The organism is Pseudomonas sp. G11, from assembly GCF_029457515.1.
In the GTDB taxonomy this organism is placed as follows: Bacteria; Pseudomonadota; Gammaproteobacteria; order Pseudomonadales; family Pseudomonadaceae; genus Aquipseudomonas; species Aquipseudomonas gorinensis.
Map to the genome: position 1 here is coordinate 342,480 of NZ_CP120377.1, position 57,671 is coordinate 400,150.

The 57,671-nt window shown below is 59.5% G+C and carries 46 protein-coding genes, 2 tRNA genes and 4 rRNA genes (2 of these 52 cut by a window edge); 25 read left to right on the top strand and 27 right to left on the bottom strand.

Annotated elements, in window-relative coordinates; translation table 11 throughout:
• The 3 genes from P2T68_RS01535 to P2T68_RS01545 all read left to right on the top strand — a co-directional run.
• On the top strand, positions 1-94 hold the 3' portion of the coding sequence (locus P2T68_RS01535; protein ID WP_024072633.1) for an endonuclease/exonuclease/phosphatase family protein. 785 nt of this gene lie to the left of the window's left edge; 94 of the gene's 879 nt are visible here — the last part of the coding sequence; its start codon lies off the left edge, out of view; the stop codon is at positions 92-94.
• On the top strand, positions 91-2,205 hold the full coding sequence (locus tag P2T68_RS01540; RefSeq protein ID WP_069074943.1) for a diguanylate cyclase: 2,115 nt from the start codon (positions 91-93) through the stop codon (positions 2,203-2,205). Before P2T68_RS01535 ends, P2T68_RS01540 begins: the two co-directional genes overlap by 4 nt.
• Before the next feature lie 88 nt (positions 2,206-2,293).
• Positions 2,294-3,070, top strand: a complete 777-nt coding sequence (locus tag P2T68_RS01545; RefSeq protein ID WP_024072635.1) for an N-acetylmuramoyl-L-alanine amidase — start codon at positions 2,294-2,296, stop codon at positions 3,068-3,070.
• 106 nt (positions 3,071-3,176) lie between these two features.
• Here P2T68_RS01545 and P2T68_RS01550 read toward each other — a convergent pair whose 3' ends face one another.
• Both P2T68_RS01550 and algB read right to left on the bottom strand, forming a co-directional pair.
• Positions 3,177-4,964 carry an ATP-binding protein gene (locus P2T68_RS01550; protein WP_024072636.1) on the bottom strand — a complete coding sequence of 596 codons (1,788 nt, stop codon included), beginning with the start codon at positions 4,962-4,964 and terminating at the stop codon, positions 3,177-3,179.
• A 10-nt stretch (positions 4,965-4,974) separates the two neighbouring features.
• On the bottom strand, positions 4,975-6,321 hold the full coding sequence (gene algB, locus P2T68_RS01555; protein WP_024072637.1) for a sigma-54-dependent response regulator transcription factor AlgB: 1,347 nt from the start codon (positions 6,319-6,321) through the stop codon (positions 4,975-4,977).
• Between the two features lie 389 nt (positions 6,322-6,710).
• Here algB and P2T68_RS01560 point away from each other — a divergent pair, with 389 nt between their 5' ends.
• The 5 genes from P2T68_RS01560 to P2T68_RS01580 all read left to right on the top strand — a co-directional run bounded on the left by P2T68_RS01560 (position 6,711) and on the right by P2T68_RS01580 (position 11,094).
• On the top strand, positions 6,711-6,995 hold the full coding sequence (locus P2T68_RS01560) for a hypothetical protein (RefSeq protein ID WP_024072638.1): 285 nt from the start codon (positions 6,711-6,713) through the stop codon (positions 6,993-6,995).
• Between the two features lie 78 nt (positions 6,996-7,073).
• Positions 7,074-7,238 carry a DUF1328 domain-containing protein gene (locus P2T68_RS01565; RefSeq protein ID WP_003170804.1) on the top strand — a complete coding sequence of 55 codons (165 nt, stop codon included), beginning with the start codon at positions 7,074-7,076 and terminating at the stop codon, positions 7,236-7,238.
• Positions 7,239-7,240: 2 nt separating this feature from the next.
• Positions 7,241-7,708, top strand: coding sequence for an inhibitor of vertebrate lysozyme family protein (locus tag P2T68_RS01570; RefSeq protein ID WP_069074942.1), 468 nt, complete (start codon positions 7,241-7,243; stop codon positions 7,706-7,708).
• Positions 7,709-8,437: 729 nt separating this feature from the next.
• A complete protein-coding gene (gene gltP, locus P2T68_RS01575) occupies positions 8,438-9,769 on the top strand; it encodes a glutamate/aspartate:proton symporter GltP (RefSeq protein WP_024072640.1) in 1,332 nt (443 codons plus the stop codon).
• A gap of 95 nt (positions 9,770-9,864) precedes the next feature.
• The gene (locus P2T68_RS01580; protein ID WP_024072641.1) at positions 9,865-11,094 is read left to right on the top strand and encodes a spore maturation protein; all 1,230 of its coding nucleotides are present in this window, start codon (positions 9,865-9,867) and stop codon (positions 11,092-11,094) included.
• 90 nt (positions 11,095-11,184) lie between these two features.
• Here the strand turns inward: P2T68_RS01580 and P2T68_RS01585 are convergent, their stop codons facing one another.
• From P2T68_RS01585 to P2T68_RS01680, 20 genes are all read right to left on the bottom strand, one after another.
• Complete coding sequence (locus P2T68_RS01585; RefSeq protein WP_277378937.1) at positions 11,185-11,796, bottom strand: ABC-type transport auxiliary lipoprotein family protein; 612 nt, start codon at positions 11,794-11,796, stop codon at positions 11,185-11,187.
• Entirely contained in the window at positions 11,793-12,731 is a 939-nt protein-coding gene (locus tag P2T68_RS01590) for an MlaD family protein (RefSeq protein ID WP_024072643.1), read from the bottom strand. The genes P2T68_RS01585 and P2T68_RS01590 overlap by 4 nt, the downstream gene beginning before the upstream one ends.
• 1 nt (position 12,732) lies before the next feature.
• Positions 12,733-13,536, bottom strand: a complete 804-nt coding sequence (locus tag P2T68_RS01595; RefSeq protein WP_024072644.1) for an ATP-binding cassette domain-containing protein — start codon at positions 13,534-13,536, stop codon at positions 12,733-12,735.
• On the bottom strand, positions 13,533-14,681 hold the full coding sequence (locus P2T68_RS01600; protein ID WP_024072645.1) for an ABC transporter permease: 1,149 nt from the start codon (positions 14,679-14,681) through the stop codon (positions 13,533-13,535). The genes P2T68_RS01595 and P2T68_RS01600 overlap by 4 nt, the downstream gene beginning before the upstream one ends.
• A 53-nt stretch (positions 14,682-14,734) precedes the next feature.
• Complete coding sequence (locus tag P2T68_RS01605) at positions 14,735-15,766, bottom strand: DUF5924 family protein (RefSeq protein WP_024072646.1); 1,032 nt, start codon at positions 15,764-15,766, stop codon at positions 14,735-14,737.
• 71 nt (positions 15,767-15,837) lie between these two features.
• On the bottom strand, positions 15,838-17,220 hold the full coding sequence (locus P2T68_RS01610) for a pitrilysin family protein (protein WP_193690016.1): 1,383 nt from the start codon (positions 17,218-17,220) through the stop codon (positions 15,838-15,840).
• A 57-nt stretch (positions 17,221-17,277) separates the two neighbouring features.
• Positions 17,278-18,936, bottom strand: a complete 1,659-nt coding sequence (locus P2T68_RS01615) for a Na/Pi cotransporter family protein (protein WP_024072648.1) — start codon at positions 18,934-18,936, stop codon at positions 17,278-17,280.
• Positions 18,937-19,147: 211 nt separating this feature from the next.
• Entirely contained in the window at positions 19,148-19,915 is a 768-nt protein-coding gene (locus P2T68_RS01620) for a TerC family protein (RefSeq protein WP_003214768.1), read from the bottom strand.
• 68 nt (positions 19,916-19,983) lie between these two features.
• Positions 19,984-21,291, bottom strand: coding sequence for a CitMHS family transporter (locus tag P2T68_RS01625; protein ID WP_024072649.1), 1,308 nt, complete (start codon positions 21,289-21,291; stop codon positions 19,984-19,986).
• Between the two features lie 312 nt (positions 21,292-21,603).
• Complete coding sequence (locus tag P2T68_RS01630; RefSeq protein WP_024072650.1) at positions 21,604-23,565, bottom strand: DUF4105 domain-containing protein; 1,962 nt, start codon at positions 23,563-23,565, stop codon at positions 21,604-21,606.
• Positions 23,562-23,882, bottom strand: a complete 321-nt coding sequence (locus P2T68_RS01635; protein WP_024072651.1) for a DUF2388 domain-containing protein — start codon at positions 23,880-23,882, stop codon at positions 23,562-23,564. Before P2T68_RS01635 ends, P2T68_RS01630 begins: the two co-directional genes overlap by 4 nt.
• Before the next feature lie 26 nt (positions 23,883-23,908).
• Entirely contained in the window at positions 23,909-24,217 is a 309-nt protein-coding gene (locus tag P2T68_RS01640; protein ID WP_024072652.1) for a DUF2388 domain-containing protein, read from the bottom strand.
• Positions 24,218-24,321: 104 nt separating this feature from the next.
• Complete coding sequence (locus P2T68_RS01645; RefSeq protein ID WP_024072653.1) at positions 24,322-24,642, bottom strand: DUF2388 domain-containing protein; 321 nt, start codon at positions 24,640-24,642, stop codon at positions 24,322-24,324.
• Positions 24,643-24,804: 162 nt separating this feature from the next.
• The gene (locus P2T68_RS01650; protein ID WP_024072654.1) at positions 24,805-24,990 is read right to left on the bottom strand and encodes a DUF1127 domain-containing protein; all 186 of its coding nucleotides are present in this window, start codon (positions 24,988-24,990) and stop codon (positions 24,805-24,807) included.
• Positions 24,991-25,250: 260 nt separating this feature from the next.
• On the bottom strand, positions 25,251-25,466 hold the full coding sequence (locus P2T68_RS01655) for a DUF1127 domain-containing protein (RefSeq protein ID WP_003214752.1): 216 nt from the start codon (positions 25,464-25,466) through the stop codon (positions 25,251-25,253).
• Positions 25,467-25,784: 318 nt separating this feature from the next.
• The gene (locus P2T68_RS01660; protein ID WP_024072655.1) at positions 25,785-27,278 is read right to left on the bottom strand and encodes an acetyl-CoA hydrolase/transferase family protein; all 1,494 of its coding nucleotides are present in this window, start codon (positions 27,276-27,278) and stop codon (positions 25,785-25,787) included.
• Positions 27,279-27,458: 180 nt separating this feature from the next.
• Positions 27,459-28,895, bottom strand: a complete 1,437-nt coding sequence (locus P2T68_RS01665) for an NAD(P)(+) transhydrogenase (Re/Si-specific) subunit beta (RefSeq protein WP_024072656.1) — start codon at positions 28,893-28,895, stop codon at positions 27,459-27,461.
• Positions 28,895-29,215, bottom strand: a complete 321-nt coding sequence (locus P2T68_RS01670) for an NAD(P) transhydrogenase subunit alpha (RefSeq protein WP_003220416.1) — start codon at positions 29,213-29,215, stop codon at positions 28,895-28,897. Before P2T68_RS01670 ends, P2T68_RS01665 begins: the two co-directional genes overlap by 1 nt.
• Before the next feature lie 15 nt (positions 29,216-29,230).
• Entirely contained in the window at positions 29,231-30,352 is a 1,122-nt protein-coding gene (locus tag P2T68_RS01675) for a Re/Si-specific NAD(P)(+) transhydrogenase subunit alpha (protein ID WP_024072657.1), read from the bottom strand.
• A gap of 452 nt (positions 30,353-30,804) precedes the next feature.
• A complete protein-coding gene (locus P2T68_RS01680; RefSeq protein ID WP_024072658.1) occupies positions 30,805-31,704 on the bottom strand; it encodes a LysR family transcriptional regulator in 900 nt (299 codons plus the stop codon).
• A 157-nt stretch (positions 31,705-31,861) separates the two neighbouring features.
• On the opposite strand from P2T68_RS01680, the gene P2T68_RS01685 reads away from it, so the two are divergent.
• From P2T68_RS01685 to P2T68_RS01725, 9 genes are all read left to right on the top strand, one after another.
• On the top strand, positions 31,862-33,043 hold the full coding sequence (locus P2T68_RS01685; RefSeq protein WP_024072659.1) for an acyl-CoA dehydrogenase: 1,182 nt from the start codon (positions 31,862-31,864) through the stop codon (positions 33,041-33,043).
• 13 nt (positions 33,044-33,056) lie between these two features.
• On the top strand, positions 33,057-34,277 hold the full coding sequence (locus P2T68_RS01690; protein ID WP_150054991.1) for a CaiB/BaiF CoA-transferase family protein: 1,221 nt from the start codon (positions 33,057-33,059) through the stop codon (positions 34,275-34,277).
• Between the two features lie 637 nt (positions 34,278-34,914).
• A 16S ribosomal RNA gene (locus P2T68_RS01695) occupies positions 34,915-36,451 on the top strand.
• 83 nt (positions 36,452-36,534) lie between these two features.
• Positions 36,535-36,611: transfer RNA gene (locus P2T68_RS01700), tRNA-Ile, on the top strand.
• Between the two features lie 30 nt (positions 36,612-36,641).
• Positions 36,642-36,717, top strand: a tRNA-Ala gene (locus tag P2T68_RS01705).
• A gap of 247 nt (positions 36,718-36,964) precedes the next feature.
• Positions 36,965-39,856: ribosomal RNA gene (locus tag P2T68_RS01710) — 23S ribosomal RNA — on the top strand.
• 157 nt (positions 39,857-40,013) lie between these two features.
• Positions 40,014-40,129, top strand: a 5S ribosomal RNA gene (rrf, locus tag P2T68_RS01715).
• Positions 40,130-40,237: 108 nt separating this feature from the next.
• Positions 40,238-40,353 (top strand): 5S ribosomal RNA (gene rrf / locus P2T68_RS01720).
• The 16S, 23S and 5S rRNA genes sit together here with 2 tRNA genes alongside, the layout of an rRNA operon.
• Before the next feature lie 365 nt (positions 40,354-40,718).
• Entirely contained in the window at positions 40,719-42,599 is a 1,881-nt protein-coding gene (locus P2T68_RS01725) for a methyl-accepting chemotaxis protein (protein WP_024072661.1), read from the top strand.
• Positions 42,600-42,638: 39 nt separating this feature from the next.
• On the opposite strand, the gene P2T68_RS01730 is transcribed toward P2T68_RS01725, so the two are convergent.
• The 5 genes from P2T68_RS01730 to P2T68_RS01750 form a co-directional block, all read right to left on the bottom strand.
• Positions 42,639-43,097 (bottom strand): SRPBCC family protein, encoded by a 459-nt coding sequence (locus P2T68_RS01730; protein ID WP_277378938.1) that lies wholly within the window; start codon positions 43,095-43,097, stop codon positions 42,639-42,641.
• A gap of 19 nt (positions 43,098-43,116) precedes the next feature.
• Positions 43,117-46,488: an amino acid adenylation domain-containing protein gene (locus P2T68_RS01735; RefSeq protein ID WP_277378939.1), complete on the bottom strand. Its 3,372-nt coding sequence runs from the start codon at positions 46,486-46,488 to the stop codon at positions 43,117-43,119.
• Positions 46,485-47,432 (bottom strand): diiron oxygenase, encoded by a 948-nt coding sequence (locus P2T68_RS01740; protein ID WP_024072664.1) that lies wholly within the window; start codon positions 47,430-47,432, stop codon positions 46,485-46,487. Before P2T68_RS01740 ends, P2T68_RS01735 begins: the two co-directional genes overlap by 4 nt.
• Positions 47,429-48,187, bottom strand: a complete 759-nt coding sequence (locus P2T68_RS01745) for a DUF3050 domain-containing protein (RefSeq protein WP_277378940.1) — start codon at positions 48,185-48,187, stop codon at positions 47,429-47,431. The genes P2T68_RS01740 and P2T68_RS01745 overlap by 4 nt, the downstream gene beginning before the upstream one ends.
• Before the next feature lie 365 nt (positions 48,188-48,552).
• Positions 48,553-49,251 carry a GntR family transcriptional regulator gene (locus P2T68_RS01750; RefSeq protein WP_024072666.1) on the bottom strand — a complete coding sequence of 233 codons (699 nt, stop codon included), beginning with the start codon at positions 49,249-49,251 and terminating at the stop codon, positions 48,553-48,555.
• A gap of 321 nt (positions 49,252-49,572) precedes the next feature.
• On the opposite strand from P2T68_RS01750, the gene P2T68_RS01755 reads away from it, so the two are divergent.
• From P2T68_RS01755 to P2T68_RS01790, 8 genes are all read left to right on the top strand, one after another.
• Entirely contained in the window at positions 49,573-50,466 is an 894-nt protein-coding gene (locus P2T68_RS01755; RefSeq protein WP_168233356.1) for a TauD/TfdA family dioxygenase, read from the top strand.
• A 14-nt stretch (positions 50,467-50,480) separates the two neighbouring features.
• Positions 50,481-51,506 (top strand): ABC transporter substrate-binding protein, encoded by a 1,026-nt coding sequence (locus P2T68_RS01760; protein WP_041160807.1) that lies wholly within the window; start codon positions 50,481-50,483, stop codon positions 51,504-51,506.
• Between the two features lies 1 nt (position 51,507).
• A complete protein-coding gene (locus P2T68_RS01765; RefSeq protein ID WP_024072669.1) occupies positions 51,508-52,359 on the top strand; it encodes an ABC transporter ATP-binding protein in 852 nt (283 codons plus the stop codon).
• 12 nt (positions 52,360-52,371) lie between these two features.
• Positions 52,372-53,220 carry an ABC transporter permease gene (locus P2T68_RS01770; protein ID WP_012721565.1) on the top strand — a complete coding sequence of 283 codons (849 nt, stop codon included), beginning with the start codon at positions 52,372-52,374 and terminating at the stop codon, positions 53,218-53,220.
• A 59-nt stretch (positions 53,221-53,279) separates the two neighbouring features.
• A complete protein-coding gene (locus P2T68_RS01775) occupies positions 53,280-54,200 on the top strand; it encodes a LysR family transcriptional regulator (RefSeq protein WP_069074975.1) in 921 nt (306 codons plus the stop codon).
• A 232-nt stretch (positions 54,201-54,432) separates the two neighbouring features.
• Positions 54,433-55,968, top strand: coding sequence for an MFS transporter (locus P2T68_RS01780; protein WP_277378941.1), 1,536 nt, complete (start codon positions 54,433-54,435; stop codon positions 55,966-55,968).
• 15 nt (positions 55,969-55,983) lie between these two features.
• Positions 55,984-57,042, top strand: coding sequence for an HlyD family secretion protein (locus tag P2T68_RS01785; RefSeq protein ID WP_024072672.1), 1,059 nt, complete (start codon positions 55,984-55,986; stop codon positions 57,040-57,042).
• On the top strand, positions 57,039-57,671 hold the beginning of the coding sequence (locus tag P2T68_RS01790; protein ID WP_024072673.1) for an efflux transporter outer membrane subunit. Its footprint extends 813 nt past the window's final position; only the first 633 of its 1,446 coding nucleotides appear in the window; it begins with the start codon at positions 57,039-57,041; its stop codon lies beyond the right edge, outside the window. Before P2T68_RS01785 ends, P2T68_RS01790 begins: the two co-directional genes overlap by 4 nt.

Here is a 57,671-nt window from a genome sequence, read left to right on the forward strand (position 1 = left end):
CCTGCCGGTCGCGGTAGAGATTCGTCTGCCGGGTTCGCTCACGGTTGATGCATTGCCCGCGTTGAGCCCCGGCCCTCGCGGACCCCTTGCATGAGCGACGACGCCCAGCGCTGGAAAGAAAAATACCTGTTAAGCATCGAGCAACAAGAAAAGCTCGAACGTCGCTGGGCCTCTCGCCTCGACCTGCTGCGCCGAGGGTTGGTACGCAGCACGCTGGCTGCTGAGGGCACCGACCGCGCGGTCGATCAATGCATGAAGGAAATGCGCGATGTCGTGCGCACAGATGATATGGACGCCGCCCTTGCTGCCTTGTTGCCACGACTGGAAAAAGCCGTGCTGGATTCAGAGCAGCGCCGCGAAACGCGTGTCGACCAGATGGGTGCTGCGCTGACGGCCCTGGTGACGCAGTTGCAAAAACTGCCGCTGCCCCGTGAAGTCGCGCGCCCGCTGAAAACCTTCGCTAAGCAGTTGGATGGCCGTGTCGGCCAGGCGCGCGAGATTCCGCTGTTGCTCAGTGAGTTGAGCGCCCTGCAAGGGCAAGCGTTGAATAATCTGGAGCCGGAGGGTGAAGCCACGCGCTCCGGGCCGGGCCTGCTGCAGCGCCTGTTTGGCACTCGGGAGGCCAGCACTGAGGCGCCAGTGGGCGAACCAGCGCCGCCGCCGTCCGCGCCGCCGCCTGTTGCTACCCAGGTCGCAGCCGAACCAGCACCCCAAGCGCCTGCACAATCCGAAGAGTTGGCCCAAGCCTTGCGGGCCTTTGCGCCGCTGCCGGCAGCCCCTGAGCCTCAACCTCAACCTCAACCTCAACCTCAGCTTGCGCCTGCCGTGTCAGTCGCGCCCGTCAAGGCTGTACCGGTCGCAGAGGTTGCCGGTGCCGCGAAAGTCGCCAGCGAAACCTTCGTATTCGAGGCTCCGGCCCAGGCCACTCCTGTCGCGCAGCCGATCGAGGCAGTTGAGACCGAGTTCTCTGAACCGGCGATCCAGGAGCCAGCACCCGAAAGCGCACTCGCTGCCTTTATCGAAGCGCCCGAGGTGCTGGTCGATGCGCCAGACGAGACCACTATCGGCAGCCTGTCCCTGCCGCCCGTCCTGGAGAGTGCCGATCCTGACGAGCTGCAATCGGATGGCGTCTACGCTCTGCCCGATTCGCCTGAGCCGTCCTACAGCTCCGTGGCCAAGCACATCGAAGACACATTGCTCGGTCTGCTGGAAGACCTGTCCCTCCCCGAACGCCATCGGCCCCAGGCCGAAGCCATGCGCGAACGCCTGGCCCATGGGCTGAACTGGTACGAATTGCTGCCGATTCTCGATGACCTGGCCGTGCTGATGCTGGCGGTCACCGACAGCGGCCAGCATGAGTTCGAGGCTTACCTCAAGCAATTGAACGAGCGGCTCGAAGCGTTCCAGGGGCATTTGCAGGTGGCCAGCGACGGCCATGCCGACAGCCGCTCAGCAGCCCGTGAGCTGGACACGCAGATTCGCGAGCAGGTCGACGGCCTGCAAAGCAGCGTGCAGGAAGCGGCTGACCTGGACAGTCTCAAGAAGGTGCTCGAAAGCCACCTTGAAGGCTTGCTCGGCACCATGGATGAACACCAGCAGCAGCGCGACCAGCGCGAGCAGGAATTGTCCACGCGGCTCAAGGGGCTGGCGGAGCGCGTCGCCAATATGGAACAGGAGGCCCAGGGCTATCGCGAGCACCTGGAGGTGCAACGCCAGAAGGCCCTGATCGACCCGCTCACCGGCCTGCCCAATCGTGCGGCCTGGAGCGAGCGCCTGGACCATGAGGTGAACATCTGGCATCAGCGTGGCAACAGCCTGTCGCTGGCGATGCTGGATCTCGACCACTTCAAGCGCATCAACGACGGCTATGGTCACCTGGCGGGTGACAAGGTGTTGAAGATCATCGCCAACGTATTGCGCAAGCGCCTGCGTCCGGGCGACTTCATCGCGCGTTTTGGCGGTGAGGAGTTTGTCTTGCTGATGCCGGACTCATCCCTGGCGGATGCCTTGGCGGTGGGTGGCATGCTGCGCGCTGCTATCGAGGCCTGTCCGTTTCACTTCAAGGGCGAGCCGGTGACAATCACGGTGTCGATGGGGGTGGCGCAGTTCCAGCCTGGCGAACGCAGTGAGCTGGCACTCAAGCGCGCCGACGAGGCGTTATATCGCGCTAAGGCGGCAGGGCGTAACCAGGTGCAGGCGGCCTGAAAGATGTTCCATTTTGTAATTTGACCGCCAGGCAAGAAGCCGTACGTTACACTGTTGCATTATTGTCTTCAGCGTACTGTCTTCCGCCATGAAATCCCTGTGCTTCGCCTTTGTGTTTCTCCTGCTCGCCGGCTGCGCCAGTGGCCCGCGTCTGGACACCAGCCACCCTTCCGTGAACCACGACAACCGTGTGCAATTCGTTGTCGTGCATTACACCTCCACCAACCTTGAGCGCTCCCTGGCCTTGCTCACGCATGGTCAGGTCAGCAGCCATTATCTGATCGGCGACGACGCCTCTGCCACCATCTATAAGCTGGTGGACGAAAGCCAGCGCGCCTGGCATGCAGGGGAAAGCGAGTGGATGGGCCGAACCTGGCTGAACTCCAGCTCCATCGGCATCGAAATCGTCAACCCAGGGTATCGCGACACGCCGACGGGGCGCGTGTGGTACCCGTATTCCGAAGCCCAGGTGAAATCCCTGGTGGTGTTGCTCAAGGACATCAGCAAACGCAATGGCATCGACCCCAGGAATATCATTGGGCATAGCGACATCGCGCCGCTGCGCAAGCTGGATCCGGGTCCGTTGTTCCCGTGGAAGCGCCTGGCTGACGAGGGCTTGGGGATCTGGCCCGATGCGCAGGCCGTCGCCCGCTTCCAGTTGCAGTACACCACCGATCTGCCGAGCATCACCTGGTTCCAGGAAGAGTTGGCTCGCCTGGGCTACCAGACGCCGCAGACCGGCGAGCTGGATGTCGCCACGCGCCACGTGATCGCGGCATTCCAGATGCACTTCCGGCCGTCGTTGTTCGATGGCACACCGGATGCGGAAAGCGCCGCGATCCTGCGCGCCCTGAATCGCCGTTGAATCTGCGAACAAGCGTGCTTGTGGCGCCCCCGCAAGCCCGTGACGGCTACACACAGCGGGACGGCGCGACCCTTCGACAGCACTCGCGCCACTGCGAGCCAGGCGCCTACAAGGGCAGTGCCATGTAGAACTGCGTGCCCTGCCCCGGCCGCGAGTACACGCCCATGCGACCGCCGTGCAGCTGCACAATTTCCTTGCACAGCGCCAAGCCGAGGCCGGCGCCGCCTTTCTTGCGGCCCACCTGGACGAAGGGTTCGAAGATACGGCCTTGCTGGCCATAGGCGATACCTTCGCCATTGTCCTCGACGCTGATAATCACCCGTTCGCCATGTCGCCGGGCCTGCAAGCGAATCTGCCCGCCTTCGGCGGTATGGCGAAGGGCGTTGCCTAACAGGTTATCGAGCACGCGCTCCAGCTGAGCCTGGTCGGCATACAACCTCGGCAAGTCGGCTTGGGCTTCAACCAGCAATTCGATATGTTGCGCATTCGCCGGTTCAGCGAAGCGGGCACGCGCATGCTCCAGCAAGTCAGTGACATCGCACGGGCCCAGGGTGAGTTTTTGCAGACCGTTCTGATAGCGCGAGAAGTTGAGCAGGTCATTGATCAACTGCATCAGGCGCTGCATTTCTTCATTGACCGTATCCAGCAGGTCCGCTTCCCGCGAGTCTTCAGGAAACTTCGCGCGCTCGCGAAACAGACCAAATGCCATGTGCATACCGGTCACTGGCGTACGCAGTTCATGAGAGGCGCGTAGCACGAATTCGCTGCGTACCCGTTCAAAGGCGCGCTGCTCGGTCACGTCATGCAGCACCATCACGGCGCCGAGGATGTGGCCTTGGGTATGGCTGACCGGCGTCAGGCTGTAGGTCAGCAGGCGCAATTCACCTTCGACCTCCACTTCCAGGTCCTCGGGCGCCCGCTCCAGGTTGCCGCCGCGCAGCACCAACTGAAGCTGTTCATCCATTTCAGGGCGCCCCAGCGCTTCGCTCAAGCCTTGGCCAAGACGCTCCTCGTCCCAACCCAACTGGCGCTGTGCGACGGGGTTGAGGTGTTCCAGACGGCCCTGGCGGTCAATCATCAATAGCCCGTCATCGATGCTGTCGAGCACTGCTTGCAAGCGCTGCTGGCCGGCCAATAGCTCGTCGACATTGGTTGCCTGATGTTGGCGCAATGCCTCGGCCATGATGCCGAAGCGGCGGGTCAGTTGGTTCATCTCCGCGGCCGACGAGATGGGCAGCGTTACTTCGAAATCGCCCTGCCCGATCTTGTCCGCCGCCTTGGCCAACGCTTCGATCGGCCCGCCAAAGCGCCGTGCGATGCCATGGGCGGTGACGAAACCGATGATCAACACCGCCAGGCCGACCAGCCCCAGCAGGCCTGCGATCAACAACGCACGGCCACGGGATTTGTGCTCGCTGGTGTTGATATTCTCCAAGGCGCGCTTGTGCTCGGCGAGCAGGCCATTGCGCAACGCATTGAAGGTTTCGGTGAGCTTTTCGTTTTTATTGTTGGCAAGCGAGATTTGTTGGGAATCCTCGAAAGCCTTCAGGAAGTTCTGGTAGTCAATTCGCGCCTGGCTGAACCCGCTGGCGAGGCCATCTTGTTCCTCATGGGCGATGCCTTGGTCCAGCAGCTCGAAATAGTGCTGCTTGGAGGTTTGCAGGGCCGCCAGGTCCGGATGCTCACTGAGCATCAGGATCAACTGGTCCCCCAGGGTCTGGCGCAACTTCAGGCCCAGGTCCAGGGTGATGAAGTTGCTGCGGATCAGCGACTCCTGGCTCTTGGCCATTTGCATCACACTGACCAGGCCCAGGATCAACCCCAGCAAGGCGACGGTAATCAGCGCGGAGATACTCAAGAACAATCGAGTGCGCAGTGTCATCGCTAGCTTCATAAGGTACCGCTCACAGGTTGTACTGTTTGCGTTTGCGGTACAGGGTCGATGCGTCGATGCCTAGGGTTCGGGCCGCCTGGTCCAGGGTATCGCTGGTGGCCAGTACCGCGCCGATGTGAGCTTTTTCCAGTTCATCCAAGCTCAACGCCGCGCCAATCCGCGGCGCATTGTTGGTCGGTTGCTCGGCCATGCCGAGATGGCTGATTTCGACTTTTTCCTGAGGGCAGATAATGCTGGCGCGTTCCACCACGTTGCGCAGTTCGCGGATATTGCCCGGCCAGCGATAGTTCAGCAGGGCCTCGCGGGCCTCGTCGCTGAAGCCGCGTGCCGGACGGGCATACTCCTTGACGAAGCGCGCCAGGAAGCGGTCGGCCAGGGTCAGGATGTCTTCACTGCGTTCGCGCAACGGCGGCAGGTGCAGGGTGATGACATTGAGGCGGTACAGCAAGTCTTCGCGGAAGCGACCGTCGCGCACCATGTCTTCCAGGTTCAGGTTGGTAGCCGCGAGGATGCGCACATCGGCGCGCCGGGTCACCGGGTCACCCACGCGCTCGTATTCCTTGTCCTGGATGAATCGCAGTAATTTGGGCTGTAAAGTGAGGGGAAAGTCGCCGATTTCATCAAGAAACAACGTGCCGCCGTCCGCCTGGTTGACACGCCCCAGGGTACTCTCGCTGGCGCCGGTGAAGGCTCCGCGGCTGTGCCCGAACAATTCGCTCTCCATCAGTTCCGCCGTCAGAGAGGGGCAGTTGATGGTGACGCAGGACTTCTTCGAACGTTTGCTCCAGCCGTGAATAGCACGAGCGAGCTCGCCTTTACCCGTGCCGGACTCGCCGAGGATCAGGATATTGGCATCAGTCCCGGCCACCTGGCGTGCGGTTTCCAGCACCACCATCATCGCCGGGCTATGGGAGTCGAGGCCGTCCTTCGATTGGCGGACTGCGCCCTCAAGGGCTTCCAGGCGCGCGGAGAGCTGGCGCACTTCCAACTGCTTGGCGGTGGCCAGGCGCAACTGGTCCGGGCTGCAGGGCTTGACCAGGTAGTCGGCAGCACCGGCCTGGATGGCATCCACGGCCGTATCGACCGCCGAATGCGCGGTCACAATCACCACGCGCATCCAGGGGGCTTGAATTCGCATTTGGGCCAATACATCCAGGCCGTTGTCTTCGCCCAGGCGCAGGTCCAGGAAGCACAGGTCGAACACCTGGCGCTGCATCAGGGTATCGGCTTGGGCGGCGCTGTTGGCGGTGGCCACGGTGTAGCCTTCATCTTCCAGGCAATAACGGAAGGTGCGGAGGATCGCGGATTCGTCATCCACTAAAAGAATACGGCCTTGAAGTTCCTTGGCTGATTCCATCTGTCCCGCGCTCCTTAAACTATGAATGATGGTGTTTAGTCCCGTAATAATCGGGCAAGTTGCATGGTTTATTCTGATCGATAAAAGGCAAGGTCGTGCAGGTATCTGCATGTCTTCCTACAAGGCCTACCTGTTGGCGTTTTCATGCCGTCTTGCCACTTCGGCAACGCAGTTTCTGTTTTCGATCCATCGATCCGACCGTTGGCTATCGTGCATTTCGCACGGCCCACACGGAGGCATCGTGCAGGATGCTGGGCCTTATCCCTAGATAAAATATTTAACTCATTGTTTTTATTGAGTTTTATTTTGTAAAAAAACTGGCATGCGCTCTGCAATATCTCTCCCAAGAGCGTCATGAACGAATAATCAGAATGCGGGAGAAATGCAGCATGACTCGCCAAAGCCTCAGCCACTTGCATGTATCGCCACTGCGCTTGCAACAAGGTCTGTTTGCCAGCCTGGCCCTGATGGTCACGTTGATTGGCGGCCAGCAACTGCAGCATTGGCAGCACGGTCAGCAGCAAACCCCGCATTTCGAACGTCCAGTGATGACGCAGACCCATTTCCGTTCCGTTGGCAGCGTTTCTGCCGATGCAACAGCCCCGCAGCTGCGGATGGTTGACCAGGATTCATCCCTGAGTGAACTGCCATCCCAGGAGCGCTGGGTGTTCTAGGCAACAAAAGGCCGCTCGAGTCGAGCGGCTGTACGGCACTACCGCTGTTACCCCTATAGAAGCGTAAGGAGAATCACCATGTTGAGTTGGGCAATCACATTTCTGATCATCGCCATTGTGGCTGCAGTCCTGGGCTTCGGTGGTATCGCGGGCACCGCAACGGGTATCGCCAAGATCCTGTTTGTCGTTTTCTTGGTGATGTTCATCGCTTCGTTCTTCTTTGGTCGTCGCGGCCGAGGCTGAATATGACCACTTTGTCTCTCAAAGCCATAGCTGCCGTCCTGCTCCTGGGCGGCAGCGGCCTGGCAATGGCCGCCAACGACGGTCAGACCCGGGCCAGCGAATTGCTCAGCGCGGACCCGCAATACCGTGAAACCTGGCAAGGCGTGGTGAAGAAAGAAGAACGCCTGCCGGAATGGGTGATGAACCTGTCCGGTGCGGCGGAGCAAATGAATGCTGTCGAGGAGGATGGCGACAAGTACTTGGTCGGGCCGCTCTGTGAAACCGCGGACACGTGCCGGAATAAGCGCTTGATCGTTGCCTTCAGCTTCGACAAGGAAGATGCCTACGCCATGTTGGTGGAAGTCCCCGCCGGTTTGCCGGCAGATAAATCCCCGACGCGGCACGCCGATTACCGTTTTATCGGTAAGCCGGATGAGGGCATGAAAAAGCTGCTGATGGAACAGCTGAAGAAAGATCCGAATTGGTACTAGGTTCCGTCTGACGCGTCTGGCGTCTACGGGGCTGGCGTCCATAGAAAGAAGCCCCTCGCTTCTTTCTGTTTGCATCGCCCGCCAGGGGTGATGCATGACCAGGGGGCCGGGTTGTTCTGATCAATCGAGATCGGCGTGACCTACGGGTACAGGGAGTACCTGCGCAAGGGCCGGGTCAGGCGAAAAGCTGCGGCGCAAGTTCACAAGTCCTCAAGCTTGCTGAACTTGCGACGGGCTTATTAAGCCCCCCTCGCCTCCCATACCGTCCATAGCCGAGAAACTTCTTTTTGCGCTCCCTCAACCATTACTTGGTGTGTCGGTGGAGACCATCCATCGAGAAAGTTTTGTCTGCGCTATAGGCCATTTCTGACATGACCCCTCTGAATTCCCAGGCATTTTTGCCGTAGACCACAACTCGCCCTGAATCTCTGTGCGAGCCTGAATCGGGCCAGTTCACGGCATATTCACCTGGCAATCTGTCGCATTTGAACTGACCGTTCGGACAGTTATTATTCAAAAAAGTCATGCCGATTCGGCATGGGGTAGGCGTTTACGGCATTAGACGTCGCCCCCTTGCATGGGAATAGTTGCGCCTTTTTTCGCCTGCCAGTAAGCCATTTCGGCCACGCTGCGGTGACCTTCCATGGAGGCAGATGCACTCACTTTTTCGCTTCCGAGCGTTCCAGATGGCGCATTTGCCTTAAGTCCACTTGAAGTAAGGGTAATGACATGAAGAAGGCAAAGCTAAGCCTCGCCTGGCAGATCCTCATCGGTTTGGTACTGGGGATCGCAATCGGTGCAGTGCTCAACCATTTCAGTGCTGAAAAGGCCTGGTGGATCAGCAATGTGTTGCAGCCGGCAGGCGATATCTTTATCCGCCTGATCAAGATGATCGTGATCCCGATTGTGATTTCCTCGCTGATCGTCGGCATTGCCGGGGTGGGTGACGCGAAAAAACTCGGTCGCATCGGCGTCAAAACCATTCTTTACTTCGAGATCGTCACCACCATCGCCATTGTGGTCGGCTTGCTTCTGGCCAACCTGTTCCACCCTGGTGCCGGCATCGACATGAGTACCCTGGGTACCGTCGATATCTCCAAGTACACCGCCACTGCCGCCGAAGTGCAGCATGAGCATGCGTTCATCCAGACCATCCTCAACCTGATCCCTTCGAACATCTTCGCCGCCGTGGCCCGTGGCGAAATGCTGCCGATCATCTTCTTCTCCGTGCTGTTCGGCCTGGGCCTGTCGAGCCTCAAGCCGGAACTGCGCGAGCCGCTGGTGACAATGTTCCAGGGCGTGTCCGAGAGCATGTTCAAAGTCACCCACATGATCATGAAGTACGCCCCTATCGGCGTCTTTGCGCTGATCGCGGTGACCGTCGCCAACTTCGGCTTCGCATCGTTGCTGCCGCTGGCCAAGTTGGTGATCCTGGTTTACGTCGCCATCCTGTTCTTCGCCTTTGTGATCCTGGGCCTGATCGCTCGCCTGTTTGGCTTCTCGGTGATCAAGCTGATGCGCATCTTCAAGGATGAACTGGTGCTGGCCTATTCCACCGCCAGCTCCGAAACCGTGCTGCCACGGGTGATCGAGAAGATGGAGGCGTACGGCGCGCCAAAGGCTATCTGCAGCTTCGTGGTACCGACCGGTTACTCGTTCAACCTTGACGGATCGACCCTGTACCAGAGCATCGCGGCGATCTTTATTGCCCAGCTGTATGGCATCGACCTGTCGATCGGCCAGCAGTTGATGCTGGTACTGACCCTGATGGTCACCTCCAAAGGCATCGCCGGTGTACCGGGCGTGTCCTTCGTGGTGCTGCTGGCCACCCTGGGCAGTGTGGGCATTCCGCTGGAAGGCCTGGCATTCATTGCCGGTGTCGACCGCATCATGGACATGGCGCGTACCGCACTCAACGTCATAGGCAACGCGTTGGCGGTATTGGTGATCTCCCGTTGGGAAGGCATGTACGACGACGCCAAGGGCGAGCGCTACTGGAACTCCCTGCCGCACTGGCGCAGCAAGCAAGCGCTGCCGGTCGGTGAGGCCAGCCGCGGCTGAAACCCGCGTGAACGAAACAAACCCCGGGAAATCCGGGGTTTGTCGTTTCTGCCAGCCCCGCTATCATTCGCCCCATCTTTCGGGGGATTCAACTGATGCTCAATGGCCTGTGGCTTGGCTTCTTTGTCGTGGCAATGGTGTCGGCACTGGCGCAATGGCTGATCGGCGGTAACGCCGGTATTTTTGCGGCGATGGTGGAAAGTATTTTCGCCATGGCCAAGTTGTCGGTGGAAGTGATGGTGCTGCTGTTCGGCACCCTGACGTTGTGGCTGGGCTTCCTGCGGATTGCCGAAAAAGCCGGGATTGTCGACTGGCTGGCCAAGGCCCTTGGCCCGCTGTTTCGCCGCCTGATGCCGGAAGTGCCCGCCGGCCACCCTGCCATCGGTTTGATCACGCTCAACTTCGCCGCCAACGGCCTGGGCCTGGACAACGCCGCGACGCCCATTGGCCTGAAAGCCATGAAGGCGTTGCAGGAACTCAACCCTATCCCCAACACCGCGAGTAACGCGCAGATCCTGTTTCTGGTGCTGAACGCATCATCGTTGACGTTGTTACCGGTGACCATCTTCATGTACCGCGCCCAGCAAGGCGCTGCCGACCCCACGCTGGTATTCCTGCCGATTCTGCTGGCCACCAGTGCGTCGACGCTGGTGGGCTTGTTGTCGGTCGCGATCATGCAGCGCCTGCGGCTGTGGGACCCGGTGGTGTTGGCTTACCTGATTCCTGGTGCGCTGGTGCTGGGTGGTTTCATGGCGTTGCTGGCGACCTTGTCAGCCACCGCATTGGCCGGCCTGTCCTCTATCCTCGGCAACCTGACGCTGTTCGGCCTGATCATGCTGTTCGTGGTGATCGGTGCGTTGCGCAAGGTGAAGGTGTACGAGGCGTTTGTCGAAGGGGCCAAGGAGGGCTTCGATGTTGCCAAGAACCTGCTGCCGTATCTGGTGGCGATGCTTTGCGCGGTGGGCGTGTTGCGCGCCTCCGGTGCACTGGACTTCGGCCTTGAAGGCATTCGCCACGTGGTGGCCTGGACCGGTATGGACACGCGCTTTGTCGATGCCCTGCCGACCGCGATGGTCAAGCCATTCTCCGGCAGCGCGGCCCGGGCGATGTTGATTGAGACCATGCAGACGCAGGGGGTGGACAGTTTCCCGGCGTTGGTGGCGGCGACGATTCAGGGCAGTACGGAAACCACCTTTTATGTGTTGGCGGTGTACTTCGGTTCGGTGGGCATCCAGCGGGCGCGGCATGCCGTAGGGTGTGCGTTGCTGGCTGAGTTTGCTGGCGTAGTGGCGGCGATTGCGGTGTGCTACTGGTTCTTCGGTTAAGGCTGGATGCTATCGGGAGCAAGCCCCTCCCACATGTTGATCTGTGAACACATTCAAAATGTGGGAGGGGGCTTGCCCCCGATGAGGCCCTCAGCGTTTCACAGTACCGTTGCCCTGCTGAACAACCCATTCCACCACCTGCCTGTTCAACTGATCCCCGGCTTGGCCAAAAGCCGCCACCACCGCCGGCACTTGGGTGTTAGTCACTGCCTGGCGCACTTCAAACCGCCGGCTGGCAATAATCCGCTGATCACTCCCACGCACCAGGCGTGCGTCGAGGCGGATCAACACGTCCACCGCACTGCCCCGGTATTCACTCTGGAACGCCTGCAACTGTCCGCCCAGCTCATAGTCGGCCTGCAGGTTGGTGTCGTCGGTGCTCAACAGGGTCACTCGCCCATCGCGCTGGAACCCGTCCATCAGGCGATTACGCAACAGCACGGGCGCCGGATCGCTCCAGCGTGAGTTCGCATAGCTGCTGATCAAATCGCCATTGGGCACCACGGCGATGCGCGGGCTGTCGAGGAACTCACTGGTCTGCGGCTTGGTCAGTCGCAGCGACCAACTGACCGGTGCTCCCTGGTGGGCGGCCTGGGCCGAGGGCAGTCGGTAGGTGTCCGACGGATCCGCCTTGGGCAGGATCGAGCACGCGCCGAGCAGCGCCAGGGCCACAGGGGCCATTATTTGGTAAGCATGCTTCATGGCGTGAACTCCTTGTTCTTGTCGCTGCCCAGCAGGTAGCCACTGGGGTTGGCTTCCAGGCGACGGGAGATGGCGCGCAGCGAGCCGAGGGTTTCGCGCAGTTCGCGCACGGCCGGCGCCAGTTCGTTAAGACCTTGCATGCCGCTGTTCACCGACTCCTTGTTGTCAGTCAGCAAGGTATTGATGGTCGCGGTGCTCTGCTCAAGGGATTTCATGGCTTGCTCGGCGCTGCCGAATACCTGCTTGCCTTGATCGTTGAGCAGGCCGTTGGCATTGCGCATCAGCGCGGTGGTCTGCTCCAGGGCGGCACCGGCTTGTTTGCTGACCTGCATCAGTTGCTGCATGACCACCTTGATATCGCCACGCTGGTCGGCAATCGCACCGGTAGTTTGTTCCAGATGATCCAGGGTATTGCTGATGCGCTCGACGTTCTGCGCCGAGAACATGTCGTTGGCGTTGTGCAGCAGCAGGTTGATGCTGGTCATCAAATCGTTGCTGTTATTCAACAGCCGCGCGATAGGCGAAGGCGACGCGATGATTTCTGGCAGGTTGCCGTCCTTGCCCTTGAGTTTCGGGCTTTGTGGCGTGCCACCGCTGAGCTGGATGATTGAAGTACCGGTGATGCCGGTCAGGGCCAACTTGGCCTGGGTGTCTTCCTTGATCGGCGTCTGGCCAGAGAGGCGGATGCGCGCGAGCACGCGGCGCGGGTCGTTCGGGTCCAGGCGCAGGCTGATCACATCACCCACCTTGATCCCGCTGTACTGCACCGAGCTGCCCTGGGACAGGCCGCTGACCGCCTCGTTGAAGATCACTTCGTAATCCTCGAAAGCGGTGTCGACGCTGGACTTGGCCAGCCACAGGCCAAACAGCATCGCGCCGACCACCACGATCACGCTGAACAGACCGATCATCACATGATGGGCTCGGGTTTCCATGTCATACCTCGTTGAGCGGTTGAGCGGCATCCAATGCCGCGCGGCCCCGGGGGCCGTGGAAATATTCGTGAATCCAGGCGTCGTTCGTTTCCGAGACGACATCGATGGCGTCGGCCACCAGCACTTTCTTCTGCGCCAGCACAGCCACGCGGTCGGTGATGGTGTACAGCGTGTCGAGGTCATGGGTGACCAGGAACACGCTCAGGCCCAGGGCATCGCGCAGGGTCAGGATCAGTTGGTCGAATTGCGCCGCGCCAATCGGGTCGAGGCCGGCGGTGGGTTCGTCGAGAAACAGGATGTCCGGGTCCAACGCCAGGGCCCTGGCCAGGGCGGCGCGCTTGATCATGCCGCCGGACAGCGACGCCGGGTATTTGTCGGCTGCCGACAGTGGCAAGCCGGCCAGGGCCAGTTTGACCGCCGCCAGGTGTTCGGCATCGGCGCGGCTCAGGCCGGCGTGTTCGATCAGCGGCAGCGCGACGTTCTCGGTGACCGTCAGCGAGGAAAACAGCGCGCCCTTCTGGAACAGTACGCCAAAGCGCCGTTCCACCAGGGAGCGCTCATGCTCGGGCAGGCTCGGCAGGTTTTTGCCGAATACCCGCACCTCGCCTTCGCTGGGCCGACGCAGGCCGACGATGCTGCGTAACAACACGGACTTGCCGCTGCCGGAGCCGCCGACCACTGCGAGAATTTCGCCCTTGTACAAATCCAGGTCGAGGTTCTCGTGCACGCTCTGGCGGCCAAAGCGATTGCACAGTCCACGGACCTCGATCACCGCCTCGCTGGGGGCTCGGGGTAGGCGACTCACCAGTTCATCTCCATGAAGAACAGCGCGGCGACCGCATCCAGCAGAATCACCACAAAGATCGATTGCACCACGCTGGACGTGGTGTGGGCGCCGACTGACTCCGCGCTGCCGCTGACCTTGAAGCCTTCCAGGCAACCGATGGCGGCAATCAGGAAGGCGAAGATCGGCGCTTTCACCATGCCCACCAGGAAATGCTGTACGCCAATGTCCGATTGCAGCAGCGAGAGGAACATCGCCGGCGAAATATCCAGGGTCACGGCACACACCACCCCACCGCCGACAATCCCCGAGAGCATCGCCAGGAACGTCAGCATCGGCAGCGCTACCAGCAGCGCCAGCACGCGTGGCAATACCAGCAGTTCCATTGGGTCCAGGCCCAGGGTGCGGATGGCGTCGATTTCTTCGTTGGCTTTCATCGAGCCGATCTGCGCGGTAAACGAACTGGCGGTGCGACCGGCGATCAGGATTGCGGTGAGCAGCACGCCGAATTCCCGCAGGAAGGAAAACGCCACCAGGTCCACGGTAAAAACGGTCGCGCCGAAGCTTTTGAGCACTGTGGCACCGAGGAAGGCCACCACGGCGCCCACCAGAAACGTCAGCAAGGCAACGATGGGCGCGGCGTCCAGGCCGGTCTGTTCGATGTGGGCGACCATGGGGGTCACGCGCCAGCGCTTGGGGCGCAAGATGCTACGGGCGAAAGTCTCAAGGATCAGGCCGATAAAGCCCAACAGTTGCTTGCTGTCCTGCCAGACCGCATCCACCGCGCGGCCGATACGCGCCAGCACCTGGATGCCGGTGGCCTCCTCCGGGGCTTTCTCCGGCACGCAGAAATCATTGAGTGAGCGGTAGACGGTCTTGAGCAGCGCGCGGTCGGCGGTGGACAGGCTGCAATCGGTCTGTTCGGTCGATTGCTCAATGCGGGCCGGGCCCAGCAGCTCCACCAGCAGCGAAGCACCGGCCGTGTCCAGGGCGCCCAGGCCATTGAGGTCGATGCGCGCGCCAGCGTCGTATTGGCCGTCGAGTTTGTCTGACAGCTTCTTCAGGTTGGCGTAGTGGGCAAGCGTCCAGTCCCCCGTAATCCTGAGCAACGGAGGAGCGGTGGACGTATCGAGGTGGGCTGTGCCGGCCGTGGTGCTACTGGTCATAAGCTCCGAGCTTGTCTGCTATCCACAATGCCTACGTAATAGCACGATATAGCCTACTTTGGGTTGTCCGTTTGTGCTGTGTCAGTCACTTTGAAACGCAACACACCGATCACCTGCCCGTCTTCGGTCAACACACGCACTTGCCAGCGGCCCACCGCGTCGGGCGGGAAGTTCTGCTTGTGCGTCCAGGCGCGGTAACCTTCCTTGCGCCCACCATGGATATCCAGGGCAATACGGTCGACTTCTTTGCCGTTGAATTTCCATACGTGGTAGATCCGCTCATCCAGCCCGCGTGGTGCGTTGATCGCGGTATAGGCATACAGGCCGCCGCTGCGCAGTTGGGCGGCGCTGACTTCGGTGAGGTCATCGCCCGGCGTGCGGTCTTGCAATTGGGTGCTGATGGCCACTTCGGTCATCCACAGGGTTGCCGGTGGTACCCAGCTGCGCAGGAACCAGCCGGCGCAGCCAATGGCAGCCGTGACACCCAGCAGCATCGCCCAGCCTTTGAGGCTGCGCAGTGGCAAGCTCACTGCCAGGCTTGGTATCGACAGCACCATGGCCACGCCGAGGGCGAGCTTGTAGCTCTCGGCCGTCGTCAGGTGCAGGATGATCGGCAGCGCGGTCAGCAGTGCGGCGAACAGGGTCAGGGTATGCAGCGCAAGGAACAGCGAGCGCTTGGGCGCCAGCCACTTGTAGTACAGCGGGTCGGTGATCGACACCAGCGCCGCCGCGCCAAGCAGCCCGGTGAACATCGACTGGCCGCTGTTCCAGGTGGTGGTGACGAAAAAGAACGGCAGTACAAAAAACAGACTTTCCTGGTGGATCATCTGGGTGGCATAGCGCAGCAGCGGTTCGGGGATTTCGCGCTTGAAGACTTTGGTGAACAGTTGGGTAAAGCTGTTTTCCAGCATCAGCCACAGCCAGCTCACCAGCATGATCACTGCGATCCAGCTGGCCATGCCCTGCTGGCGGTCCACCAGGATGAAGCTGCTGACCCCCGATATGAAACCGCCGAGTGCGATCACCCCTGGGTAGCGCTTCATCAGTTCGAGGATGCGCTGGATGTAGTGAGTCAGGTTCGGCATTCGGCAGTCACAGTCTTCGTAGGAAAAAATCCCAGACAGAATAACGTCTTAGCCCTGGGTTGGGTGCCTCATTACAGGATCCGTTTGCGATAGCGGCGTATGCCGATCAACACAGTGGCCATCAGCCCCAGCACCCCGGCGCCGATCCAACTCAGCCCGTCGTAGCTCAGCAGCGGTTTCTCGATACGCCAGTAGCCTGGCTGCTTGAACGCTTCGCGCATGGCCTGGTTGGTCTGCTCCAGGCTGACGGCCTTGATGCGTTTGACCGGGTCGCTGAAGCGCCCGTTGTTGTAGTCGCCCGAAGCGCTCCAGTAGTAGTCGGCGAGGGCGCTGTTGCCCTGCACGGCCCAGGCCTGGCGAGCGATGGCGGCTTGTTTGAGGCGGGTGAATACCGTGGGGTCGAGCCCGTCCTTGAGCAATTGCGCCTTGAGGTCTTGCAGCACCTGTTCGGCTGCAGGGAGGCTATCGCGCTCGAGGTCGGCGTTCAGGCTCAGGAAACCGACACCACCGAGCACTTCGCGTTCGCTCCAGGGGCCGTAGGACAGCCCATGCTTGAGGCGCAGTTGGCGGTACAGCGCCCAATCCAGATAATCCTTGAGCAGGTCGTAGGTTTCATCATGCTGGTCGTCCAGTACCGGCTCGGGGAACAGCCAGTGCAGTTTGGCGCTGTCACCGACCCAGCCGTGGATCAGGTCGCGGTGGCTGGCGGCGGCGTGTTGGATTTCCGGCAGGGCCAGGTGCTCGGTCGGCTCGACCGGGTCAAGCGCGCCATAGGTGCGTTCCAGGTAGGCCGGCAGCAGCTTGTCGAGGTCGCCGACGATGATCAGGGTCATGTTGTTGGGGGCGTACCAATTTTTGCGCAGTTGCTCCAGCTGGTTGCGAGTCAGTTGGCCAACCTCGGCGCGTTCGGCACATTTGAGCCCCAGTTCGACGGCCAATTGGTTGCTGGCGGTGTGGCCCAGGTCCTGGCGGTCCAGCAGGCGTTGCAGGTGCGAGTAGTGACCGCCGTCCTCGCGTTCGACGACTTGCTTGGCGGCTTTGATATTGGCGTCGGTCAGCGTGGTGCGGGTGATGATGGCGAGCAGCAGGTCCAGCACCTTGCGCTGGTTTTGCGCGGGGGCTTCGATCACGAAGGTGGTGTCGGCGTTGCTGGTGTAGGCGTTCCACTCGCCGCCCAGGGCTTGCATGCGGTCTTCCAGATCGCCTTCGCCGCCTCCGTCGATGCCACTGAACAGCAGGTGTTCGAGCAGGTGCGGCAGTTCCTTGTCCTCGCAGCTGAAGTCATCCAGGCCCACGCCCACCACCAGGCGAATGGCCACGTGCCCACGTTCGGTGCCCGGTTTGAGCAGCAACTGCAGGCCGTTGGGCAAGGTGTAGCCCTCGACCTGCAGGCGATCAAAGGCAAAGGCGTGTGCAGAGCCCATGAGCAGGCAAGCGAATAACAGGCGACGCATAACAAGCTTCCTGGCGAGTGAGGTCAGTTTTAACTGACTTCACGGGCCACCGTACGTTCAGGGCGAATGTGTGATGTCGGCAATATCTTCGGTGGAAAGTGCGCCGGTGTCGGAGGTTTCCAAGACGACATAGGCACTGCTGCAAAACAATGAGTTCAAGCGCTTCATGTCGGCAATCAGTTCCAGATGCAAGGAACTGGTCTCCAGGCTCTGTACGATCTTGCGCTGCAAGCGGCTGACGTGAGCGTGTGCCAGGCGGCGTTCCTGGGCGCGGAAGCGGCGCTTTTCGCGCAGCAGTTGACGAGCGCTTTCCGGGTCGGCACTGAGGAACACCGACAGGCCCAGGCGCAGGTTGGCGATCAGTTGGCTGTGCAGGCCGGTGAGTTCTTCCAGGCCCACTTCAGAGAATTGGCGGCGCTGGGAGGTTTTTTGCTGTTGGACTTTGCGCAGCATGCGTTCGATCAGGTCGCCAGCCAGTTTCAGGTTGATCGACAGTTCGATGATTTCTGCCCAGCGGCGGCTGTCCTGTTCGCTGAGGTCTTCGCGGGGCATTTGCGCCAGGTAGAGCTTGATCGCGCTGTAGAGCGACTCGACGTCGTCGCTGAGGCTGCGCATTTCCTGGGTGATGGCCGTCTGTTTTCCGCGCAATACTTCACGCATGGCGGTCAGCATGTTGTCGATCAGGTCGCCCAGGCGCAAGGTTTCCCGCGCGGCGTTGGCCAGTGCCAGGCTCGGCGTGCTCAGCGCCGCGAGGTCGAGGTGGCGTGGCTTGGCCTTGCCGTTGGCCTCTTCACGTTCGGGCAGCAGCCAGGCACATAGCCGGGCCATCGGGCCGATGGTCGGCAACAGGATCAGGCAGCGGCTGACGTTGTAGAGCAGGTGGAAGGTGATGACCATGCCTTGGGCGCTGTAGTCCAGGCCGTCCATCCAGCGTACGAGCGGGTCGAGCACCGGGATGATCAGCAGCAGGCCAATCAGTTTGTAGAGCAGGCTGCCCAGGGCCACTTGGCGGCCGGCGGCGTTCTGCATGCTGGTGCTGAGGAAGGCCAGCACGCCACTGCCAATGTTGGCGCCAATCACCAGGCCGATCGCCACGTGCAAGCCGATGACCCCGGCGCCGGCCAGGGTAGCGGTCAGCAGTACAGCGGCGAGGCTGGAATAGGAGATCATCGCGAACAAGGCACCGACCAAGGCGTCGAGCAGGATGTCGCCGGTCAGCGAGGCGAACAGCACCTTCACGCCTTGCGCATGGGTAATGGGCCCGGCGGCTTCGACGATCAGTTGCAGTGCGAGGATGATCAGCCCGAGGCCGATTCCGACCCGGCCCAACTGCCCTGCCCGCGTCTGTTTGCGCGATAGGAAGAAAATCACCCCAAGAAAAATCAGCAGCGGCGACAGCCAGGACAGGTCAAACGTCAGCACCCGCGCCATCAGTGCGGTACCGACGTCGGCACCGAGCATGGTCGCCAGGGCGGGCATCAGCCCCATCAGCCCTTGGCCGACGAACGAGGTCACCAGCATCGCCGTGGCGTTGCTGCTTTGCACCATGGCCGTCACCAGAATCCCGGCGACAAATGCCAGCCAGCGCTTGGACATGTTCTGTCCGATGACTTGGCGCAAGTTGGAACCGTAGACCCGCAGGATGCCGGTACGGACAATGTGCGTGCCCCAGATCAAGAGGGTCACGGCGGAAAGCAGATTGAGCAAGGTCAGCATGCTCGGCCCCCCGTGTGGGTGTGCTCCAACAGGAGCTAAGGAGAATTGCCGCGTGCCGTTCTACGTCTTGTACTTAAGCTGTAGTTGGCGAATGGGCTCTGCGCCAGCATCGCATAGCTAAAGTGGGGATTGAAACAAAACTGTCATGAATTCAGCTTTTTGCAGATGAAAAAATGGGGCGCGAACGCCCCATTTCGGCAACGGATCAATGTTATTGACCCGGAATGTCCTTGCGCAGTTTCACAGGGTCCTGCTGTTTCTTCTTTTTCGCGATGGCTGTGCGCATCTTGATATTCACCGCTTCCACCGCCAGCGAGAACGCCATGGCGAAGTAGACGTAGCCTTTTGGCACATGCACGTCGAAGGCTTCGGCGATCAGCACGGTACCGACCACCAGCAGGAACGACAGCGCCAGCATCTTCAGCGATGGGTGCTTGTCGATGAAATCGCTGATGGTGCCGGCTGCCAGCATCATCACCAGTACCGCAACGATGATCGCTGCGACCATGACCGGCACATGGGAGACCATGCCGACTGCGGTGATCACCGAGTCCAGCGAGAACACGATGTCGATGATCGCGATCTGGATGATGGTGTAGATGAACTTGCCACCGGCGCCCTTTGGCTCGTCGTGGGTTTCGTCTTCACCTTCCAGGGCGTGGTACATCTCCTGGGAGCTTTTCCACAGCAGGAACAGGCCACCGAAGAACAGGATCAGGTCGCGACCGGAGATGCCTTGGCCGAAGACCACGAACAGATCGTCGGTCAGGCGCATGACCCAGGTGATCGACAGCAGCAGCAGGATGCGGGTGACCATGGCCAGTGCCAGGCCGAAAATCCGGGTGCGCGCCTGCATATGCTTGGGCATGCGGCTGACCAGGATCGAAATCATGATGATGTTATCGATGCCCAGGACGATCTCGAGGGCCGTCAGGGTGAAGAAGGCAATCCAGATTTCCGGATTGGTCAGCCATTCCATGTGTATTCCTTTGAGCAAATGTTAAACCGCGCAAGCTGCAGCGCCGCGCGGTGAGTGGGTCGGTACGATTATAGAGTGCTGAACAGCGGAAAAATCCCCATCAGCAATGCGGCGAACATTATGCACAGGCATACCAGCACTGCCCACTTGAGGGTGAAGCGTTGGTGATCGCCGAATTCAATGCCGGCCAGGGCCACCAACAGATAGGTCGAGGGTACCAGCGGGCTGAGCAAGTGCACGGGTTGGCCAACGATGGAGGCGCGGGCCATTTCCACCGCGGTAATGCCGTAGTGGCTGGCCGCTTCGGCCAGGACCGGCAGTACGCCGTAGTAGAACGCATCGTTGGACATGAAGAAGGTGAACGGCATGCTCACCAACGCGGTGATTACCGCCAGGTACGGGCCCAGGGCTTCAGGGATGACCGCCAGCAGGCTCTTGGACATGGCGTCGACCATGCCGGTGCCCGACAGGATGCCGGTGAAGATACCCGCGGCGAAGATCAACCCCACCACGGCCAATACGCTGCCGGCGTGGGCGGCGACACGGTCTTTCTGCTGTTGCAGGCACGGGTAGTTGACGATCATCGCGATACTGAACGCCACCATGAACAGCACCGGAAGCGGCAACAGGCCGGCAATCAGGGTGCCCATCAGGGCCAGGGTCAGGGCGCCGTTGAACCAGATCAGCTTGGGACGGCGGGCGTCCGGGAATTGCGACACGCTGATCTCACTGTGGTCGATCTCGTCGCCTTGCAGGTGCAGTTCACCCAGCCGCGCACGTTCACGCTTGCCGTACATGTAGGCAATCACCAGGATCGCCACCACGCCAGCGGCCATGGCTGGGATCATCGGTACGAAGATGTCCGACGGGTCCACATGCAGCGCACTGGCTGCACGGGCGGTCGGGCCACCCCAGGGGGTCATGTTCATCACGCCGCCGGCGAGGATGATCAGCCCGGCCATGATCCGCGGGCTCATGCCGATGCGCTGGTACAGCGGCAGCATGGCGGCCACGCAGATCATGTAGGTGGTAGCGCCGTCACCGTCGAGGGACACCACCAGGGCCAGCACGGCGGTGCCGACCGAGACTTTCAGCGGGTCGCCCTTGACCATCTTGAGGATCTTGCGCACGGCCGGGTCGAACAGGCCGGAGTCGATCATCAGGGCAAAGTAGAGAATGGCGAACATCAGCATGACGCCGGTCGGCGCGAGCTTGGTGATGCCTTCGAGCATCATCGGGCCGATCTTCGGTGCGAAACCCCCGAACAGCGCGAACAGGATGGGCACGATGATCAAGGCGATCAGCGCGGACAGGCGCTTGGTCATGATCAGGAACATGAACGTGATGACCATGGCAAAGCCAAGGAAAGTCAGCATAGGAATACTCCAGGCGTAGCGCGACTAGGGAATGGCGAACCGGGTGGTTCAGCGCAGAACGAAAGACACGAGGCGTACGGGTGGAGGGGGGACGAACAGGTGGGTACGGGCGGACATCGGGAATCACCATTGTTGTTGTTAACAGCCGGTCTGTTGCCGGCAGTGGGGGGCGATCCTAGACGCGTAAGCTTTCAACCAGCTTTCGCTGGGCAAACGGAGGGTGGTGGGAAGACGCACGGTCTTCAGGGATACACAGGTCAAATGTGGGAGAGGGTTGGCTCCCACATTTGGAATACGTTTATCTCGGGTATTTCAGGGCAGTTCGAGCCCGCCGGCCGCCTTGTGCAGTGCCCGCAAATGCTCGCCCACTTGCTTGAGGTTGGCTTCACACGCGGCAATCTCAGCGGCACGGGAGGGCTCCAGCAGCGCCCTCACCTCTTTATCCAGCTCGCCGGTGAGGGATTGCAATTGCTTCTGGCGCTCGGCGCTTTCTGATTCGAGGCGTTTGGATTCCGACGGTTGCGGCAAGCCGTAGCCACCGCTGCCCAGCAGTTCCGCCGGACGGCTGAGGAAGCCGCTGTTGGCGAGGATCTGTTGCAGCGTGGCGTTGGCTTTCTCCATGCCGCCATTTTTCAGCTCACGAGCGCCGAGGTAGCGCTGCTTGACCTCATCCTGGGCCAGCATCAATTGCTTGCGAAAGCTCGCCTGTTCCAGCAACAGCAGCGCGGCGCTGGTGCGCAGGTCGGCCTGGCCGAACCATTGCCGGCGCTCGGCCGCGCTGAGGGATAACCAATCTTCAACCTGGGTCTGCTTGATCGGCAGGTGTTTGCGCAGTACATCGAACATCGCCTGGTAGCGTTCGCGGAACGAGTCGAAGTGGTAGCCCAGGCGTAACGCCTCGCGTTTGTCCTTCAGTACGCTGGTGTCCGCCAGGCCGCGTGCCTGCAGGACTTCGAGCAGGCCGTTGGGGGTGATGTTGTCGAGCCCGGTCAGCTGCGGATTGGCGCTGCCGCTGCGCAACAGTTTCAGGCTTTCCACCGCACAGTTGTTAGAGATGAAAAAGTAATTGCCGTCGTAGCTCCAATGCATCTCGGCGGCATGCTCAACGGTGTCGTTGATTTCCTGGCGCGTGAGTTTCAACGGCACCGAGGCCAGGCCGCGCAGCTCGGTCTTGGTGTATTCGTCGATCACCTGGGACAGTGGCAGGACGAACAACCGTGACGGGTACTTGCCCACTAGGCCATCCCAGCTCGACAGCTGCACATCGCCGACGAACGCGCGGTAGGACAGCACCAGGTGCTGGTCCAGGTCCAGCCTGCAATCCGGGCCACGGGGGCGCCCGGGCGCGCAGATCACCAGGCGCAACATGCTGTGGCCCCAGCGGCTCACCAGGTTCTGGTTGGCTTCGGCCAGCAGGTAGTCGATCTCATACACTCGCTCCGGATCGACCTGGCCCAGGGGCGTCTTGGCGAAATCGTTACCGGCGTTGAGGAAGGCGTAAGTGCTTGCGCAGGTGTCCTGTGCCGGTGGTGCCCAGCCGAAGTGTTGCTGGTAATAGCGGAACAATGACGGGCGACGGCAGGCGTAGCTTGGGTCGAGGAGAAAGTACTCCATGTTGACCGCAACGAACTCCAGCGGGCTGGTGGTTTCGTAGATATCCGGGCTGCGCGCGACCTGGTGGTTGTGCTGTTCACGCTCGCCGCGGCGGCCGACGTATTGCGGCCAGCCGGCGAGGTCCAGCAGGCGCGGGTCGTCACTGAGGGTGAAACGGCGATCGTTCTGGCCACGGCATTGGTCAGGCAGGCCGATCAAGCCGGTGATGTTGTTCTGGCGGCTGCAACGCTGGATCAGTGTGCGTTCGTCTTTGGACCAGAGGCGCGCACGGTCATAGATGTGGGTCAGTTCATGCAGCACGGTGGCGAGCATTTCCCGGCGCACGGTGCCGTGGGGGCGGTTGGTCTTCTGGGTGGCGGCGCTGCCGTCGGTCAGGCTGGCGAGAAGGTTGCGGTTGAGGTCCAGCTCGGACACCAGGGAAGCCTGGCCATAGGCGTTCCCGGGCATTTGGTCGGTCCAGCCGACATCGATGCGCCGGTCCAGCTGTTCGATGAAGCGCGGCGGCAAGGAGCGCATCGCCTCATCAAGCAATGCCTGGCTGGCCTGCTGTTCAGCCGGGCTCAAGCCATCGGTCTTGAGCCGCAGTTGCAGGCTGGCCTGGGCGGTGCTGGCACACAGCAGCACAACCCCGGCCAGGAGCCAGGCGTTAATGCGCCTCACAGAGCGAGAATGGCTTCGGCGAGGGTCTGGTCACTGGCGTCGCGGGCTTCCGGTACGCGGGTCCGCAGGGTGTCAAAGGCGGCTTCCAACTGTGCACCGCGAATTTCGCCATTGGTGGCGACGAAGCTGGCGGCATCATCGTGGGCTTCGCGCACGATTTTGGAGTCGCGGATGGAGGTGGTGGTGTCCGAGGTGAAATCAATGGTGCGGCCAGAGGCGCGAACAATGATGTTACTGGTGGCCACCAAGGTATGCGCCTGGGCAACGTCTGCCAACAACAGCAGGCCAAGGGTGGCGGCGATCAGCGGGCTACGCATGGAATGACTCCGAAATACAAAGATGATTATTGGACGAGAATTGCTTGCGCCAGTTCAAGGTCGCTGGCGTTAAGTTTTGGCTGGGTACGGCGCAGATAATCCAGCGCTGACTCCAGTCGGGCCCCCCGCCATTGGCCGTCGGTGGCAATGAATGCGGCAGCGTCATCCTGGGCGGCCATTATCAGCTTCCTGTCAAACGGCGCGGAGGTCACCTTGCTGGTGGCGTACGCGCTCACGACGGTACTCTGGGTGGTCAGGTCAAAGGCCGAAGCCGTCGACGACCAGCAGGCCGAAAACAACACAGGAACAATCAACAGGCGGAATGAAAAAGCCATGGGACTCGACAACTGAAAGCGAGCGCCAAGGCTAGCGCAATGCCCGGGCGAGAGCCAGTCCGATGGCATTCAGGGAGCGGCGCTCGCTCCCTGCGTGCTGCGACTTAGATGGCCAGGATAGCCTGGGCCAGTTGTGCGTCAGTCGCGGCGTTCAGTTGTGGCGCTTGTTGGCGGATCTGGGCCAGGGCGCTTTCCAGCTTCACCCCACGAATGGCGCCTTCGCTGGCGACAAAGCTGGCGGCGTCGTCACGGGAGGCGCGCACGACTTTGTTGTCACGCAGCGATGAAGTGGCATCGGAGCTGGCGTCGGAGGTGGCTTTCAGTGCGCCAACGATGGAGTCGGTGGTCACAATGAAACTGCTCGCATTGGCATTGGCAGCCAATACCAACAGGGCGGCAGCACTCAGCAGGCGAAGACGGGACATGGGGGACTCCTGTAGATAAATGGAAAAAGCGGCGCAGAGTGGCCACATGTGAAACGGGCACTGTCGTTGCTATTGAGCATCAGACGCCCGTTCTACAAGGTTCGCCACGTGGTGAGTGGATATTAAGCCGCCGCTTGTCCGTTCGGAAAGCCTCTTGACCGTCTAGTCACGCCAGAACGGTTTGGCCAGCTCTGCCATTCGGTCGGCGTGGCTGATGCCGGCATCCGACAGTTCCCGGGGATCGAGTTGTGCCAGCTGGCGCCGCTCATAGTGACGTCGTACCCACCTGGCGAATGCTGAAGCAGTAAGGATAAGCAGCCGTTTGCTGGACGAAGGACGGAGGTTCATGACGGGGCTTCCATGATTGCTGAAGCACCATGGTGTGCGAGTCCCCGCTGCCGAAACAGGTACACCGGAGTTAAATTGTACTGCTTAATTGTTGTTTTATTTAAACTGTACCGGTTGAGATGAAAGGCTTCTGTTCGGCGATCAAAAAAGCCAGGCCCCAGATACAACAAAGCCCGCCTCCGGTTACCCGGGGCGGGCTTTGTTTTGACAAATCAGGTTGCTGGCAGTGGACCCGTCAGGTCAGGGCCAGCGAGCGCCAATCAGCGCCAGAACGGCTTGCTCAGCTCTTCGTAGCGTTGAGCTTCGCTGATACCGGCGTCAGCCAGCAGACGCGAATCCAGGCGAGCCAATTGATGGCGGCTGGAGATGCGGCGCTGCCACAGCATCAGGTTGGCGAGAACGCGCAGAGGCAGGGAAGCCTGGGTGTTTACAGCTTTTTCTTCGAAGAACAGATCGGAACTGAGTGTACGTTCCATGATGACATCCTTCCGCTTGTGGCGGGATTAGGTAGTGGTTTAACTGATGCCAATGATCCTCCTCCGACACAAGACTCTCTAGATACAGTTCACCTGTATTGTGAGGGGCCAGTTAACTGTTTATAGCGGCTGTACTGTACGGAAATGGAGCAACTGTACCTGTCCGCACTGAAATAGTGCGAAATAGGTGTTTTCGATGGTGGGTGTGGGATATTTCGGTAGGAAATGACCGGTACAGCAGTACAGTTTTTTGCAAAAAGCTCAGTCAGACAGCCGAGCTGATGAAACTGTGTTTGCATCAGCTCGGATCTGTACCAATCACGCCTTGAGCATATGCCCGGTTTCTTCCAGATTGATGTGCCAGCTCAGTGCTTCGCGCAGGATGTGCGGGGTGTGCCCGCCGATGGCGCAGGCCGATTCGAAGTAGCTGTTCAGCGCATCGCGGTAAGCCGGATGTACGCAGTTGTCGATGATGACCCGTGCACGCTCCCGGGGCGCCAGGCCACGCAGGTCAGCCAGGCCTATCTCGGTCACCAGGATGTCGACGTCATGTTCGGTGTGGTCCACATGGCTGACCATCGGCACCACGCTGGAAATCGCACCGGCCTTGGCAATCGACTTGGTGACGAAGATCGCCAGGTGCGCGTTGCGCGCGAAGTCACCCGAGCCGCCAATCCCGTTCATCATTCGCGTACCGCACACGTGGGTAGAGTTGACGTTGCCGTAGATGTCGAACTCCAGCGCGGTGTTGATGGCGATGATACCCAGCCGGCGAACTACTTCCGGGTGGTTGGAGATTTCCTGCGGGCGTAGTACCAGCTTGTCCTTGTAGTGTTCCAGGTTGCCGAACACGTTGGCGTTGCGCCGTTCCGACAAGGTGATCGAGCTGCCGGAGGCGAAGCTCAGCTTGCCCGCGTCAATCAGGTCGAACGTCGAGTCCTGCAGGACTTCCGAGTACATGGTCAGGTCTTCGAACGGCGATTCGATCAAGCCGCACATCACCGCGTTGGCGATGTTGCCGATGCCAGCCTGCAACGGGCCGAGCTTGTTGGTCATGCGTCCGGCGTCCACTTCCTGCTTGAGGAAGTTGATCAGGTGATTGGCGATCCCTTGGGTGTCGTTGTCCGGTGGTGTCACGGTCGAGGCGGAATCGGCCTTGTTGGTGATCACGATGGCGACGATCTTCTCCGGTGGGATCGGGATCGCGGTGCTGCCAATGCGATCGTCGACGTTCACCAGCGGGATCGGTGTGCGGGTTGGCCGATAGGTCGGGATATAGATGTCGTGCAGCCCTTCCAGGTTCGGGTTGTGCGCCAGGTTGATCTCGACGATGACCTGCTTGGCGAAAATTGCGAAGCTGGCCGAGTTACCCACGGAGGTGGTGGGCACGATATGGCCTTGTTCCGTGATCGCAACGGCTTCGATCACGGCAATGTCGGGCAGCTTGAGTTGGTTGTTGCGCAGTTGCTCGACGGTCTCTGACAGGTGCTGGTCAATGAACATCACCTCGCCGGCGTTGATGGCCTTGCGCAAGGTGCTGTCGACCTGGAACGGCATGCGCCGGGACAGCACGCCGGCCTCGGTCAGTTGCTTGTCCAGGTCGTTGCCCAGGCTGGCACCGGTCATCAACGTGATTTTCAGAGGCGAAGTCTTGGCGCGTTCGGCCAGGGCGTGGGGAACGGCCTTGGCTTCACCGGCACGGGTGAAGCCGCTCATGCCGACGGTCATGCCGTCCTCGATCAGTGCGGCGGCGTCTGCCGCGCTCATGACCTTGTTCAACAGCGAAGGCAAGCGGATACGATCACGGTACATGGATTGTTATCTCGGGCTACGGGAGGCAAGGTGCGCAGTTTAGTGATTTCAAACAATTTCGGCCCGCTACCATGGTCGAATGCCGGGTGCCGATTTAGAGCCTTTTGTCGGGTTTCATGCAGCAATAAAAAACCCTAGCCTACTGGAGGCCAGGGTTTCAGGTATTGCGCTGGCGCAGTGTTATTCGACAGCTTTGACCATGTCTTCGATGACTTTCTTGGCATCACCAAAGACCATCATGGTCTTGTCCAGGTAGAACAACTCGTTGTCCAGGCCCGCATAGCCGCTGGCCATGGAGCGCTTGTTGACGATGATGGTCTTGGCCTTGAACGCTTCCAGAATCGGCATGCCGGCGATCGGCGAGTTCGGATCGTTCTTGGCGGCCGGGTTGACCACATCGTTGGCGCCCAGCACCAGCACCACGTCGGCCTGGCCAAACTCGGAGTTGATGTCTTCCATCTCGAACACCTGGTCGTAAGGCACTTCGGCCTCGGCCAGCAACACGTTCATATGCCCAGGCATACGCCCTGCCACCGGGTGGATCGCGTACTTCACGGTCACGCCGCGGTGGGTGAGTTTTTCTGTCAGCTCTTTAAGCGCGTGTTGTGCCCGCGCCACTGCCAAGCCATAGCCCGGAACGATGATCACCGTGTCGGCGTTGGTCAGCAGGAAGGTGGCATCGTCTGCCGAGCCGGACTTCACCGGGCGTGCTTCTTTAGAGCCTGCCGCCGCGCCAGCATCCGGCGTGTTGCCGAAACCGCCGAGCAGTACATTAAAGAAGGAGCGATTCATCGCCTTGCACATGATGTACGAGAGGATCGCACCGCTCGAACCCACCAGCGAGCCGGCGATGATCAGCATCGAATTGTTCAGCGAGAAGCCGATCCCCGCCGCTGCCCAGCCGGAGTAGCTGTTGAGCATCGAAACGACGACCGGCATGTCGGCGCCGCCAATCGGGATGATGATCAGCACGCCGAGCACGAACGCCAGGGCCAGCATCAGCGCAAAGGCGGTGAGGTTGCCGGTGAGCATGAAAGCCAGGCCCAGGCCCAGTGTGGCAAGGCCCAGCACCAGGTTAAGTTTGTGCTGGCCGCCGAACTGTACCGGTGCGCCTTGGAAGAGACGGAACTTGTACTTGCCCGAGAGTTTGCCGAATGCGATCACCGAACCGGAGAAGGTGATTGCACCAATCGCCGCGCCGAGAAACAGCTCCAGGCGATTACCGGCAGGGATCGAGTCGCCCAGGTGTTTGACGATACCCAGGGATTGCGGCTCGACCACGGCGGCAATGGCGATAAACACCGCTGCCAGGCCGATCATGCTGTGCATGAACGCCACGAGTTCCGGCATCTTGGTCATTTCCACGCGTTTGGCCATGATCGAGCCGGCGGTGCCGCCGATCAGCAGGCCGACAATCACATAGCCGATGCCCGCGGTGGCGAGTTCTGCGCCGAGCTTATAGATGAGGCCCACGGTGGTGAGTACCGCCAGCGCCATGCCGAGCATGCCGAACAGGTTGCCGCGTCGCGATGTGGTGGGGTGCGACAGGCCCTTGAGGGCCTGGATAAAGCAGATAGACGCGATCAAGTAGAGCGTCGTAACCAGATTCATGCTCATTACTTAGGCGCCTCTTCTTTTGCTTTCGGGGCTTTCTTCTTGAACATCTCGAGCATCCTGCGAGTCACCAGGAAACCGCCGAACACGTTCACTGCTGCCAGGGCCACGGCCAGGGTGCCCATGGTCTTGCCCAGCGGGGTCACGGTGAGCGCAGCGGCGAGCATGGCGCCGACGATCACAATCGCCGAGATGGCGTTGGTCACGGCCATCAATGGCGTGTGCAGTGCGGGGGTAACGTTCCAGACCACGTGATAACCGACATAAATCGCCAGCACAAAGATGATCAGGTTGTAGATACCGGGGGAGATAAGCTCTTCCATCGTCTGAATCCCTGCTTAGGCGTTTTTGCGGATGACTTGGCCGTCGCGGCACATCAGGCACGCGGCGACGATGTCGTCTTCGAGGTTGATTTCAAACTGCCCTTCCTTGTTGAAGACCAGCTTCAGGAAGTCCAGCAGGTTGCGCGCGTACAAGGCCGATGCGTCGGCGGCAACGGCGCCGGCCAGGTTGGTCGGGCCGCAGATGATCACGCCGTTTTCGACCACCACCTGGTCAGCGACGGTCAGTGGGCAGTTGCCACCCTGGGCGGCGGCGAGGTCAATGACCACCGAGCCGGGCTTCATCTGCGCGACGGTGTCGGCACTGAGCAAGGTCGGTGCCTTGCGTCCAGGGATCAGCGCAGTGGTGATAACGATGTCGGCTTGCTTGGCGCGTTCGTGCACGGCCACGGCCTGGCGTTGCATCCAGCTGGTTGGCATTGGGCGCGCATAGCCGCCGACACCCACGGCGCATTCACGCTCTTCGTCAGTTTCGTAGGGCACGTCGACGAACTTGGCGCCGAGGGATTCGATCTGCTCTTTGACGGCGGGACGCACGTCGGACGCTTCGATCACGGCACCCAGGCGTTTTGCCGTGGCGATGGCCTGAAGGCCGGCAACGCCAGCACCGAGGATCAGCACGCGTGCGGCTTTCACAGTACCTGCAGCGGTCATCAGCATTGGCATAAAGCGTGGGTAGTGATGGGCGGCGAGCAACACAGCCTTGTAACCGGCGATGTTGGCCTGCGACGACAGCACGTCGAGGCTTTGGGCGCGCGAGGTGCGCGGCGCGGCTTCGAGCGCGAAGGCAGTAATGCCGTGTTCGGCCAGCTTGGTGATGATTTCGTTGCTGAACGGATTGAGCATGCCCACCAACACGGTGCCGCTTTTGATCAGCGTCAGTTCGCTGTCGCTGGGGGCGACCACCTTGAGAATCAGCTCGGCGCCAAACGCGTCGCCGGCACTGCCAATGGTCGCGCCTGCCGTTTCATAGGCACTGTCGACGATGCTGGCCTTAACACCTGCGCCGCTTTGTACAGTGACCTTATGGCCCTGGCCGATCAGCTTCTTGATGGTTTCCGGGGTGGCAGCCACCCGTGTTTCACCGGTCTGGGTTTCGAGAGGAACACCAATGTGCACGTCAAATCTCCTGCATGATCTTTTTGCTTTTGATCTTTTTGTAAAAAGGCCAGTGCACCGTGGGTGGCGCATCTGGGGCGGCCGATCAGCACGATCCCGCTGAAATGACAGCGGGGCGCGGCATTTTGCAGGCGAACTTTACGGCCATCAAGGGATTATGACGGGTGACGAAAAATTAACTACAAGTCACCCTGTGACTGATTGTCGCAACACTTTGAAATAACCTCTTTAAATACAGGTATTTAAAGGTGTTCAGGCAATTTTTGAGGTTTTTGTCATCGTCCCGGTGAATAGTCGAGCATTGGCCGAAGATAATTGCTCAAAGCCAGCAAAGTCATGGCTTTGAGTCATGTTTCTGGAGGACAAGTACAGTCTGTTAAAAGGCGACATATACGTATATCTGTAGGATATAAAAATAGCTGACTACAAGGTCAGCAAATTAGCTATGGTCTTCAAATGCTGGGGATGTAGCGCTGTGATTGGTCCACGAGCCAGTCTCTGAACGCATGCAGTGAGGCGGACTCAACTTTTCTCTCTGGAATCATCAGGTAGTACGCCTTGGAACTGCTCAGTGCGTTGGGGCTTGCGATGACCAATTGGTGTTCGTCGAGCTCTCGTTGGATCAGGAAAGGTGGGATCAGCGCGATGCCCATGTCATGCATGGCCGCCTGGGACAACATCGAGAATAGCTCGTATCTCGGGCCTGTCATGTCGCGGGGGATGTTCAACTGTTGGGCGTTGAACCACTGGCGCCAGGCGTAGGGGCGAGTCGTCTGCTGCAGCAGTGGCAGCTCGGCAATTTCCTGGGGGCTGAAGTGCGTACGGGTTCTTAATAGCCTGGGGCTGCATACGGGGACAGGATTCTCGCCCATCAGCCTGTGGGATTCGGTACCAGACCAGTCGGCATCGCCGAAGTAGATCGCAGCATCGAATTCTGTGTCGGCAAACAGAAAGGGGCGCGTGCGGTTGGTGAGGTTCACCGTCACTTCGGGATGTTGGCGTTGAAAGTCCTTGAGGCGAGGGATCAACCATTGAGTCCCAAAGGTCGGGACCACTGCCAGTTCGATGACGTTTGCCCCCTGCTGCCCCATCACGGACAGCGTATCGCGTTCCACTGCGTCCAATTGCGTCGCGACTCGACGACTGTAGGAGAGCCCCGCTTCCGTCAGTTTGACGCCTCGCCGAGAGCGTCGAAACAGCTCGACACTTAAAAATTCCTCAAGACTGGCGATCTGTCGGCAGATAGCGCCCTGGGTGATGGAAAGTTCTTGCGCCGCCTTGGTAAAGCTCTCGTGGCGGGCTGCCGCTTCAAAACTGACAAGGGCAGTGGTGCTGGGGATTTTTCTACGCATGTACCTTGTACTCACTTATAAAGCGCGTATGCGCCCTTCTCGGTCTTTTCGAAGTGAGAAATTAGCACAACCCTATGCGGAAACCTCGTTTGCCCTCTGCGGCCGTCCGGCCTAGGCTCCTTGCACGACTACTGACTTTCTCTGCGAGGACTTATTCATGGCTGGCAAGGCAAGCTTCAACTGGATCGATCCACTGCTGCTGGATCAACAGCTCACCGAGGAAGAACGCATGGTGCGCGACAGTGCGCAGCAATTTGCCCAGGACAAATTGGCGCCGCGCGTACTCGAGGCTTTCCGCCATGAAAAAACCGATCCTGCGATCTTCCGTGAGATGGGCGAAACCGGCTTGCTCGGCGCAATGATTCCAGAGCAGTACGGTGGCAGTGGCTTGAACTACGTCAGCTACGGGTTGATCGCTCGCGAAGTGGAGCGTGTCGACTCCGGCTATCGCTCGATGATGAGTGTGCAATCGTCACTGGTCATGGTGCCGATCAACGAATTCGGTACAGAAGCGCAAAAACAGAAATACCTGCCGAAGTTGGCCTCTGGTGAATGGATCGGTTGCTTCGGTCTGACAGAGCCCAACCACGGTTCCGACCCGGGCGCGATGATTACACGTGCGCGCAAGGTGGATGGTGGCTACAGCCTGACGGGCGCCAAGATGTGGATCACCAACAGCCCGATCGCCGATGTGTTCGTGGTGTGGGGCAAGGATGATGCGGGGGATATCCGCGGTTTTGTCCTGGAGAAAGGCTGGAAGGGCCTGAGCGCTCCTGCGATTCATGGCAAGGTCGGACTTCGTGCGTCCATTACTGGCGAGATCGTGATGGACAACGTGTTTGTGCCTGAAGAGAACATCTTCCCCGATGTGCGTGGGTTGAAAGGGCCTTTCACTTGCCTGAACTCGGCGCGGTACGGCATCTCCTGGGGGGCCTTGGGCGCGGCCGAGTTCTGTTGGCACACCGCTCGCCAGTACACCCTTGATCGTCACCAGTTCGGTCGTCCGTTGGCGGCGACCCAGTTGATCCAGAAGAAGCTGGCTGACATGCAGACCGAGATCACTTTGGCCCTGCAAGGTTGCCTGCGCCTGGGCCGTATGAAGGATGAGGGCACGGCGGCGGTGGAGATCACATCGATCATGAAGCGCAACTCGTGCGGCAAGTCCCTGGACATCGCGCGCATGGCTCGGGACATGCTGGGTGGCAACGGGATCTCCGATGAGTTTGGTGTGGCGCGTCATTTGGTCAACCTGGAGGTGGTGAACACTTACGAAGGTACCCATGATGTGCACGCCTTGATTCTTGGGCGTGCGCAAACCGGCCTTCAGGCGTTCTATTAATAGGAGCATGGGCATGGGCGCGCTTTCGCACCTGCGGGTACTGGATTTATCGCGAGTCCTGGCGGGCCCTTGGGCCGGGCAGATTCTTGCGGACCTTGGGGCTGAGGTTATCAAGGTTGAGCGGCCGGGTAGTGGCGACGACACGCGGGCCTGGGGGCCGCCCTTCCTTAAGGATGCGTATGGCGAGAACACCAGTGAAGCTGCGTATTACCTCTCGGCTAACCGTAATAAGGAGTCGGTGACTATCGACTTCACGCAGCCGGAGGGGCAGAAGCTGGTGCGTGACCTCGCAGCCAAGTCCGATATCCTGATCGAGAACTTCAAGGTGGGTGGTCTGGCGGCTTATGGCCTGGACTATGAGTCGCTCAAGGAGATCAATCCTGAATTGATCTATTGCTCGATCACGGGCTTTGGTCAAACAGGGCCCTATGCGGCTCGGGCTGGTTATGACTTCATGATTCAGGGGCTGGGCGGGCTGATGAGTCTTACCGGTCGGCCAGAAGGCGATGAAGGTGCCGGGCCAGTGAAGGTTGGCGTCGCGCTGACCGACATCCTGACAGGGCTTTACTCGACCGTGGCGATCCTGGCAGCGCTTGCTCATCGGGATCACGACGGCGGTGGCCAGCATATCGATATGGCGCTGCTTGACGTGCAGGTGGCTTGCTTGGCCAATCAGGCGATGAATTACCTGACGACGGGAGTGTCACCCAAGCGCCTGGGCAATGCGCATCCGAATATCGTGCCTTATCAGGATTTCCCAACGGCAGATGGTGACTTCATCCTGACCGTGGGTAACGACGGACAGTTTCGCAAGTTTGCTGAAGTCGCCGGGCAACCGCAGTGGGCGAATGACCCGCGGTTTGCCACTAATCAGGCGCGGGTTGCCAACCGCGCGACGCTGATCCCGCTGATTCGCCAGGCGACGGTCTTCAAGACGACGAGTGAGTGGGTATTGCAACTCGAACGGGTGGGGGTTCCGTGTGGGCCAATCAATGATCTGGCGCAGGTGTTTGCTGATCCGCAGGTCAAGGCGCGTGGTTTGGCGATGGCGTTGCCCCATGCGCTGGCAGGGAGTGTGCCTCAGGTTGCCAATCCGATCCGACTCTCCAAGACACCTGTGGAATATCGCAGTGCGCCTCCACTGCTGGGGGAGCATACAGTTCAGGTACTCCAGGAGGTACTGGGATTGGGTCCGGCTAGCGTGGCTGCTTTAAGAGAGGCGGGGGTTATCTAAATAACGCTTCTTCTATATAGGAGCGCCCGGGTCCCATATAAAACAGTTTGGTGGTTTTTTAATCAATGTTAACTAATTGATAAGAAAGCAAAATAAAGGGTTGACGGCAGATTCTGGAAGTCTATAATTCGCCCCACTTCCGGCGCAGTCGAAACGGAAAACTCCTTGGTAAACAAAGAGTTACGCAAGATTCGACAGCGGCCTGCTTCAGTTCATCGAAGCCCAGAAGGAGTTGGTAGAGTGGTGTAGTTTGGCTCTATTAACGTTTCGATCCTCTCGGTCGAAAGCGGAGAAAAAGAGGTGTTGACAGCAGCGTGTAACGCTGTAGAATTCGCCTCCCGCTAACGAGAGATCGGAAGCGCAAGTGGTTGAAGTTACAAAGGAAACTTTGAAAACTTCTGAAAATAATCACTTGACAGCAAATGAGGCTGCTGTAGAATGCGCGCCTCGGTTGAGACGAAAGATCTTAACCAACCGCTCTTTAACAACTGAATCAAGCAATTCGTGTGGGTGCTTGTGGAGTCAGACTGATAGTCAACAAGATTATCAGCATCACAAGTTACTCCGCGAGAAATCAAAGATGTAACCAACGATTGCTGAGCCAAGTTTAGGGTTTCTTAAAAACCCAAAGATGTTTGAACTGAAGAGTTTGATCATGGCTCAGATTGAACGCTGGCGGCAGGCCTAACACATGCAAGTCGAGCGGTAGAGAGAAGCTTGCTTCTCTTGAGAGCGGCGGACGGGTGAGTAATGCCTAGGAATCTGCCTGGTAGTGGGGGATAACGTTCGGAAACGGACGCTAATACCGCATACGTCCTACGGGAGAAAGCAGGGGACCTTCGGGCCTTGCGCTATCAGATGAGCCTAGGTCGGATTAGCTAGTTGGTGAGGTAATGGCTCACCAAGGCGACGATCCGTAACTGGTCTGAGAGGATGATCAGTCACACTGGAACTGAGACACGGTCCAGACTCCTACGGGAGGCAGCAGTGGGGAATATTGGACAATGGGCGAAAGCCTGATCCAGCCATGCCGCGTGTGTGAAGAAGGTCTTCGGATTGTAAAGCACTTTAAGTTGGGAGGAAGGGCAGTTACCTAATACGTGATTGTTTTGACGTTACCGACAGAATAAGCACCGGCTAACTCTGTGCCAGCAGCCGCGGTAATACAGAGGGTGCAAGCGTTAATCGGAATTACTGGGCGTAAAGCGCGCGTAGGTGGTTAGTTAAGTTGGATGTGAAATCCCCGGGCTCAACCTGGGAACTGCATTCAAAACTGACTGACTAGAGTATGGTAGAGGGTGGTGGAATTTCCTGTGTAGCGGTGAAATGCGTAGATATAGGAAGGAACACCAGTGGCGAAGGCGACCACCTGGACTGATACTGACACTGAGGTGCGAAAGCGTGGGGAGCAAACAGGATTAGATACCCTGGTAGTCCACGCCGTAAACGATGTCAACTAGCCGTTGGGAGCCTTGAGCTCTTAGTGGCGCAGCTAACGCATTAAGTTGACCGCCTGGGGAGTACGGCCGCAAGGTTAAAACTCAAATGAATTGACGGGGGCCCGCACAAGCGGTGGAGCATGTGGTTTAATTCGAAGCAACGCGAAGAACCTTACCAGGCCTTGACATCCAATGAACTTTCTAGAGATAGATTGGTGCCTTCGGGAACATTGAGACAGGTGCTGCATGGCTGTCGTCAGCTCGTGTCGTGAGATGTTGGGTTAAGTCCCGTAACGAGCGCAACCCTTGTCCTTAGTTACCAGCACGTTATGGTGGGCACTCTAAGGAGACTGCCGGTGACAAACCGGAGGAAGGTGGGGATGACGTCAAGTCATCATGGCCCTTACGGCCTGGGCTACACACGTGCTACAATGGTCGGTACAGAGGGTTGCCAAGCCGCGAGGTGGAGCTAATCCCATAAAACCGATCGTAGTCCGGATCGCAGTCTGCAACTCGACTGCGTGAAGTCGGAATCGCTAGTAATCGCGAATCAGAATGTCGCGGTGAATACGTTCCCGGGCCTTGTACACACCGCCCGTCACACCATGGGAGTGGGTTGCACCAGAAGTAGCTAGTCTAACCTTCGGGGGGACGGTTACCACGGTGTGATTCATGACTGGGGTGAAGTCGTAACAAGGTAGCCGTAGGGGAACCTGCGGCTGGATCACCTCCTTAATCGACGACATCAGCTGCTCCATAAGTTCCCACACGAATTGCTTGATTCATTGAAGAAGACGATAAAGAAGCAGCCCGAAATTGGGTCTGTAGCTCAGTTGGTTAGAGCGCACCCCTGATAAGGGTGAGGTCGGCAGTTCGAATCTGCCCAGACCCACCAATTTTGTGTGGGAAACGCCTGTAGAAATACGGGGCCATAGCTCAGCTGGGAGAGCGCCTGCCTTGCACGCAGGAGGTCAACGGTTCGATCCCGTTTGGCTCCACCACTACTGCTTCTAGACGTTGAAAGCTTAGAAATGAGCATTCCATCACTGCGATGGTGAATGTTGATTTCTAGTCTTTGATTAGATCGTTCTTTAAAAATTTGGGTATGTGATAGAAAGATAGACTGAACGTTACTTTCACTGGTAACGGATCAGGCTAAGGTAAAATTTGTGAGTTCTCTTAGTTGAGAAATTCGAATTTTCGGCGAATGTCGTCTTCACAGTATAACCAGATTGCTTGGGGTTATATGGTCAAGTGAAGAAGCGCATACGGTGGATGCCTTGGCAGTCAGAGGCGATGAAAGACGTGGTAGCCTGCGAAAAGCTTCGGGGAGTCGGCAAACAGACTTTGATCCGGAGATGTCTGAATGGGGGAACCCAGCCATCATAAGATGGTTACCTTACACTGAATACATAGGTGTAAGGGGCGAACCAGGGGAACTGAAACATCTAAGTACCCTGAGGAAAAGAAATCAACCGAGATTCCCTTAGTAGTGGCGAGCGAACGGGGACTAGCCCTTAAGTGGCTTTGAGATTAGCGGAACGCTCTGGAAAGTGCGGCCATAGTGGGTGATAGCCCTGTACGCGAAAATCTCTTAGTCATGAAATCGAGTAGGACGGAGCACGAGAAACTTTGTCTGAATATGGGGGGACCATCCTCCAAGGCTAAATACTACTGACTGACCGATAGTGAACTAGTACCGTGAGGGAAAGGCGAAAAGAACCCCGGAGAGGGGAGTGAAATAGATCCTGAAACCGTATGCGTACAAGCAGTGGGAGCCCACTTTGTTGGGTGACTGCGTACCTTTTGTATAATGGGTCAGCGACTTATTTTCAGTGGCGAGCTTAACCGAATAGGGGAGGCGTAGCGAAAGCGAGTCTTAATAGGGCGTCTAGTCGCTGGGAATAGACCCGAAACCGGGCGATCTATCCATGGGCAGGTTGAAGGTTGGGTAACACTAACTGGAGGACCGAACCGACTACCGTTGAAAAGTTAGCGGATGACCTGTGGATCGGAGTGAAAGGCTAATCAAGCTCGGAGATAGCTGGTTCTCCTCGAAAGCTATTTAGGTAGCGCCTCATGTATCACTGTAGGGGGTAGAGCACTGTTTCGGCTAGGGGGTCATCCCGACTTACCAAACCGATGCAAACTCCGAATACCTACAAGTGCCGAGCATGGGAGACACACGGCGGGTGCTAACGTCCGTCGTGAAAAGGGAAACAACCCAGACCGTCAGCTAAGGTCCCAAAGTTATGGTTAAGTGGGAAACGATGTGGGAAGGCTTAGACAGCTAGGAGGTTGGCTTAGAAGCAGCCACCCTTTAAAGAAAGCGTAATAGCTCACTAGTCGAGTCGGCCTGCGCGGAAGATGTAACGGGGCTCAAACCATACACCGAAGCTACGGGTATCACGTAAGTGATGCGGTAGAGGAGCGTTCTGTAAGCCTGTGAAGGTGAGTTGAGAAGCTTGCTGGAGGTATCAGAAGTGCGAATGCTGACATGAGTAACGACAATGGGTGTGAAAAACACCCACGCCGAAAGACCAAGGTTTCCTGCGCAACGTTAATCGACGCAGGGTTAGTCGGTCCCTAAGGCGAGGCTGAAAAGCGTAGTCGATGGAAAACAGGTTAATATTCCTGTACTTCTGGTTATTGCGATGGAGGGACGGAGAAGGCTAGGCCAGCTTGGCGTTGGTTGTCCAAGTTTAAGGTGGTAGGCTGAGATCTTAGGTAAATCCGGGATCTTAAGGCCGAGAGCTGATGACGAGTTATCTTTTAGATGACGAAGTGGTTGATGCCATGCTTCCAAGAAAAGCTTCTAAGCTTCAGGTAACCAGGAACCGTACCCCAAACCGACACAGGTGGTTGGGTAGAGAATACCAAGGCGCTTGAGAGAACTCGGGTGAAGGAACTAGGCAAAATGGCACCGTAACTTCGGGAGAAGGTGCGCCGGTGAGGGTGAAGGACTTGCTCCGTAAGCCCATGCCGGTCGAAGATACCAGGCCGCTGCGACTGTTTATTAAAAACACAGCACTCTGCAAACACGAAAGTGGACGTATAGGGTGTGACGCCTGCCCGGTGCCGGAAGGTTAATTGATGGGGTTAGCTAACGCGAAGCTCTTGATCGAAGCCCCGGTAAACGGCGGCCGTAACTATAACGGTCCTAAGGTAGCGAAATTCCTTGTCGGGTAAGTTCCGACCTGCACGAATGGCGTAACGATGGCGGCGCTGTCTCCACCCGAGACTCAGTGAAATTGAAATCGCTGTGAAGATGCAGTGTATCCGCGGCTAGACGGAAAGACCCCGTGAACCTTTACTATAGCTTTGCACTGGACTTTGAATTTGCTTGTGTAGGATAGGTGGGAGGCTTTGAAGCGTGGACGCCAGTTCGCGTGGAGCCAACCTTGAAATACCACCCTGGCAACTTTGAGGTTCTAACTCAGGTCCGTTATCCGGATCGAGGACAGTGTATGGTGGGTAGTTTGACTGGGGCGGTCTCCTCCTAAAGAGTAACGGAGGAGTACGAAGGTGCGCTCAGACCGGTCGGAAATCGGTCGTAGAGTATAAAGGCAAAAGCGCGCTTGACTGCGAGACAGACACGTCGAGCAGGTACGAAAGTAGGTCTTAGTGATCCGGTGGTTCTGTATGGAAGGGCCATCGCTCAACGGATAAAAGGTACTCCGGGGATAACAGGCTGATACCGCCCAAGAGTTCATATCGACGGCGGTGTTTGGCACCTCGATGTCGGCTCATCACATCCTGGGGCTGAAGCCGGTCCCAAGGGTATGGCTGTTCGCCATTTAAAGTGGTACGCGAGCTGGGTTTAGAACGTCGTGAGACAGTTCGGTCCCTATCTGCCGTGGACGTTTGAGATTTGAGAGGGGCTGCTCCTAGTACGAGAGGACCGGAGTGGACGAACCTCTGGTGTTCCGGTTGTCACGCCAGTGGCATTGCCGGGTAGCTATGTTCGGAATAGATAACCGCTGAAAGCATCTAAGCGGGAAACTAGCCTCAAGATGAGATCTCACTGGGACCTTGAGTCCCCTGAAGGGCCGTCGAAGACTACGACGTTGATAGGTTGGGTGTGTAAGCGCTGTGAGGCGTTGAGCTAACCAATACTAATTGCCCGTGAGGCTTGACCATATAACACCCAAGCAATTTGCTGACCTGAAAAGGCACCAGATTGCGGTGTGTGAAGACGAAACGAACCGAAAGTTCGAAGTTCACAAAACACCGAAAGCTATCACATACCCAATTTGCTGAAGCGAGGCCAACTGGCCACGACTCAGTACCCGAATTTCTTGACGACCATAGAGCATTGGAACCACCTGATCCCATCCCGAACTCAGTAGTGAAACGATGCATCGCCGATGGTAGTGTGGGGTTTCCCCATGTGAGAGTAGGTCATCGTCAAGATTAAATTCCAGAACCCCTGTTTGCTTACGCAAACAGGGGTTTTGTTTATGTAGAAGTCCACGAATTTCATCAGTACGTTGCTAAACGACGGACTGGTACACAGAATTTCTTGACGACCATAGAGCATTGGAACCACCTGATCCCATCCCGAACTCAGTAGTGAAACGATGCATCGCCGATGGTAGTGTGGGGTTTCCCCATGTGAGAGTAGGTCATCGTCAAGATTGAATTCCGAAACCCCTGTTTGCTTGCGCAGACAGGGGTTTTGTCGTTTATGGGGAAAATAATAGGCCCGTACCGAGAGCATCCCCTGCATCCGCGGCCAAGCTAATTCGTTGTAGTGGTGGGCTTCGCGCAAGCGTTCATATTGCGAATGGGGTTCGCAACAACGGGCTAGCTGGCTACCACTGGTCGGTTTCACACTCAAAAAGAGGAAGTTTCGCACAAAGGCTTAAGATTTCACTCCATTTGGCCGAAAGCCTGACGAGCCATGCGTGCACCGAAATAGAGCGAACCGAGAGTCCGCCTATACCGTACATGGAATGTTCCACTCGGCACGCCCACCCTTTTGGCAAAAGAAGTCGATGAAATGAATCTTAAGTTCAGTCATAAAATTCTGTTGGCCGCGTCAGGCGTCGTGGTTCTGGCCTTCGCGTTATTCACGCTCTACAACGACTACCTGCAGCGCAGCACCATCAAGCAAAACCTGGAATCGTCCATCCAGCAATCCGGTGAACTTACCGCCAGCAGTGTGCAGAACTGGCTGAGTGGGCGAATACTCGTACTCGAAAACCTGGCGCAAAACATTGCTCATCAAGGCAGTGGTGCGGACCTCCCGGGTTTGGTCGACCAACCTGCGCTCACTGCAAACTTCCAGTTCACTTATGTCGGTCAGACCAACGGCGTGTTCACACAGCGCCCGGACGCGAAAATGCCCGATGGTTACGACCCGCGCCAGCGGCCTTGGTACAAACAAGCCGTGGCTGCCGATAAGACTATGCTGACCCCTCCCTACATGGCGGCGGTGGGTGGGCAGATCGTGACCATCGCCATGCCGGTGAAAAAGAACGGTGAACTGCTGGGCGTGGTCGGCGGTGACTTGAGCCTGCAAACCCTGGTCAAGATTATCAACTCGGTGGACTTTGGCGGCATCGGCCATGCGTTCCTGGTCAGCGGCGACGGCCAGGTCATCGTCAGTCCCGACCAGGACCAAGTGATGAAGAACCTCAAGGACATCTACCCTGGCACCGGCGTACGTATCGAAAAGACCAGTCAGGACGTGGTACTCAATGGGCAGGATCGCATTTTGGCGTTCACCCCTATCGGCGGCTTGCCAGGCGCAGACTGGTACATTGGCCTGTCGATCGATAAGGACAAGGCCTACGCCCCGTTGGGTAAATTCCGTACATCAGCGTTGATTGCCATGCTGATTGCGGTGGTGGCGATCGCGGTGCTCTTGAGCCTGCTGATCCAAGTCTTGCTGCGGCCCCTGACTACCATGGGTGTTGCCATGCAGGATATCGCCCAGGGCGAAGGCGACCTGACCCGTCGGCTGGACGTCACCAGCAAGGACGAGTTTGGCGAGGTAGGCAGTGCATTCAACCAATTCGTCGAGCGTATCCATGCGTCCATCTCCGAAGTGTCTTCGGCGACGCGCCAGGTGCATGACCTGTCCCAGCGTGTGATGGCGTCCTCCAACGCCTCGATCATCGGCTCCGACGAGCAGAGTGCGCGGACCAACAGCGTCGCTGCCGCCATTAACGAGCTGGGGGCCGCCACCCAGGAAATCGCACGTAACGCCGCCGATGCTTCGCAGCACGCCAGCGGTGCCAGCGAGCAGGCTGACGATGGGCGCAAAGTAGTGGAGCAAACCATCCTGGCGATGTCGGAACTGTCGCAAAAAATTAGCCAGTCCTGCACCCAGATCGAAACCCTGAACGCGAGCACCGACAACATCGGCCACATTCTCGATGTGATCAAAGGCATCTCCCAACAGACCAATCTGCTCGCGCTCAACGCTGCGATCGAAGCGGCGCGTGCCGGGGAAGCCGGTCGTGGATTTGCCGTGGTTGCCGATGAAGTGCGCAACCTGGCCCACCGCACCCAGGAGTCCGCGGAGGAGATCCACAAAATGATCACTTCGTTGCAAGTGGGCTCGCGTGAGGCGGTGACCACCATGAACGCCAGCCAGACCTCCAGCGAAGAGAGTGTCGAAGTGGCTAACCAGGCGGGTGAGCGCCTGATCAGCGTGACGCAGCGCATCGTTGAAATCGACGGCATGAACCAATCGGTCGCCGCCGCCACCGAAGAGCAGACCGCTGTTGTGGAAACCCTCAACGTCGACATCAATCAGATCAATCTGCTGAACCAACAAGGCGTGGCCAATCTCAACGAAACGTTGAAGGATTGCGATGCACTGTCCCAGCAGGCCAGCCGCTTGAAGCAATTGGTCGACAGCTTCAAGATCTGACCTTGATGGCATCGGAGCGAGGCTTCTCGCTCCTATTGCTTAGCCGAGCATCCGGCGCACGTTCTCCAGTGCGCTGTCGGCGAACCCTTGGATAAACCCTTCAAACTCAGCCTGCGGCATCTCGATGGGTTCGCCAATCAGGGTCCAGGTCGCCCGTGCGCTTCCGGCGCCAAGGGCCTCCACGCTCATCGCTGCCCACAAATGGGCCACGCCGAGGGTGTTGTAGATCGTGGTCCAGGTCATGCACATGGCCTTATCGTCATGGCTATTGAGTTGCTCTACGACGCAGTGGCCATCGTGAAAATACTTCGTGCGCAAAGCACCCACGCCAACACCGGTCATCTCGATGTGCGACAGGGTAGGAATGAAGGCATCAAAGCCTGCAAAGTGACCCACCAGGTCCCACAGGCGAGCCGCCTCGCGGTTGACGATGACAGACGCCACCACCGGTGTGCCTTGGGGGTTGCGGATCAATGTATCGGGTTGCAGCGGTTTCATGAGGGGGTCCTGAAGCAGTTCAGAGAAAGCCGATGGCCTTGAGGTAGTCACAGCCCTTGCGCAGCAGCGCCGAGTTCTTGTCGGGATACTGCGTGCCCATTTTCTCTATGCCCGCACGGGCGTTGTCATGACGGATCATTGAGGTATCGCCGATGTCTTCATCCAGCCCCTCCAGGTAAAAGCCCAGCACGCCAAATAACGCGTTTTCAGGGCCCACCGTTCGCAGCGCACGCTGCCAGTGCGCAACGCTGACACGCTCAAACCGGTAGCCCACCTGGCTGAACGCATCGAGGTAATGATCCCAGCTCAATGGCTGTGGGTTGTGCAGGTTGAATACGTTAAGCCCGGCATCAAAACGGCCGCAGTGGAATGCGAGAAATTGGGCGAAAAAGTCCACGGGCATCAGGTCGAAGTTCACCTCCAGGCGTGGGACCAGCCCCAGTTGCAACGACCCCTTGAGCATCAGCATCAAGCGATTTTTCTGTGGCTGGCAAACACCGTTGCGGCTGTTGAAACTGATATTTCCCGGACGATGAATGTTGACCCAGGCACCTTGTGTCGTCGCGTGCGCCAATAGCCGCTCGGCGACCCATTTGGACAAGTTATAGCCATTCTTGAGGTAGATCGGCGGGGTCGCCGCGGCTGGCGTTTCGAGCACATGCCCACGGGCGTCGATACTGCTGCATGCCGACAGTGTCGAGATGAAATTGAGGACCTTCTTGCAGCGGGTCTCACACAGGCGCAGGCACTCCAGCACTGGCTCGACGTTGTGTTTTGCCAGCGAGGCATAATCCATCACGTGATTGACCTGCGCCGCGTTGTGCACCAGGGCGCCATAGTCCTGGGCCAGAGACTCATACACCTCACCCGTCAGGCCCAGGCGAGGCTGACTGATGTCTGCGGCGTACACCTGTACTCGGCTCAGGTCCAAATGTTCCAGGCGATACTCACTCAACGCCTGGGCGAACCGCGTCGCTGCCGGTTGACCTGGCAGTTCACGCACCAGGCAGGCGACCTCTGTTGCACCGCCAGCCAGCAGGGCCTCGACGATATGCACGCCGATAAAGCTGTTGGCGCCTGTAACGATCACTTTGCGCGGATCACCCATGCGTTCATCGGACAGCACCTCGATCATCGGGTCTCGCAACGCATCCCGGACCGCCTGGCCGCACGGGGCATCCGGTAACACAGCGTCTTCCATCAGCAGTGCGAGGGTGCGAATCGTCGGCATTTCAAAGAAGCGATTCAAGGGCAGGCTGCGGCCGAGTTGCTCACGCATCCGCAGCAGCAGCGTCGATAACAGGATGGAATGGCCACCCAGGTTGAAGAAGCTGTCATCCATCGAGAACGCCTCCACGGGTAACCGCAACAGTTCACTCCATAGTTCCGCCAGCTGCATTTGCAAGGGCGTCTGCGCTGCCTGGCCCTTGGTATTCGACGCAGGTTGAACGGGCAACGCCAGCAACGCCTGGCGATCGATTTTGCCGTTGCTGGAGTACGGCAGGTTGGGCAACTCGGTCCACACGTCGGGTTGCAGGTAATCCGGCAACCACTGTTGTGCATGCTGCTTCAGGTCGGCCATCGTGGCGCCCGGCTCCGGCTGAGCGACAATGCTGCGGATCCTGCGCTCACCATCAATCACCACCGCCACCTGGCGGAACAGTCGGCTGTTACGCAGGTACTCCTCGATTTCCTGGGGCTCGACCCGCACCCCGCGGATCTTCACCTGTGCATCTCGTCGCCCGCCCAGCTCGATACCGTCGGCGGTCCACTTCGCAAGATCGCCACTTCGGTAAGCCCGCAGGGTTTCCCCACTCGGCAACGCCAGCTCGACGAAAGGATCGTCATGCGTCTGCGTTGCGTCCAGGTACCCCAGGCCGACCCCGGGGCCGACGATGTACAGTTCGCCCATCACCTGCTCGTCCACGGGTTGCAGGTGCTCGTCGAGGATCAGCACTTGGCTGTTGGCGATCGGGCGGCCCAGGTTGCGGTTGCCATCGGCGGGTTGCAAAGTTCGATGGGTGACCAGCACAGTGGCTTCGGTCGGTCCGTAGAGGTTATGCAACTGGCACTGCCCGGCCAATCGTTCGATCACATACGGCTCGCAGGCATCACCGCCAGTGAGCAGGTGCGAAAGGCCCAACGGTCGCGCCAATGGCAGAATGCTGAGCAGTGCCGGCGGCAGGAACGCATGACTGATCCGCTCTTGGCGGATCAGCTCCACCAGTTGTTGTGGATCGCGCCGCTGTGCCTCGCTGGGGACGAACAACTGCGCGCCGGCGATCAGGCCGGGGAAGATATCCATCAGCGACGCATCGAAATTCAACGAGGCAAATTGCAGTACGCGACTTTGTTCGCTCAACTCCATGCAGCTGCCAAACCAGGCGGTGAAGTGGGCGAGGTTACCTTGGCTGAGCAGTACACCCTTGGGCCGGCCGGTGGTGCCCGAGGTGAAGAGCACCATGCACGGGGCATGGATGTCGGGATGCCGCACACCCAAGGGGTGGGAGGTATCTGGCTGGCTAACGGTGCTCACGTCCAGTGCCACGAAGCGCTCCCGCAGCGGATGCTGGCCGTCGTCCAGTAATACCTGGGCGCCAGCACTTTCCAGCATGGCTTGCTGGCGTTGCGGTGGATGGTCCGATGTGAGCGGCAGGTACACCGCGCCACAGCCCAGCACGGCAAGAATACTGGCATACAGCGCGGTGGATTTTTCCAGGCAAACGCCAACTACCGCTGGCGCCGCACGGCTCTCCAGCAGTGGGCCAAGCTGTTGCTGGATGGCTGACGCTCGAACCTGTAACTGCCGGTAAGTCACCACGTTGCCCGCAATGTTCAGGGCAGGCCGCTCGGCAAAGGCGAAAAGGCTGGCCTGCAACCGCTCGATCATCGGCACTTGGGCGGCCTGCAACAGGGCTGGCGCCGCTGTGCGATTAAACCGATGCAGGTACGCCAGCGTCTCCAGCGCTTGCAAGCCTTGCTCGGGCCACGTGTTGGCGCAGGCTTCGCTCGCAAGATGCCCAGGGTCGCGCGCGAGGCTGCTGACGTGCAAGGCCACCCATTCCAACAGCGCGTTCGTGGCCTGCCTGCGCAATCGTTGACCGTTTCCGCTGGGTTCTTCAGCGAGATCAATCGCAGCGATCAGGCGCCGGTTGTTCTCATAGCCGCGTAACTGCAGCGCGGGCAAACCGTTGTCGCCCACAGGGCCTATGCCCAGGCGCAAGCTGATGCGTGGGGTTTCGTGCAAATGGAGAGGCAAGGGCTGGCTGCCGTCTTCGATCACCAGGTCAGTCATTTCATCGCCAGACCGATGTCCGTATTGCTCCAGCACCTGCCTCACCGTACCCAATGCGGTACTGACACCGCCCCAGCCAATCGTCAGGCGCCTCATGCCGCTCTCCCGGCCAGTAACAGATAATCGTCCAGCGCCTGGGCGATGCTCGGTGTCTGCAGCAGCCCACTGTGGTGCAGGAACCCCATGATGTTGGCGATCAGCGGATGTTGGCGGGTGATGGGAAAGTCCAGTGCTTCTATCTCGGCCCTCAATGCACCGCGAGTACTGGCGCTGACGTCCAGATGGTCAATCAGTTGAAGGTCGAAGGCTTTCTGCAGGTCATGGGTCAGGTAGTGCGCCAGGAACGTTGGCAGGGCTCGGGCAATACCGTCGCGATCATCCACGCTGGCCGCCTCCCAATAGAGGCGCACCAAGCGTGTCCAGAACTGTGCATGGCGCCCTTCGTCAAACAGGTGGTCGGCCATCAGTCCGCGGACAGATGACTTGACGCTCTCGTCGTTGGAAAACGCGGCGACGTCCTGGGTGACGGTATTTTCGGCGATGGCCACGCCGATCAGTTCCACGGCGTCGTGCAGGTGCGCCGGGGCCTGTGCCAGCGCCGCTGGCAAGGCACGGCTCAGCTCGATTTCCCGTGGCAGATCGAGCGGTTGTATGCCGGTCATCGCCACGGTCTGTTGGAGGAAATCCAATGCCACCAGGGCGTGGTAATCCTCATCGACCACGACAGTCATCGCGTCGTAGCGGCACACGAGGGGGAAGGGCAGGGCGAAGCGGTTCTTGGCAATGCGGCGAGCGGTCTTGTCGACGATCTCGGTTTCGAAAATCACCACATCGTTGATGAATTTGTAGAAGCTTTGCACCAGCACAAAGTCGCGCCATTGCGGGCAATGTTCGAGAAAGGTCGCACAGAGCGCCAATGGCTGGCGGCACAGCGGATAGATCAGCTTGTCGTCGTTTTCCATTTGGCGGCGAGGGCGTGTGCGAATGGTTGCTCGACGCTCCCAGTCTTCGGCGATGGAGCGGTAGTTGGCGATGTTCATGGGCGCACCGTTTGCAACGAGGCCAGCACGTCGTCCCAGAGGATCATGCGGTTTTCCACGGCCCGGAGCGCGGTTTCAGCGGCCTGCGCCTGGCGGCGTGGGTCTGCGCCGACCAGGCGTTGAAGCAACTGTTGCGCCCCTGGCTCATGGCCTTGGGTATCCAGCTCAATGTGACGGTGGAGGTAATAGCCCAGGGTGGGCGCTCGGCGATGGATGACCTCGCTACCCCGCAGCAGGCGTTCGAACATGAACGGGATGACGCTTTCGCGGCCATGCAGGAAGGCGGCTGCCACACAATGGGTCGGTGCGTTCAAGGCAATGTGCAGCGTACTCTCGACGAAACGGGCTACGCCAGGTAGCACGTCGATGTGTTGCAACGCGGTATTGGCCTTCATGCCCTGGCGTTGCAGCGTAATGAAGGTGTCAATGGCGGCGGTGCTGGCGTCCACTTCGACCATGGCGTCGCGGTATAACTCGAAGTGGCTGCAATGACCTTGTCCCAGGCGCTCGTCCGATTCCTCGCCCAGCACAATCTCATTGATCAGGCGGGCGGCTTGCGGGTCGATGGGGGGAAGCCAGGGCAACTGCGTACAGGTCAAGTCTTGTTGAAGGCGTTTGGTGAGCGTCATGAAGTCCCATACCGCAAACACATGGCTTTTCATAAAAAGTTGTAACTTGTTGAGTGAAGTTATTTCTTCAAATAACGGATGGCTGCATAACTGCAGTTTTTTTTGCTCAAGTAACGTGTGATGCATGGTTGATGCCTATAAGTTGTTGCGACTGCTCTGAACACAGGGGGGCGTTTACGGCTTGGAAGTAGATAGGTAGCGTTTGGCCAAGCCCCGCCTGCAGGCGCGGAGTTACGTGGCCGGATGAAGTGGTTTTTTATTGGCGAAAGACAATAAGCCGATTGAGTGCCTGGATAAGCTTATAAGTGTATTAGTTGCTTATCTGGGGGCGGCATTTATTGTGGGTAAGTGGTTTTATCAAGGGTGGGAAGTTTCATATCCCAGCGTTAATAGGCGCGTGTTGTTCCGGCTAAGAAGTGCCGACGCGGGACGCTCCCCGATGGGAAGCAAGCCCCGCAGTGCATAGGGGGCAGGCGAGGTGCTGGAAAACCTTACGAATGGGGCGCTTCAAGGCCCTTGAGGTAGGTGGCGATTACCTCCATCCCGCGCATCAAGTGATTACGCAGTGTCAGGATGCTTTCGTCGATCTTCTTCTGTGCCACCAGCTTCAGCAGTTCGCGGTGATCTTCCTGGGAGGTCTCGCCCAGCCCCATCGCCTCGAGGTTGAAGCGCAGGAAGCGTTCCTCTTCATTCAAGCCATGCTCGACCAACTTGAGCAGCCGTTGATTCGGTGCCTTGCCGTACAGGGCCATGTGGAACAGGCGGTTGAGGCGCCCAATCTTGGTGTAGTCCTTCTCACGTTCCAAGGCATTGATGCAGGCCTCGGCCTCGGCAATGTCGGCGTCGGTGAGCAGGGGGATCGACAAGCGCAGCGCCTCGGATTCCAGCAGCATGCGCAGGGCGTAGGTTTCAGCTGAATTGTCTTCGATCAACGGCGCCACCACCGCGCCTTTGTGCGTCACCACATGCAACAGCGACTGTGCCTCCAACTGACGCAATGCCTCGCGCACGGGCATGCGGCTGACCCCGAACAGGCTGGCCAGCTCTTGCTGGCGCATGGCGGTACCGCATGGCAATCGACCATCAAGGATGGCATTGCGCAAGGTTTCTTCAATGACTGAACGAGCAAGATGAGCGGGAATAGGCCCGCTGACCTTAATGCTGCTCAAAGGGTTCGGCTTCTGCGTCACGGCTACGCTTTGCTCCTTCTTAGAAGAGGGATGGCTAATTGGATCCAATGCACACTAGAGCCTGCCTACAGGCTTGTCAAACGGGCAAGGTTTTCGGCTTGTAAGCGGCTAAACACGCTGATCACGGCACTCACAGTGTATTTTTGCGGCATCTTACAGAGGGCGCGGACGGGATGCTGCGTTGCTCTGGTCTATTCGTTGGCCTTCGCTGCCGGCGGGTTTTCGACGGTACATTCCTGTCTATCGATATTCACTAATGGTATTTAAAATGTCGTTCTTATATCTATAAAGTCACTCTCCTGTCCGACCGGGAGTGAACTCATGTCCGCCGCCTCTACTGTTCCAACAGTGACCCCTACTACCCAGCATTTCGAGGTCCGCCCATTACCCGGCAGCGTAGGTGCCGAGATCGTCGGCCTGGACCTGTCGCGCCCGATCAACGACCAGGACTTCGCCCGCATCCACCGCGCGCACCTGGACCACCATGTCGTCGTGTTCCGCGACCAACGTATCACCCCGCAACAGCAGATCGACTTCAGTCGCCGCTTCGGCGTGTTGCAGATTCACGTGCTCAAACAGTTCCTGCTGGCCAACCATCCGGAAATCCTGATCGTCTCCAACATCATCGAAAACGGCCAATCCATCGGCCTGGGCGACGCGGGTAAATTCTGGCATTCGGACCTGTCCTATAAGGAGCTGCCCAGCCTCGGCTCGATGCTGCACGCCCAGGAGCTGCCTGCCGAAGGCGGTGACACCCTGTTTGCCGACATGCACAAAGCCTGGGACCAACTGCCTGGGCACCTGCGTGCAGCTGTCGAAGGCCGCAGTGCTGCGCATTCCTACACCGCGCGCTACAGCGAGACCAAGTTCGAAGGTAACTGGCGGCCGACGCTGACACCTGAGCAGCTCGCCCAGGTCGCGCAAGTGGTGCACCCGATCGTACGCACCCACCCGGAAAACGGCCGCAAGGCCCTGTTCGTCAGTGAAGGCTTCACCACGCACATCGTCGGTTTGCCGGAGGACGAAAGCCGCGATTTGCTGGCCCAGCTCTACGCCCATAGCGTGCTGCCGGAAAATATCTACCGCCACCAATGGCAGCCCCACGACCTGGTGTTCTGGGACAACCGTTCGTTGATCCACCTGGCCGCCGGCTGCCCCAGCCATCTACGCCGCAAGCTGTACCGCACCACCATCCAGGGCGACGCGCCTTTCTGATTCGGAGCATGACCATGTCCAGGAACATTCCATTTGCACGGCTGGCGGCGACCGTCGGCCTTGGTGTCAGTCTGTTGGCGGGCAGCCTGGTTGCTCCGACGGCTGCCCAGGCCGAAGGCGAGATCCGCATTGCCGAACAGTTCGGTATCGTCTACCTGCTGCTTAACGTGGTGCGCGACCAGAACCTGATCGAAAAATACGGCAAGCAGGAAGGCCTCGACATCAAGGTCGATTGGACCCAGCTGTCCGGCGGCGCGGCGGTCAACGACGCGCTGCTCTCTGGCTCTATCGATATCGCCGGTGCTGGCGTTGGCCCACTGCTGACCATCTGGGACCGTACCCACGGCAAACAGAACGTCAAGGCCGTGGCGTCCCTGGGCAACTTCCCGTACTACCTGGTGAGCAACAACCCCAAGGTCAAGACTATCGCCGACTTCACCGACAAAGACCGCATCGCCGTGCCGGCCGTGGGTGTTTCGGTACAGTCGCGTTTCCTGCAATACGCCGCCGCCAAGCAGTGGGGCGACAAGGAATTCAATCGCCTCGACAAGTACACCGTTGCCGTCCCGCACCCTGACGCCACCGCTGCGTTGATTGCCGGCGGTACCGAGTTGACCGGGCACTTCTCTAACCCGCCGTTCCAGGACCAGGCGCTGGCCAACCCCAACGTGCATGTGGTGTTGAACACCTATGACCTGCTGGGGCCGAATTCGCCGACCGTGCTGTTCGCCACCGAAAAATTCCGCAACGACAACCCCAAGACCTACAAGGCGTTTGTCGAGGCGTTGACCGAAGCCGCGCAGTTTGCCCAGAACGACAAAGGTGCCGCTGCCGACACCTACATCCGCGTGACCAAGGCCAAGATCGACCGTACCGAACTGCTGAAAATCATCGACAACCCGCAGTTCGAGTTCAGCGTTACACCGAAAAATACCTACCCGCTGGCGGAATTCCTCTACCGCGTCGGCGCCATCAAGAACAAGCCGGAATCGTGGAAGGACTACTTCTTCCAGGACGCCAAGCCCCTGCAAGGAAGTTGAGATGAACGCGCTCTTGCAAGGCCACACGGCCAGCAACCTGCATACCACCGCTCCGTTGCTCGCGGTGGACAACGTCAGCCTGGAATACCGTACTCCCGAGCGCGTGGTGCGGGCCACGCACCAGGTCAGTTTCGAGATCGACCCGGCCGACCGCTACGTGTTGCTCGGCCCGTCGGGCTGCGGCAAATCCACCTTGCTCAAGTCCATCGCGGGGTTTATCAAACCCTGCGAAGGTGAAATTCGCCTGCTGGGGCAAAAGGTCGAACAGCCGGGCCCTGACCGCATCGTGGTGTTCCAGGAGTTCGACCAGTTGCCGCCGTGGAAAACCGTCAAGCAGAACGTGATGTTTCCGCTGCTGGCGTCGAAAACGCTACCGCGTCGCGAAGCCGAAGAGCGGGCGTTGCACTACCTCGACAAAGTCGGCCTCAGCGCCTTTGCCGACGCTTACCCGCACACGCTTTCCGGCGGTATGAAAGCCCGCGTGGCCATCGCTCGCGCCCTGGCCATGCAGCCGAAGATCCTGCTGATGGACGAACCCTTCGCCGCCCTCGACGCCCTGACCCGGCGCAAGATGCAGGAAGAATTGTTGCTGCTGTGGGAGGAGGTGCGTTTCACCCTGCTGTTCGTCACCCACTCCATCGAAGAAGCTCTGGTGGTGGGCAATCGCATCCTATTGCTGTCCCCCCATCCTGGGCGCGTGCGCGCGGAAATCCACAGCCATCAATACAACCTGCACAGCCTCGGCGGCGTGGAGTTCCAGGCGTCGGCGCGGCGCATTCATCGCCTGCTGTTCGATGAAGCGCCCGAGGCCGAACGTGAGTTGGGTTTCGCCGACATCCGCATCGCTTACTAAGAGGGCAGCCCAATGCGCCAGGAATACGAAATTACCCTTGAGCCGCTGCTCAGCGTCCCCGTGGAACGCGAACTGCCCCTGCGCCAACGCCTGTGGCAACAAGGCTGGCTGCGCAAGGGCCTGATCCTGATCGTGCTCGCGATCCTGTGGGAAGCCGTCGCGCGCTACCAGAACAACGACCTGCTGCTGCCGAGTTTCCTGCAGACCTTTCACGCGCTCTATGACGGCCTGCTCAGTGGCGAACTGCTGAGCAAGGTGAGCATCTCGCTGGTGGTACTGATCAAGGGCTACCTGATCGGCATCGTGCTGGCGTTTGCCCTGACCACCCTCGCGGTGTCGACGCAATTGGGGCGCGACCTGCTGAGCACCCTGACCTCAATGTTCAACCCCTTGCCGGCCATTGCCCTGTTGCCGCTGGCGCTGCTGTGGTTCGGCCTGGGCCAGAACAGCCTGATCTTCGTGCTGGTGCATTCGGTGTTGTGGGCTCTGGCGCTCAACACCTATTCGGGGTTCCTCGGCGTTTCCGAAACCCTGCGCATGGCCGGCCGCAACTATGGCCTCAAGGGCATGCGCTTTGTGCTGTTCATCCTGATCCCGGCAGCGCTGCCGTCGATTCTCGCCGGCCTCAAGATCGGCTGGGCATTCGCCTGGCGCACGCTGATCGCTGCCGAGTTGGTGTTTGGTGCAACAAGCGGCAAGGGGGGGCTGGGCTGGTACATCTTCCAGAACCGCAATGAGCTGTACACCGACAAGGTATTTGCCGGGTTGGCGGTGGTGATCCTGATCGGGTTGTTAGTGGAAAACCTGGTGTTCGACACCTTCGAGCGGCTCACCGTGAAACGCTGGGGCATGCAGCGCTGATACGCCCATGCTGCTACGATTGCGGCCAGTTCACTCCCGACTGATCACGAGTGCTTGGCATGCAACTACCAGACATGAACCTGCTGGTCGCCCTCGACGCTTTGCTCGACGAGGGCAGCGTGGTGGGCGCCGCTCGGCGGATGAACCTCAGCCCGGCGGCCATGAGTCGCACGCTCACGCGCATTCGCGAGGCAGTGGGTGATCCGATCCTGGTGCGTGCCGGGCGCGGCCTGGTGCCGACGCCCAAGGCGCTGGAACTGCAAGGCCAAGTGCGCAATGTGGTGGAGCAGGCGGCGCTGTTGTTTCGTTCGGCGGATCAAGTGGACTTGAGCACCCTGCGCCGCCGTTTCAGCGTGCGTGCCAATGACTTCTTCATCGGCGTATACGGCGGACGCCTGTTCGACACCATGGAGCGCATGGCCCCCCTGTGCGAGCTGTGCTTCGTGCCGGAAGGCGACACCGACGACGAAGCGCTGCGCGAAGGGCGCCTGGACCTGCGGGTGAGCAATACCATGCCCTCCAGCCCCGAGGTCAAGGTGCAGAACCTGTTCTCCACCACCTTCGTCGGCCTGGCGCGGGAAGACCACCCGTTGTTCGATGAAGACATCACCGCTGCGCGTTTCGCCAGTTATTCCCATATCAGCATTTCCCGGCGCGGCATCGCTCGCGGGCCGATCGACACCGCCCTGAATGCCCAGGGCCTGGAGCGCCGCGTGGCGATGATCGCCCCAGGCTTTCATGGTGCGATGTTCATGCTGCCCGACTCCGACCTGATCCTGCCGGTGCCCAAGGAAGCGCTCTACAGCGCCAATCGCTTGAAATTGCCGCTGCGTGCATTCGCCTTGCCGATTTCGTTGCCGACCCTGGTCCTGGCTCAATCCTGGCATCCGCGCTTCGACAAAGACCCGGCCCATAAATGGCTGCGCGAGACGATGCGCGAAAGTTGCCACGCCACCTGGCTGGAAGCGCAGCCGACCTGATTTGTACGTCATGCACAGTCAAATGTGGGAGGGGGCTTGCCCCCGATTGCGGTGGATCAGATAGAAAATCTGTATCTGGCACAGCAATCGGGGGCAAGCCCCCTCCCACAAGGGTTCTGTGGTGAATTCAGGATTGCGCCTGGTGCACTTATACCCTGCCAACATGTAACTTTTTGTCATGGATGTGCCTGATTAAACTGCTCGGGTATTTCTAATCCCGAGTTACCTGTACATGACTTCCCTCGCTGCCCCCTCCCTTGCGGCCGCAGCCAAACCCACGGCCATCACCCCGCCTGTATTTGGCCCGCGCATCATCATCGGCCTGGTCGGCGTGTTGCTGGCGGTGCTGGTGTCCGGTCTCAACGAGATGGTCACCAAGGTGGCCCTCGCGGATATTCGCGGTGCGCTGTACATCGGTTTTGATGAAGGCACCTGGCTGGTCGCCGCCTACACCGCCACTTCCGTGTCGGCCATGGCCTTCGCGCCTTGGTGTTCGGTGACGTTTTCCCTGCGCCGTTTCACCCTGTGCGCGATCGCTCTGTTCACTGTGCTGGGCATCCTGTGCCCCTTCGCGCCGAACTACGAAAGCCTGCTGCTGCTGCGCACCGTCCAGGGCCTGGCGGGGGGGGCGTTGCCGCCGATGCTGATGACCGTGGCGCTGCGCTTCCTGCCGGCCAACGTCAAGCTGTATGGCTTGGCCGGCTACGCGCTCACTGCCACGTTCGGCCCGAGCCTGGGCACGCCGTTGGCGGCGCTGTGGACCGAGTATGTCGGCTGGCAGTGGGCGTTCTGGCAGATCGTCGGGCCGTGCCTGCTGGCGATGGCCGCCGTGGCCTACGGCCTGCCACAAGACCCGCTGCGCCTGGAGCGCCTCAAGCAGTTCAACTGGCGCGGCCTGCTGTTGGGGTTCCCGGCGATCTGCATGCTGGTGATCGGCCTGTTGCAGGGCAATCGCCTGGACTGGTTCGAGTCGGGCCTGATCACCTTCCTGCTGTGTGGCGGCACGGTGTTGCTGGTGCTGTTCCTGCTCAATGAATGGTCGCAACCAATACCGTTCTTCAAATTGCAGATGCTTGGCCTGCGCAACCTGTCGTTTGCCCTGATCGTGCTGGCTGGGGTGTTGATGGTGCTGACCTCGGTGATCATCATCCCGTCGAGTTTCCTCGCCCAGGTCCAGGGTTATCGGCCCCTGCAAACCGCGCCGCTGATGCTGCTGATGGCGCTGCCGCAATTGATTGCGCTGCCGCTGGTGGCGGCGTTGTGCAACCTGCGTTGGGTCGATTGCCGCTGGGTGCTGGGCATCGGGCTGGGCATGTTGGTGCTGTCCTGCCTGGGCAGCACGCACTTGACCTCGGCGTGGATTCGCGACGACTTCTACGGCCTGTACCTGCTGCAAATCTTCGGGCAGCCCATGGCGGTGTTGCCGTTGCTGATGCTCTCCACCGGCAGCATCCAACCGGCGGATGGGCCGTTTGCCTCGGCCTGGTTCAACACCGTCAAAGGCCTGGCCGCCGTGATTGCCACCGGCGTGCTGGATGCACTGACCACCCAGCGCCTGCACTTTCACTCGACCATGCTGGTGGACCGCCTGGGCAACTCGCCCCTGGCCGATGGCGACGCGTCGGGGCTTGCCCACCGCCTGCACGAGCAGGCCGTAGTGCTCACGTCTTCGGATCTCTATTACGTCATGGCCGCTGTTGCGGCGGCGTTGATCCTGCTGATTTTCTGGATGCCCACGCGGATTTTTCCGCCTCGCGCACCGACCTAGCCACAAGGACTTCTCATGAAACGCAAAGACAAAATAGCCGTCTCTGTCATCGCCGTATTCGCCGTCGGCGTGTTGGTGTACCTGGTCGCGCCGGGGCTACTGGGCAACAAGCGCCAGGCCACCAACGACGCCTTCGTTGCCGCCGACTTCACCCTGGTGGCGCCGCGCGTGGCCGGCTTTATCAAGGAGGTGCTGGTGGAAGACAACCAGCGCGTCAAGGCCGGCCAGTTGCTGGCGCTGATCGACGACCGTGATTTTCGCGCCGCCGCCCAGGCCGCCGATGCCGACACTTTGGTCGCCCAGGCCCAGCTGAAAAACGCCAGTGCGACCCTGGAACGTCAAAGCTCGGTGATCGCCCAGGCCCAGGCCACCGTGGCGGCAGACCGTGCCGAAGTGGCCTTCGCCGAACACGAACTGAACCGCTACAACCACCTCGCCGGCGTGGGCGCGGGTACTGTGCAGAACGCCCAGCAAGCCAAGACCCGTATTGACCAGGCCAACGCACGCCTGGCCAGTGCCACGGCGGTGCTGGCGGCCGAACGCAAGCAGGTGGAAATCCTCACGGCCCAGCGCGACGCCGCCGAGGGGGGGCTCAAGCGCGCCCAGGCCGCATTGGAAATGGCCAGCTATCAGCTGTCCTACACGCGCATCGTCGCACCGGTGGATGGCATGGTCGGCGAGCGCGCGGTACGGGTGGGCGCCTATGTGACGCCGGGCAGCAAGATCCTCGCGGTGGTGCCGTTGGCCGAGGCCTACGTGGTGGCCAACTTCCAGGAAACCCAGCTTTACCATATGCACGCTGGCCAAGCCGTGCAGGTACGTGTCGACAGCCTCGACGGCGAGTTGCTCAACGGCCACCTGGAAAGCCTGGCGCCTGCGACCGGGGTGACGTTCGCCTCGGTCAAACCGGATAACGCCACCGGTAACTTCACCAAGGTGGTGCAGCGCATCCCGGTGAAGATCGTCCTCGAACCGAATCAGCCGCTGACCGAGCGCCTGCGGGTCGGCATGTCGGTGGAAGCCAGCGTCGACACCCAGCCGGTCACGCAGCCGCGTGAGGTGGCCCAGCAATGAGATCGTTTGCCTGGCTCACCTTAAGCCTGCTCAGCCTGGGCGCCTGCACCGTCGGCCCGGATTTCCAACGGCCCCAGGGCCCTCACGTCACGCAATGGAATGAGCCCCAAGGTCGTCAGGCCGCCAGCCGCGCAGTCACCGGCCCGCTGGAGGAGCGCTGGTGGGACGTGTTCCACGACGAGCAACTCTCGGCCCTGACGCGTCGTGCCCTCACCGATAACCTCGACCTGAAACTGGCCAGCAGTCGCTTGCAACAAAGTCGCGCGGTGCGCCAGGTGACGACCGCCGAGCGCTACCCCCGTGTCGATGCAACAGGGGCTTACCAGCGCAAACGCAATAGCGGCGAAGGTTTGAACGACCCCTCCGGCGAGAACGGCCGTTCGGCGTTCAACCAATGGGACGCAGGCTTCTCCGCCTCCTGGGAGCTGGATTTCTGGGGGCGGGTCAAACGCGAAACCGAAGCCGCCGACGCCACCCTGCAAGTCGCCGAAAACGACCGTCGCGCCGTCTTGCTGTCGGTGCTGGCCGAGACCGCCCAGGACTACATCCAACTGCGCGGCGTGCAAAATACCCGTGCTGTCACCGAGCAAAACCTCGACGTCGCTCGCCACAGCCTCAAGCTCTCGCAA

Bases quoted from the DNA above. Each gene is read 5' to 3' on its own strand.
- P2T68_RS01540 (WP_069074943.1), top strand. From the start codon at position 91: ATGAGCGACGACGCCCAGCGCTGGAAAGAAAAATACCTGTTAAGCATC.
- P2T68_RS01545 (WP_024072635.1), top strand. From the start codon at position 2,294: ATGAAATCCCTGTGCTTCGCCTTTGTGTTTCTCCTGCTCGCCGGCTGC.
- P2T68_RS01550 (WP_024072636.1), bottom strand. From the start codon at position 4,964: ATGAAGCTAGCGATGACACTGCGCACTCGATTGTTCTTGAGTATCTCC.
- algB (WP_024072637.1), bottom strand. From the start codon at position 6,321: ATGGAATCAGCCAAGGAACTTCAAGGCCGTATTCTTTTAGTGGATGAC.
- P2T68_RS01560 (WP_024072638.1), top strand. From the start codon at position 6,711: ATGACTCGCCAAAGCCTCAGCCACTTGCATGTATCGCCACTGCGCTTG.
- P2T68_RS01565 (WP_003170804.1), top strand. From the start codon at position 7,074: ATGTTGAGTTGGGCAATCACATTTCTGATCATCGCCATTGTGGCTGCA.
- P2T68_RS01570 (WP_069074942.1), top strand. From the start codon at position 7,241: ATGACCACTTTGTCTCTCAAAGCCATAGCTGCCGTCCTGCTCCTGGGC.
- gltP (WP_024072640.1), top strand. From the start codon at position 8,438: ATGAAGAAGGCAAAGCTAAGCCTCGCCTGGCAGATCCTCATCGGTTTG.
- P2T68_RS01580 (WP_024072641.1), top strand. From the start codon at position 9,865: ATGCTCAATGGCCTGTGGCTTGGCTTCTTTGTCGTGGCAATGGTGTCG.
- P2T68_RS01585 (WP_277378937.1), bottom strand. From the start codon at position 11,796: ATGAAGCATGCTTACCAAATAATGGCCCCTGTGGCCCTGGCGCTGCTC.
- P2T68_RS01590 (WP_024072643.1), bottom strand. From the start codon at position 12,731: ATGGAAACCCGAGCCCATCATGTGATGATCGGTCTGTTCAGCGTGATC.
- P2T68_RS01600 (WP_024072645.1), bottom strand. From the start codon at position 14,681: ATGACCAGTAGCACCACGGCCGGCACAGCCCACCTCGATACGTCCACC.
- P2T68_RS01605 (WP_024072646.1), bottom strand. From the start codon at position 15,766: ATGCCGAACCTGACTCACTACATCCAGCGCATCCTCGAACTGATGAAG.
- P2T68_RS01610 (WP_193690016.1), bottom strand. From the start codon at position 17,220: ATGCGTCGCCTGTTATTCGCTTGCCTGCTCATGGGCTCTGCACACGCC.
- P2T68_RS01615 (WP_024072648.1), bottom strand. From the start codon at position 18,936: ATGCTGACCTTGCTCAATCTGCTTTCCGCCGTGACCCTCTTGATCTGG.
- P2T68_RS01620 (WP_003214768.1), bottom strand. From the start codon at position 19,915: ATGGAATGGCTGACCAATCCGGAAATCTGGATTGCCTTCTTCACCCTG.
- P2T68_RS01625 (WP_024072649.1), bottom strand. From the start codon at position 21,291: ATGCTGACTTTCCTTGGCTTTGCCATGGTCATCACGTTCATGTTCCTG.
- P2T68_RS01635 (WP_024072651.1), bottom strand. From the start codon at position 23,882: ATGCGTAGCCCGCTGATCGCCGCCACCCTTGGCCTGCTGTTGTTGGCA.
- P2T68_RS01640 (WP_024072652.1), bottom strand. From the start codon at position 24,217: ATGGCTTTTTCATTCCGCCTGTTGATTGTTCCTGTGTTGTTTTCGGCC.
- P2T68_RS01645 (WP_024072653.1), bottom strand. From the start codon at position 24,642: ATGTCCCGTCTTCGCCTGCTGAGTGCTGCCGCCCTGTTGGTATTGGCT.
- P2T68_RS01650 (WP_024072654.1), bottom strand. From the start codon at position 24,990: ATGAACCTCCGTCCTTCGTCCAGCAAACGGCTGCTTATCCTTACTGCT.
- P2T68_RS01655 (WP_003214752.1), bottom strand. From the start codon at position 25,466: ATGGAACGTACACTCAGTTCCGATCTGTTCTTCGAAGAAAAAGCTGTA.
- P2T68_RS01660 (WP_024072655.1), bottom strand. From the start codon at position 27,278: ATGTACCGTGATCGTATCCGCTTGCCTTCGCTGTTGAACAAGGTCATG.
- P2T68_RS01665 (WP_024072656.1), bottom strand. From the start codon at position 28,895: ATGAGCATGAATCTGGTTACGACGCTCTACTTGATCGCGTCTATCTGC.
- P2T68_RS01670 (WP_003220416.1), bottom strand. From the start codon at position 29,215: ATGGAAGAGCTTATCTCCCCCGGTATCTACAACCTGATCATCTTTGTG.
- P2T68_RS01680 (WP_024072658.1), bottom strand. From the start codon at position 31,704: ATGCGTAGAAAAATCCCCAGCACCACTGCCCTTGTCAGTTTTGAAGCG.
- P2T68_RS01685 (WP_024072659.1), top strand. From the start codon at position 31,862: ATGGCTGGCAAGGCAAGCTTCAACTGGATCGATCCACTGCTGCTGGAT.
- P2T68_RS01690 (WP_150054991.1), top strand. From the start codon at position 33,057: ATGGGCGCGCTTTCGCACCTGCGGGTACTGGATTTATCGCGAGTCCTG.
- P2T68_RS01725 (WP_024072661.1), top strand. From the start codon at position 40,719: ATGAATCTTAAGTTCAGTCATAAAATTCTGTTGGCCGCGTCAGGCGTC.
- P2T68_RS01730 (WP_277378938.1), bottom strand. From the start codon at position 43,097: ATGAAACCGCTGCAACCCGATACATTGATCCGCAACCCCCAAGGCACA.
- P2T68_RS01735 (WP_277378939.1), bottom strand. From the start codon at position 46,488: ATGAGGCGCCTGACGATTGGCTGGGGCGGTGTCAGTACCGCATTGGGT.
- P2T68_RS01740 (WP_024072664.1), bottom strand. From the start codon at position 47,432: ATGAACATCGCCAACTACCGCTCCATCGCCGAAGACTGGGAGCGTCGA.
- P2T68_RS01745 (WP_277378940.1), bottom strand. From the start codon at position 48,187: ATGCATCACACGTTACTTGAGCAAAAAAAACTGCAGTTATGCAGCCAT.
- P2T68_RS01755 (WP_168233356.1), top strand. From the start codon at position 49,573: ATGTCCGCCGCCTCTACTGTTCCAACAGTGACCCCTACTACCCAGCAT.
- P2T68_RS01760 (WP_041160807.1), top strand. From the start codon at position 50,481: ATGTCCAGGAACATTCCATTTGCACGGCTGGCGGCGACCGTCGGCCTT.
- P2T68_RS01765 (WP_024072669.1), top strand. From the start codon at position 51,508: ATGAACGCGCTCTTGCAAGGCCACACGGCCAGCAACCTGCATACCACC.
- P2T68_RS01770 (WP_012721565.1), top strand. From the start codon at position 52,372: ATGCGCCAGGAATACGAAATTACCCTTGAGCCGCTGCTCAGCGTCCCC.
- P2T68_RS01775 (WP_069074975.1), top strand. From the start codon at position 53,280: ATGCAACTACCAGACATGAACCTGCTGGTCGCCCTCGACGCTTTGCTC.
- P2T68_RS01780 (WP_277378941.1), top strand. From the start codon at position 54,433: ATGACTTCCCTCGCTGCCCCCTCCCTTGCGGCCGCAGCCAAACCCACG.
- P2T68_RS01785 (WP_024072672.1), top strand. From the start codon at position 55,984: ATGAAACGCAAAGACAAAATAGCCGTCTCTGTCATCGCCGTATTCGCC.